This window comes from Frigoribacterium sp. VKM Ac-2530 (genome assembly GCF_015350835.1).
GTDB lineage: Bacteria > Actinomycetota > Actinomycetes > Actinomycetales > Microbacteriaceae > Frigoribacterium.
In genome coordinates this window covers 359,558-417,228 of sequence record NZ_JADKSE010000001.1, presented here as the reverse complement: position 1 = coordinate 417,228, position 57,671 = coordinate 359,558, and the positions used below count along the sequence as shown (strand labels likewise).

General features: G+C 71.9%; 53 protein-coding genes and 1 tRNA gene (2 of these 54 running past the window's edge). 48 read left to right on the top strand and 6 right to left on the bottom strand.

Annotated features, from left to right (window positions below):
- The 7 genes from ruvA to ITJ48_RS01880 form a co-directional block, all read left to right on the top strand.
- Positions 1-160, top strand: partial view of a Holliday junction branch migration protein RuvA gene (gene ruvA, locus ITJ48_RS01910; RefSeq protein ID WP_194612184.1) — the 3' end only. Its footprint begins 455 nt before the window's first position; 160 of the gene's 615 nt are visible here — the last part of the coding sequence; its start codon lies off the left edge, out of view; its stop codon occupies positions 158-160.
- A complete protein-coding gene (ruvB, locus tag ITJ48_RS01905) occupies positions 157-1,182 on the top strand; it encodes a Holliday junction branch migration DNA helicase RuvB (protein WP_194612183.1) in 1,026 nt (341 codons plus the stop codon). The genes ruvA and ruvB overlap by 4 nt, the downstream gene beginning before the upstream one ends.
- A gap of 82 nt (positions 1,183-1,264) precedes the next feature.
- Complete coding sequence (gene yajC, locus ITJ48_RS01900) at positions 1,265-1,699, top strand: preprotein translocase subunit YajC (protein WP_192041716.1); 435 nt, start codon at positions 1,265-1,267, stop codon at positions 1,697-1,699.
- 93 nt (positions 1,700-1,792) lie between these two features.
- On the top strand, positions 1,793-3,556 hold the full coding sequence (secD, locus tag ITJ48_RS01895; RefSeq protein ID WP_194612182.1) for a protein translocase subunit SecD: 1,764 nt from the start codon (positions 1,793-1,795) through the stop codon (positions 3,554-3,556).
- Positions 3,556-4,569: a protein translocase subunit SecF gene (secF, locus tag ITJ48_RS01890; RefSeq protein ID WP_192041714.1), complete on the top strand. Its 1,014-nt coding sequence runs from the start codon at positions 3,556-3,558 to the stop codon at positions 4,567-4,569. The genes secD and secF overlap by 1 nt, the downstream gene beginning before the upstream one ends.
- Complete coding sequence (locus tag ITJ48_RS01885; protein WP_370544734.1) at positions 4,566-4,931, top strand: rhodanese-like domain-containing protein; 366 nt, start codon at positions 4,566-4,568, stop codon at positions 4,929-4,931. Before secF ends, ITJ48_RS01885 begins: the two co-directional genes overlap by 4 nt.
- A 96-nt stretch (positions 4,932-5,027) precedes the next feature.
- Positions 5,028-7,310, top strand: a complete 2,283-nt coding sequence (locus ITJ48_RS01880) for a bifunctional (p)ppGpp synthetase/guanosine-3',5'-bis(diphosphate) 3'-pyrophosphohydrolase (protein WP_370544733.1) — start codon at positions 5,028-5,030, stop codon at positions 7,308-7,310.
- 27 nt (positions 7,311-7,337) lie between these two features.
- Here ITJ48_RS01880 and ITJ48_RS01875 read toward each other — a convergent pair whose 3' ends face one another.
- The 3 genes from ITJ48_RS01875 to ITJ48_RS01865 all read right to left on the bottom strand — a co-directional run bounded on the left by ITJ48_RS01875 (position 7,338) and on the right by ITJ48_RS01865 (position 10,094).
- The gene (locus ITJ48_RS01875) at positions 7,338-7,892 is read right to left on the bottom strand and encodes a type IV toxin-antitoxin system AbiEi family antitoxin (RefSeq protein WP_194612181.1); all 555 of its coding nucleotides are present in this window, start codon (positions 7,890-7,892) and stop codon (positions 7,338-7,340) included.
- 93 nt (positions 7,893-7,985) lie between these two features.
- The gene (locus ITJ48_RS01870) at positions 7,986-9,224 is read right to left on the bottom strand and encodes a DUF349 domain-containing protein (RefSeq protein ID WP_123545922.1); all 1,239 of its coding nucleotides are present in this window, start codon (positions 9,222-9,224) and stop codon (positions 7,986-7,988) included.
- Positions 9,225-9,308: 84 nt separating this feature from the next.
- Positions 9,309-10,094 carry a peptidylprolyl isomerase gene (locus ITJ48_RS01865; RefSeq protein ID WP_370544732.1) on the bottom strand — a complete coding sequence of 262 codons (786 nt, stop codon included), beginning with the start codon at positions 10,092-10,094 and terminating at the stop codon, positions 9,309-9,311.
- An 83-nt stretch (positions 10,095-10,177) separates the two neighbouring features.
- Here ITJ48_RS01865 and ITJ48_RS01860 point away from each other — a divergent pair, with 83 nt between their 5' ends.
- The 39 genes from ITJ48_RS01860 (at position 10,178) to ITJ48_RS01670 (ending at position 54,154) form a co-directional block, all read left to right on the top strand.
- Positions 10,178-11,587, top strand: coding sequence for a replication-associated recombination protein A (locus ITJ48_RS01860; RefSeq protein WP_123545918.1), 1,410 nt, complete (start codon positions 10,178-10,180; stop codon positions 11,585-11,587).
- 256 nt (positions 11,588-11,843) lie between these two features.
- On the top strand, positions 11,844-12,473 hold the full coding sequence (gene rpsD / locus ITJ48_RS01855; RefSeq protein ID WP_146900693.1) for a 30S ribosomal protein S4: 630 nt from the start codon (positions 11,844-11,846) through the stop codon (positions 12,471-12,473).
- A 166-nt stretch (positions 12,474-12,639) separates the two neighbouring features.
- Positions 12,640-12,876, top strand: coding sequence for a hypothetical protein (locus ITJ48_RS01850; protein WP_194612178.1), 237 nt, complete (start codon positions 12,640-12,642; stop codon positions 12,874-12,876).
- 66 nt (positions 12,877-12,942) lie between these two features.
- Positions 12,943-15,615 (top strand): alanine--tRNA ligase, encoded by a 2,673-nt coding sequence (gene alaS / locus ITJ48_RS01845; RefSeq protein ID WP_194612177.1) that lies wholly within the window; start codon positions 12,943-12,945, stop codon positions 15,613-15,615.
- Positions 15,616-15,622: 7 nt separating this feature from the next.
- On the top strand, positions 15,623-16,132 hold the full coding sequence (gene ruvX, locus ITJ48_RS01840; protein ID WP_194612176.1) for a Holliday junction resolvase RuvX: 510 nt from the start codon (positions 15,623-15,625) through the stop codon (positions 16,130-16,132).
- 3 nt (positions 16,133-16,135) lie between these two features.
- Positions 16,136-17,383 (top strand): endolytic transglycosylase MltG, encoded by a 1,248-nt coding sequence (gene mltG, locus ITJ48_RS01835; RefSeq protein WP_194612175.1) that lies wholly within the window; start codon positions 16,136-16,138, stop codon positions 17,381-17,383.
- The gene (locus tag ITJ48_RS01830) at positions 17,380-17,979 is read left to right on the top strand and encodes a shikimate kinase (protein ID WP_370544731.1); all 600 of its coding nucleotides are present in this window, start codon (positions 17,380-17,382) and stop codon (positions 17,977-17,979) included. Before mltG ends, ITJ48_RS01830 begins: the two co-directional genes overlap by 4 nt.
- On the top strand, positions 17,976-19,067 hold the full coding sequence (gene aroB, locus ITJ48_RS01825) for a 3-dehydroquinate synthase (RefSeq protein ID WP_194612174.1): 1,092 nt from the start codon (positions 17,976-17,978) through the stop codon (positions 19,065-19,067). The genes ITJ48_RS01830 and aroB overlap by 4 nt, the downstream gene beginning before the upstream one ends.
- A gap of 80 nt (positions 19,068-19,147) precedes the next feature.
- Positions 19,148-19,711 (top strand): elongation factor P, encoded by a 564-nt coding sequence (efp, locus tag ITJ48_RS01820; RefSeq protein WP_123545904.1) that lies wholly within the window; start codon positions 19,148-19,150, stop codon positions 19,709-19,711.
- Between the two features lie 18 nt (positions 19,712-19,729).
- Positions 19,730-20,140: a transcription antitermination factor NusB gene (gene nusB / locus ITJ48_RS01815; protein ID WP_194612173.1), complete on the top strand. Its 411-nt coding sequence runs from the start codon at positions 19,730-19,732 to the stop codon at positions 20,138-20,140.
- Between the two features lie 103 nt (positions 20,141-20,243).
- On the top strand, positions 20,244-20,786 hold the full coding sequence (gene pyrR / locus ITJ48_RS01810) for a bifunctional pyr operon transcriptional regulator/uracil phosphoribosyltransferase PyrR (RefSeq protein ID WP_194612172.1): 543 nt from the start codon (positions 20,244-20,246) through the stop codon (positions 20,784-20,786).
- Positions 20,783-21,739, top strand: coding sequence for an aspartate carbamoyltransferase catalytic subunit (locus ITJ48_RS01805; protein ID WP_123545898.1), 957 nt, complete (start codon positions 20,783-20,785; stop codon positions 21,737-21,739). The genes pyrR and ITJ48_RS01805 overlap by 4 nt, the downstream gene beginning before the upstream one ends.
- Positions 21,736-23,106, top strand: a complete 1,371-nt coding sequence (locus ITJ48_RS01800) for a dihydroorotase (RefSeq protein ID WP_194612171.1) — start codon at positions 21,736-21,738, stop codon at positions 23,104-23,106. Before ITJ48_RS01805 ends, ITJ48_RS01800 begins: the two co-directional genes overlap by 4 nt.
- A complete protein-coding gene (locus ITJ48_RS01795) occupies positions 23,103-23,627 on the top strand; it encodes a hypothetical protein (protein ID WP_194612170.1) in 525 nt (174 codons plus the stop codon). The genes ITJ48_RS01800 and ITJ48_RS01795 overlap by 4 nt, the downstream gene beginning before the upstream one ends.
- Complete coding sequence (gene carA, locus ITJ48_RS01790; protein ID WP_194612169.1) at positions 23,620-24,804, top strand: glutamine-hydrolyzing carbamoyl-phosphate synthase small subunit; 1,185 nt, start codon at positions 23,620-23,622, stop codon at positions 24,802-24,804. The genes ITJ48_RS01795 and carA overlap by 8 nt, the downstream gene beginning before the upstream one ends.
- Positions 24,804-28,079, top strand: a complete 3,276-nt coding sequence (gene carB, locus ITJ48_RS01785; RefSeq protein ID WP_194612168.1) for a carbamoyl-phosphate synthase large subunit — start codon at positions 24,804-24,806, stop codon at positions 28,077-28,079. The genes carA and carB overlap by 1 nt, the downstream gene beginning before the upstream one ends.
- Complete coding sequence (gene pyrF, locus ITJ48_RS01780) at positions 28,076-28,972, top strand: orotidine-5'-phosphate decarboxylase (protein WP_194612167.1); 897 nt, start codon at positions 28,076-28,078, stop codon at positions 28,970-28,972. Before carB ends, pyrF begins: the two co-directional genes overlap by 4 nt.
- Positions 28,969-29,874: a guanylate kinase gene (gene gmk / locus ITJ48_RS01775; protein ID WP_123545888.1), complete on the top strand. Its 906-nt coding sequence runs from the start codon at positions 28,969-28,971 to the stop codon at positions 29,872-29,874. The genes pyrF and gmk overlap by 4 nt, the downstream gene beginning before the upstream one ends.
- A 60-nt stretch (positions 29,875-29,934) precedes the next feature.
- Positions 29,935-30,201: a DNA-directed RNA polymerase subunit omega gene (gene rpoZ / locus ITJ48_RS01770; protein WP_123545886.1), complete on the top strand. Its 267-nt coding sequence runs from the start codon at positions 29,935-29,937 to the stop codon at positions 30,199-30,201.
- Positions 30,202-30,395: 194 nt separating this feature from the next.
- Complete coding sequence (gene metK, locus ITJ48_RS01765) at positions 30,396-31,616, top strand: methionine adenosyltransferase (RefSeq protein ID WP_194612166.1); 1,221 nt, start codon at positions 30,396-30,398, stop codon at positions 31,614-31,616.
- A gap of 10 nt (positions 31,617-31,626) precedes the next feature.
- Positions 31,627-33,642, top strand: coding sequence for a primosomal protein N' (locus tag ITJ48_RS01760; RefSeq protein WP_370544730.1), 2,016 nt, complete (start codon positions 31,627-31,629; stop codon positions 33,640-33,642).
- A gap of 14 nt (positions 33,643-33,656) precedes the next feature.
- Positions 33,657-34,655, top strand: a complete 999-nt coding sequence (locus ITJ48_RS01755; protein ID WP_194612165.1) for a methionyl-tRNA formyltransferase — start codon at positions 33,657-33,659, stop codon at positions 34,653-34,655.
- Entirely contained in the window at positions 34,652-36,013 is a 1,362-nt protein-coding gene (locus ITJ48_RS01750) for a transcription antitermination factor NusB (RefSeq protein WP_194612164.1), read from the top strand. Before ITJ48_RS01755 ends, ITJ48_RS01750 begins: the two co-directional genes overlap by 4 nt.
- 68 nt (positions 36,014-36,081) lie before the next feature.
- Entirely contained in the window at positions 36,082-36,747 is a 666-nt protein-coding gene (rpe, locus tag ITJ48_RS01745; RefSeq protein ID WP_194612163.1) for a ribulose-phosphate 3-epimerase, read from the top strand.
- Positions 36,744-37,007 carry a phosphoribosyl-ATP diphosphatase gene (locus tag ITJ48_RS01740; protein ID WP_123354635.1) on the top strand — a complete coding sequence of 88 codons (264 nt, stop codon included), beginning with the start codon at positions 36,744-36,746 and terminating at the stop codon, positions 37,005-37,007. The genes rpe and ITJ48_RS01740 overlap by 4 nt, the downstream gene beginning before the upstream one ends.
- Before the next feature lie 67 nt (positions 37,008-37,074).
- Positions 37,075-37,914 (top strand): ATP phosphoribosyltransferase, encoded by an 840-nt coding sequence (gene hisG, locus ITJ48_RS01735; RefSeq protein WP_146900751.1) that lies wholly within the window; start codon positions 37,075-37,077, stop codon positions 37,912-37,914.
- 2 nt (positions 37,915-37,916) lie between these two features.
- Positions 37,917-38,693 carry an imidazole glycerol phosphate synthase subunit HisF gene (hisF, locus tag ITJ48_RS01730; protein ID WP_146900754.1) on the top strand — a complete coding sequence of 259 codons (777 nt, stop codon included), beginning with the start codon at positions 37,917-37,919 and terminating at the stop codon, positions 38,691-38,693.
- A gap of 14 nt (positions 38,694-38,707) precedes the next feature.
- On the top strand, positions 38,708-39,160 hold the full coding sequence (gene hisI / locus ITJ48_RS01725) for a phosphoribosyl-AMP cyclohydrolase (protein WP_194612162.1): 453 nt from the start codon (positions 38,708-38,710) through the stop codon (positions 39,158-39,160).
- Entirely contained in the window at positions 39,153-40,676 is a 1,524-nt protein-coding gene (locus ITJ48_RS01720) for an anthranilate synthase component I (RefSeq protein WP_194612161.1), read from the top strand. The genes hisI and ITJ48_RS01720 overlap by 8 nt, the downstream gene beginning before the upstream one ends.
- Entirely contained in the window at positions 40,676-41,359 is a 684-nt protein-coding gene (locus ITJ48_RS01715) for a Trp biosynthesis-associated membrane protein (RefSeq protein WP_194612160.1), read from the top strand. The genes ITJ48_RS01720 and ITJ48_RS01715 overlap by 1 nt, the downstream gene beginning before the upstream one ends.
- A 46-nt stretch (positions 41,360-41,405) precedes the next feature.
- Positions 41,406-41,654 (top strand): DUF6704 family protein, encoded by a 249-nt coding sequence (locus tag ITJ48_RS01710; protein ID WP_194613291.1) that lies wholly within the window; start codon positions 41,406-41,408, stop codon positions 41,652-41,654.
- Complete coding sequence (gene trpC / locus ITJ48_RS01705; RefSeq protein ID WP_146900766.1) at positions 41,655-42,428, top strand: indole-3-glycerol phosphate synthase TrpC; 774 nt, start codon at positions 41,655-41,657, stop codon at positions 42,426-42,428.
- Between the two features lie 2 nt (positions 42,429-42,430).
- Positions 42,431-43,639, top strand: a complete 1,209-nt coding sequence (gene trpB / locus ITJ48_RS01700; RefSeq protein ID WP_133737528.1) for a tryptophan synthase subunit beta — start codon at positions 42,431-42,433, stop codon at positions 43,637-43,639.
- Positions 43,636-44,454 (top strand): tryptophan synthase subunit alpha, encoded by an 819-nt coding sequence (gene trpA, locus ITJ48_RS01695; RefSeq protein ID WP_194612159.1) that lies wholly within the window; start codon positions 43,636-43,638, stop codon positions 44,452-44,454. The genes trpB and trpA overlap by 4 nt, the downstream gene beginning before the upstream one ends.
- 88 nt (positions 44,455-44,542) lie before the next feature.
- The gene (gene lgt, locus ITJ48_RS01690) at positions 44,543-45,541 is read left to right on the top strand and encodes a prolipoprotein diacylglyceryl transferase (protein ID WP_370544729.1); all 999 of its coding nucleotides are present in this window, start codon (positions 44,543-44,545) and stop codon (positions 45,539-45,541) included.
- 254 nt (positions 45,542-45,795) lie between these two features.
- A complete protein-coding gene (gltB, locus tag ITJ48_RS01685; protein WP_194613289.1) occupies positions 45,796-50,376 on the top strand; it encodes a glutamate synthase large subunit in 4,581 nt (1,526 codons plus the stop codon).
- The gene (locus ITJ48_RS01680; RefSeq protein ID WP_194612158.1) at positions 50,369-51,826 is read left to right on the top strand and encodes a glutamate synthase subunit beta; all 1,458 of its coding nucleotides are present in this window, start codon (positions 50,369-50,371) and stop codon (positions 51,824-51,826) included. The genes gltB and ITJ48_RS01680 overlap by 8 nt, the downstream gene beginning before the upstream one ends.
- Positions 51,827-51,900: 74 nt before the next feature.
- Positions 51,901-53,349: a pyruvate kinase gene (gene pyk / locus ITJ48_RS01675; RefSeq protein ID WP_194612157.1), complete on the top strand. Its 1,449-nt coding sequence runs from the start codon at positions 51,901-51,903 to the stop codon at positions 53,347-53,349.
- Positions 53,350-53,536: 187 nt separating this feature from the next.
- Positions 53,537-54,154: a hypothetical protein gene (locus ITJ48_RS01670; protein ID WP_194612156.1), complete on the top strand. Its 618-nt coding sequence runs from the start codon at positions 53,537-53,539 to the stop codon at positions 54,152-54,154.
- A gap of 172 nt (positions 54,155-54,326) precedes the next feature.
- Here ITJ48_RS01670 and ITJ48_RS01665 read toward each other — a convergent pair whose 3' ends face one another.
- Positions 54,327-54,530 carry a cold-shock protein gene (locus ITJ48_RS01665; protein ID WP_055797427.1) on the bottom strand — a complete coding sequence of 68 codons (204 nt, stop codon included), beginning with the start codon at positions 54,528-54,530 and terminating at the stop codon, positions 54,327-54,329.
- A 299-nt stretch (positions 54,531-54,829) separates the two neighbouring features.
- Positions 54,830-54,912: transfer RNA gene (locus tag ITJ48_RS01660), tRNA-Leu, on the bottom strand.
- A 39-nt stretch (positions 54,913-54,951) separates the two neighbouring features.
- On the opposite strand from ITJ48_RS01660, the gene ITJ48_RS01655 reads away from it, so the two are divergent.
- Complete coding sequence (locus ITJ48_RS01655; RefSeq protein WP_146900783.1) at positions 54,952-55,557, top strand: ANTAR domain-containing response regulator; 606 nt, start codon at positions 54,952-54,954, stop codon at positions 55,555-55,557.
- A 97-nt stretch (positions 55,558-55,654) separates the two neighbouring features.
- Here the strand turns inward: ITJ48_RS01655 and ITJ48_RS01650 are convergent, their stop codons facing one another.
- On the bottom strand, positions 55,655-56,131 hold the full coding sequence (locus tag ITJ48_RS01650; RefSeq protein ID WP_194612155.1) for a PaaI family thioesterase: 477 nt from the start codon (positions 56,129-56,131) through the stop codon (positions 55,655-55,657).
- Positions 56,132-56,175: 44 nt separating this feature from the next.
- Here ITJ48_RS01650 and polA point away from each other — a divergent pair, with 44 nt between their 5' ends.
- A protein-coding gene (gene polA / locus ITJ48_RS01645) for a DNA polymerase I (RefSeq protein WP_194612154.1) crosses the window boundary here: on the top strand, positions 56,176-57,671 show its 5' portion. It continues 1,177 nt past the right edge of the window; 1,496 of the gene's 2,673 nt are visible here — the first part of the coding sequence; its start codon is at positions 56,176-56,178; its stop codon lies off the right edge, out of view.

The following is a 57,671-nucleotide window of genomic DNA, read 5'->3' as shown; positions in this document are numbered from 1 at the left end:
GGCCCTCGTCGGGCTGGGCTGGTCCGAGAGGGAGGCGCAGGCCGCCGTCGACTCGGTCGTCGCCGACCGCGGACCCGACGTCGCCGTCTCCGTGCCCTCGCTCCTCCGTGCCGCCCTCGGCCACCTCGGCCCGCAGAAGTCGCTGGGCGCGCGCGCGTGACCGACGCCGACCTCACACGGCCCGTCGTCGAGTCCGAGGCCGAGCTCGCCTTCGAGGGCGCGCTCCGCCCCACCTCGCTCGACGAGTTCGTCGGCCAGAAGAAGGTGCGCGGGCAGCTCGAGCTGCTGCTCAAGGCGGCGTCGATGCAGGGGCGGACCCCCGACCACATCCTCATGGCGGGTCCTCCCGGGCTCGGCAAGACCACCCTCGCGATGATCGTGGCGCACGAGAGCGGGCGGCCGCTCCGGATGTCGTCCGGGCCGGCCATCCAGCACGCGGGCGACCTCGCCGCCGTGCTCTCGGCCCTGGTCCCCGGCGAGGTGCTCTTCATCGACGAGATCCACCGCATGGCGCGCTCGGCAGAAGAGATGTTGTACCTCGCCATGGAGGACTACCGGATCGACATCATGGTCGGCAAGGGCGCGGGGGCGACCAGCATCCCGCTCGAGCTGTCTCCGTTCACGCTCGTCGGCGCCACCACGCGCAGCGGCATGCTGCCGAACCCCCTGCGCGACCGGTTCGGCTTCACGGCCAACCTCGAGTTCTACGACGCCGCCGAGCTCACCGAGGTGCTCCGCCGGGCCGCCTCCCTGCTCGGCATCCCCGTCGACGGCGACGCCCTGGCCGAGATCGCCGGTCGGTGCCGCGGCACGCCGCGCATCGCGAACCGTCTGCTCCGTCGCGTGCGCGACTACTCGCTGGTCCACGGACGCGACGCCGACCTGGCGACGGTGCGGGACGCCCTGGCTCTCTACGACGTCGACGACCTCGGCCTCGACCGGCTCGACCGCGAGGTGCTGTCGACCGTGCTCAGGAGGTTCGGCGGCGGCCCCGTCGGGCTCGGCACGCTCGCCGTGTCGGTGGGAGAAGAGGCGGACACGATCGAGTCCGTCGTCGAGCCGTTCCTCGTCCGCATCGGCCTGCTGATCCGCACCCCCCGGGGCCGCGTGGCGACGCAGGAGGCCTGGCGGCACTTCGGGCTGCCGCATCCGTCAGGGGCGCTGTTCGGCGATGAACTATGATCGCGGCTAGGCCTGTCGGCGCGAGGCACCCTCACCACCGCCCGCGCCGCCCATCCCCACGAGCTTCGAAAGGCAGTTCCTCATGGACGCCACAACAATCATCATGGTCCTCCTCCTGGTGGTCCTCGTCTTCTTCATGTTCCGCAACAAGCGCAAGCGCGACGCCCAGCAGGCGACGCTGCAGTCGAAGATGGTCCCCGGCGTCGAGGTGATGCTGAGCTTCGGCGTCTACGGCACGCTCGTCTCGATCGACGACGAGGCCAACATCGCCGAGGTCGAGGTCTCGCCCGGCACCGTCCTGCGCGTGCACCGCCAGACCCTGGGCCGCGTCGTCGAGCCCGTCGTCGCCGACGACGCCGTGGTCTCCGACGCCGACGAGCTCGACGCCCGCCCGGCCGACGACCTGATCGTCGACGACAGCACGACCGCCGACCGCACGTCGCCCGCCTACGGCGAGCGGGTCGACGAGACGCGGCTCGACTCCACCACCGACACGGACAAGCCGAACAAGGCCTGACCCGCCGACAGCCGGGGCCCACTCGTGAGCCCCGGCCCAGACGACGGCGCGCGCCCCTCGGGGCGCGCGCTCCCATGAGAAAGCAGAACCTCCGTGGCACGTTCGACGCCGGTCAAGAAGGCAATTCGTTCCCTGACGTGGTTGCTCGTCATCATCGCCGGCCTCGCCGCGCTGAACGGCACCGCCACCGCCCTCAACGACTCGGGGCGTGACGGCTGGTGGGACGGTGCGAGCTGGGTCCCCGAGCTGGCGCTCGACCTGCAGGGCGGCACGCAGATCACCCTCGCCGCACAGCTCGACAACGGCCAGTCCGTGTCCAGCCAGCAGCTCGACCAGGCCGTGACGATCATCCGCCAGCGCATCGACAGCGCTGGCGTCTCCGAGTCGGAGATCACCCGCCAGGGCGCGCAGAACATCGTCGTGTCGATCCCCGGCCGGCCCGACAACGAGACGCTCGAGCGCATCGAGGCCTCGGCCAAGCTGACCTTCCGCCCCGTGCTCTACACGGAGGCCGTGAGCAACGCCGCGGTGGGCGGCGACGCCGACGCCACGGCGAGCCCGTCGGCGACGCCCTACACGCCCAACCCCGACCTCAACTCGACCCCGACGGCCTCGCCGACGAACGCCTCCGACCTGAACTGGATCACGGAGCAGCTCGCCGACGAGTACACGAACTACCAGTGCGCCGCCGACAACGACCTGTCGACCGCTCGCGACGACGAGCCGCTCGTCACCTGCTCGACCGACGGCACCGCCAAGTTCATCCTCGGCCCGGTCGAGGTGCAGGGCAGCGACATCAGCGACGCCACCAACGGCCTCGCCACCGACTCGCAGGGCAACTCGACGAACACCTGGGCCGTCAACCTCGAGTTCGATCGTCAGGGCACCGACCGGTTCAGCGACGTCACCTCGCGGCTGGTGGCCCTGCAGGCCCCGCAGAACCAGTTCGCGGTGACGCTCGACAACCAGGTGATCACGGCTCCGTCCGCGAACGCCGCCATCACCGACGGCAAGGCCCAGATCACGGGCTCCTTCACGCAGGACACCTCGAAGACCCTGGCCGACCAGCTCAAGTTCGGCGCCCTGCCGATCAGCTTCTCCGTGCAGAGCAACGAGAACATCACCGCGACCCTGGGCCAGACCCAGCTGGTCAGCGGCCTGATCGCGGGCCTGATCGGCCTGATCCTCGTGGTCATCTACTCGCTGATCCAGTACCGCGCGCTCGCCTTCGTCACCGTCCTGTCGCTGATGATCGCCGCGCTGCTCACGTACCTCGTCATCGCGATCCTGTCCTGGCGCGAGGGCTACCGCCTCTCCCTGGCGGGCGTGACGGGCTTGATCGTGGCGATCGGCATCACGGCCGACTCGTTCATCGTCTACTTCGAGCGCATCCGCGACGAGCTGCGCGACGGCCGCATCCTCGAGAGCGCGGTCGAGTCCGGCTGGAAGCGCGCGATCCGCACGATCGTCGCCTCCGACACCGTGAACTTCCTCGCCGCCATCACCCTGTTCATCCTCGCGGTGGGCAACGTGAAGGGCTTCGCCCTGACGCTCGGCATCACGACGGTGATCGACCTGATCGTCGTCGCCCTCTTCACGCACCCGATGCTGCAGCTGATCGCTCGCACGCGGTTCTTCGGCGAGGGCCACTCGTTCAGCGGGCTCAACCCGAAGGCGCTCGGCGCGGTCTACCGAGGCAGGGCACAGTTCCGCACCCCCGTTCCCGCCGCCGGGGCACGCAAGGGCGCGGGTGGCCGCGAGGCCGCGAAGCGCCAGACCATCGCCGAACGCAAGGCGGCAGAGAGCACGAGCACCCGAGTCGACGACTCTGCACGCGGTGAAGGGAAGGACAGCTGATGGCCAGCTTCTCCAAGTTCGGCAACGACCTCTACACGGGGGCTCGTTCGTACGACATCGTGGGCCGCCGGCGCACGTGGTACATCATCGCCGCGGTGGTCATCGTCATCTGCGCGACGGTGCCGTTCCTCCGGGGCGGCTACCACTTCGGCATCGAGTTCACGGGCGGCTCCGAGTTCCAGGTGGCCCAGCCCGCCGAGCTCGACCAGGACGTCGCCACCCGAACGGTCGACGACGTCGCCCCGGGCTCGAACCCCCGGGTCACGCAGGTCGGCAGCGACACCATCCGCGTGCAGACCTCGCAGCTCGAGGCGACGCAGACCAACGACGTGGCCGACGCCCTGGCCACGGCCTACGACGTCCCCGCCGAGCGCGTCACCTCCTCGTTCATCGGCGCCTCCTGGGGAGCCGACATCACGGGGCAGGCCATCAAGGGCCTCGTGATCTTCCTGATCCTCGCGGCCATCGGCATGACGCTCTACTTCCGCACCTGGAAGATGTCGCTCGCCGCCATGACGGCGCTGCTGCACGACCTCGTGCTCACCGCCGGCATCTACGGCATCGTGGGCTTCGAGGTCACGCCCGCCGCGGTCATCGGCTTCCTCACGATCCTCGGCTACTCCCTCTACGACACCGTCGTGGTCTTCGACAAGATCCGCGAGAACACGGCAGAAGACGGCGAGGGCTCCCGGCGCACCTTCGGCCAGTCGATCAACCTCGCGATCAACCAGACGCTGGTCCGGTCGATCAACACCTCGGTCGTCGCCCTGCTGCCCGTCGCCGCGATCCTCTTCATCGGCGCCTTCGTCCTCGGCGCCGGCACGCTCCGGGACATCTCGCTCGCCCTCTTCATCGGCATCCTGGTGGGCACCTACTCGACGATCTTCATCGCGTCCCCGCTCTACGCGACGCTCCGGATCGGCGAGCCCGACATCAAGAAGCGCGACGACCGCAAGCGCGCCGATCGTGCGCGTGACGCCGACGCCGCAGCAGCCTCGGTGATCGCGTCGTGAGCGCGCCCCTGGGCGGTGGCCCCGCCTCCTCGATGCCCGAGGTGACCGCGCAGGAGGCGGTGGACCTGGTCGGCGACGGCGCCTACCTCCTCGACGTGCGCGAGCAGTCGGAGTGGGACGAGGGCCACGCCTCGCGGGCCGTGCTCCTCCCGCTCTCCGAGCTGGCAGAGCGGGTCGACGAGGTCCCCTCGGACCGCGACGTGCTCGTCGTCTGCCACTCGGGCATGCGCTCGATGCGGGCCACCGCGGCGCTCCGCCGTGCCGGCCTGCGGGCCGTGAACGTCGAGGGCGGCATGCTCGCCTGGCGAGACGCGGACGGCGACGTCGTCAGCGAAGGCGACGCCCGCCCGACGGTCGACTGACCGGGAGCGAGTAGCGTTGTCCCGACTCGTGCACGACCCGACGCCCGTTCCCGGAGGCGCGTCACCGTGCACGAGCGACGACGAGGAGGCGCGGTCGTGACCGAGATCACCACGAGGGAGACACCCCCCACTCCCGAGCAGGGCGGCACGGCGTCGCTCCGCACCCTGCTGCCGAGGCTCTTCTCCCGCAGCCAGCCCGCCGGTGCCGTCGACCGTCTCGTCAAGACGGTCCGGATGCACCACCCGAAGGCCGACCTCGTCGTCATCGAGCGGGCCTACACGGTCGCCGAGAAGGCGCACCGTGGCCAACTCCGCAAGAGCGGCGAGCCCTACATCACGCACCCGGTGGCCGTCGCGCAGATCCTCGCCGACCTCGGCATCGGCTCGAAGACGATCGCCGCCGCCCTGCTCCACGACACCGTGGAGGACACCGACTACACGCTCGACATGCTGCAGCGCGACTTCGGCGACGAGATCGCCATGCTCGTCGACGGGGTGACGAAGCTCGACAAGCTGAAGTACGGCGACAGCGCCCAGGCCGAGACCGTGCGCAAGATGGTCGTCGCGATGTCGAAGGACATCAGGGTGCTCGTCATCAAGCTCGCCGACCGGCTGCACAACGCGCGCACGTGGGGCTTCGTCGAGTCGTCGTCGGCGACGCGCAAGGCGACCGAGACGCTCGAGATCTACGCCCCCCTGGCTCACCGGCTGGGCATCCAGGCCATCAAGTGGGAGCTGGAGGACCTGAGCTTCGCCGTCCTCCACCCGAAGCTCTACGTCGAGATCGACAACCTGGTCAAGCAGCGCACCCCGCAGCGGGAGCAGTTCGTCCAGAACGTCATCAACGCGGTCAAGTCCGACCTCAAGTCGACGAAGATCCGCGGCGAGGTCGTCGGTCGGCCGAAGCAGTACTACTCGATCTACCAGAAGATGATCGTGCGGGGGCGCGAGTTCGACGAGATCTACGACCTCGTCGGCATCCGCGTGCTCGTCACGTCGCTGCGCGACTGCTACGCCGTGCTCGGGTCCATCCACGCTCGCTGGAACCCGATCCCCGGTCGCTTCAAGGACTACATCGCGACCCCGAAGTTCAACCTCTACCAGTCCCTCCACACGACGGTCATCGGCCCCAAGGGGCGACCGGTCGAGATCCAGATCCGCACGCACGAGATGCACCAGCGGGCCGAGTTCGGCGTCGCGGCCCACTGGAAGTACAAGCAGAGGATGAACGGCGGTCGTGACGACACGGCCACCGGGGCCCGCACCGAGACCGACATGGCGTGGCTGGCGCACATCTCCGACTGGCAGGCCGAGACGGCCGACCCGGGGGAGTTCCTCGACAGCCTCCGCTTCGAGATCGGCGCGAAGGAGGTCTACGTCTTCACGCCCCAGGGCAAGGTCATCGGCCTCCCGTCGGGAGCGACGCCCGTCGACTTCGCCTACGCCGTGCACACCGAGGTCGGGCACCGCACGATGGGCGCCAAGGTCAACGGCCGCCTCATCCCGCTCGAGAGCGTGCTCAACAGCGGCGACGTCGTCGAGGTCTTCACCTCGAAGAACCCCGACTCCGGTCCGAGCCAGGACTGGCTCGGCTTCGTCAAGAGCCCGCGTGCCCGGAACAAGATCCGGCAGTGGTTCACGAAGGAACGCCGCGACGAGGCGATCGAGCAGGGCAAGGACGCGATCGCCCGCGCGATGCGCAAGCAGAACCTGCCGCTGCAGAAGCTGATGAACCAGGACAGCATCACCGAGGTCGCGTCCCAGCTGCGCTACGACGACGTCTCGAGCCTCTACGCCGCCGTCGGCGAGGGCCACCTGTCGACCCAGTCGGTCATCGAGAAGGTGCTCGCCTCGGTCCAGCAGCAGACAGAGGTCGAGGGGGAGTACGAGTTCCCGAGCAAGGGCGTGTCGCGTCCCCTCCGCAACAGCGACTCGGGCGTCCTCGTCCGTGGTGCGCCCGACATCCTCGTCAAGCTCGCGAAGTGCTGCACGCCCGTCCCCGGCGACCAGGTCGTCGGGTTCGTGACGCGCGGGCAGGGCGTCAGCGTGCACCAGGCCACCTGCCACAACGTGCAGGGCCTCATGCAGGAGCCCGAGCGGATGATCGAGGTCGAGTGGGCGCCGTCGTCGAAGAGCGTCTTCCTGGTCCAGATCCAGATCGAGGCCCTCGACCGCGCGGGCCTGCTGTCCGACGTCACGCGGGTGCTGTCCGAGCACCACGTCAACATCCTCTCGGCCAACGTGTCCACCTCGGACGAGCGCCTGGCGATCAGCCGGTTCGTCTTCGAGATGGGCGACACGACGCACCTCGACCGTGTGCTCAACGCCGTGCGTCGGATCGACGCCGTCTACGACGTCTATCGGGTGAGCGCCGGCTGAGCCGGGGCGGCCGCCTGACGGCGGGGATCAGACGACCAGGGGGTCCACGAGCGTCCGCAGCCGGGTCGCCGCCCGCCGTCGGCCCGGAAGCCGACCGTGTCGTCGCACCAGGCCGGCCACCCGCCGCGGATCGACGTGGTGCTCGACGAGCAGGGTGCGCACGAGGCGCTCCGCGTCGGCCGACCACTCGTCGGCCCGGAGCAGGTCGAGGACGGTGCGGGTCGGGGTCGTCACCCGGACGCGCCCGACCTGCGCGATCTCGTCGTCGTCGATCAGGACCTCGCCCACCGTGACGTCGGCCAGGTCGTCGCGGTGACGTGCCCACGACGGCACCACCGCCTCCAGCCGGCGAGGGGCAGCGGCGCGCGCGCCCCAGATCCAGGCGGCCGTGCCGCGTGCCGCCACGACCACCGTGCCGAGGCGGTCGGCCAGCGCCTCCGCCCGCCGCCACGGGTCGTCGGGGTCGGCGATCGACGCCCAGCTGTCGGCCACCCGGCAGACCTCGCCGTCGAGCGCCGCCGCCTGCAGCTCGACCTCGGGCAGGTCACGAGCGGTCAGGAGTCTCGGCAGGGTGGGGGACACCGCCCCAGCATGGCCGTCGAGGCCCAGGACGACGAACCGCCCGCCGCCTCCTGTGGAGAACGGCGGGCAGTCAGGACCCCGGGGAGGTGCGGGTCAGGACCCGAGGGCGTCCAGCCAGACGCGACGGGCGTCGAGGGCCTCGCGCGCCTCCTTCACCTTGCGGGCGTCGCCGCCGGCCTCGGCCGCGGCGAGCTCGTCCTCGAGCTTGGTGATCGCGTCCTGCAGCTGGCTCGCGAGCCCTTCGGACCGCGCCTTGCGCTCGGGGTTGTTCTTCTCCCAGTGCGTCTCGTCGAGCTGGCGGACGTGCGACTCGACCTTGCGCAGCCTGTCCTCGACGGGTCGCACCTGGTCGCGCGGCACCCGGCCGATCTCGTCCCAGCGCAGCTGGATCGTGGTGAGTGCCTCCCGTGCCGACACGCGGTCGTCGTTCGTGAGGATCTTCTCCGCGTCGTCGAGCAGGGCGAGCTTCGCCGTGAGGTTGTCCGCGTACTCGGCGTCGTCCTGTGCGACGATCTCGCCCTTGGCGGCGTAGAGCACGTCACCGGCGCGCTTGAAGCGGGCCCAGAGCGCGTCGTCGTACTTCTTGCCCGCACGACCGGCGCGCTTCCAGTCGTCGAGCAGACGCCGGTACTCGGGGATGCCGTCGGCGCCCTTGCTCGCGAGGGCGTCGGCCGACTCGACGAGCGCCTGCTTGCGCTGGCGTGCCTCGCGGTGCGTCGCGTCGAGGTCGGCGTAGAACGCCTTGCGGTGCTGGTCGATGGTCGACCGGGCCGCGCGGAAGCGCTTCCAGAGGTCGTTGCCCTCGCCCTTGGGGATCCGGGGGCCCTCGGTCTGGTGCTTCTGCCAGCGGGCGAAGATGTCGTCGACGGAGGCGGTGACCTGCTTCCACTGGACGCGGGCGGGGTCCTGCGCGGCGAGGGCCTCGGCCTCCGCGACCAGGGAGGTGCGGTAGGCGACGGCCTCGACCAGCGCCTCCTGCGCCTCGGCGCTCTGCTTCTCGGTCAGCTCGCCCACCGTGCTGTCGAGGGCGTCGACGCGGGTGCGGAGCGCGGCGACGTCGCCGACGGCGCTCGGCTCGACGAGCAGCTGCTTCAGGTGCGCCACCGTCTTGGTCACGTCCGACGCCGAGGCGCCCCGCTTGACCCGCTGCTCGAGCAGGGTGACCTGCCCGTTCAGCTCGGTGTACTTGCGCTCGTAGTAGGCGAGGGCCTCGGCGGGCGTGGCGTCGGGGTACTGCCCCACAGCCCGCTCGCCGTCGCCCTCGCGCACGTAGACGGTTCCGTCGTCGTCGACGCGGCCCCAGGGTGCCTGATCGTCAGTAGCCACTGTCATCCCTTGCTGGAGGTGCTCGTCGCGGAGCCCAGGACGGGCCCCGGCGATGGGTGCCCAGCCTATTGCACGAGCAGGGACGCCCGCCTACTCCAGCGTCAGGGACGTGATCGTGGTCGGCACGACCGGGGCGCCGTCGTTCGGGACCTCGGCGGTCGACGGGGTCAGGCCCGCGTCCGTGACGTTCGCCGTGAGCTGGTCGAGGCCGCTCGTCACCCGGCCGACGACGGTGTAGCCGCCCGTCGACGCGTCGAGGTAGGTGTCCCCGTAGGTGATGAAGAACTGGGTCGACTGCGAGTCCGGCTCGGCGCCGCGCGCCATGGCGATGGTGCCGGTCGGGTAGAGGCCGTCGGCCGGCACGTTCTCGAGGGGCCCGAAGGTGAAGCCCGCGTCGCCCGTGCCGTCCCCGTTCGCCGAGCCGCACTGGAGGAACTTCGCCGTCTCCGCGTCGCTCATCCGGTGGCAGGTCGTGTCGGTGTAGAAGCCCTGCTGCGCGAGGTCGATGATCACCGAGGCGGCCTGGGGCGCCGTGGCCCCGTCGAGCTCGACGCCGAGCTGGACGTCGTCGTTGAGGTCGAGCTGCCCCGTCCAGGTGCGTCCCTCGGCGATGTCGGCGCTCGGGACGTCCCCGGTCGCCGACGCCGTCTCCGAGGGGGAGGGGCTGGCGGAGGCGGTGGCCTCGTCGGCGCTGCCGTCCGTGTCCCACACGACCTGGGTCACGACCGCGAGGCCGACCACGACCACGACGCCGACGGCGGCGAGGAGGTCGTCCCGGCGGCGGCGGCGCACCTGCGTCTCGTGGACCCGCTGGCGGGCCGTGTACGCCCTCAGCCGGTCGCGTGCCTCACGGTCCTGGTTCCTGCTCGGTGCCACGTGTCCTCCATGCCGGTGATGTCCCGCACGACTGTATCCGAGCCGCCGGTCGGTGTCGGCGGCCCGGTCTACCATGGGTCCCCATGAGCCCTCTCCCGCAGAGCTCGACCCCCCTCGCGGTCCGCATGCGCCCCACCAGCCTCGACGAGGTCGCCGGTCAGCGACACCTCCTCCGGCCCGGCTCCCCGCTCGTCACCCTGGCGAGCGACACCACCGGCGAGCAGGGCGCCGTCTCCGTCATCCTCTGGGGCCCGCCCGGCACCGGCAAGACCACCCTCGCGCAGGCGATCGCCCACACGTCGGGGCGGCAGTTCATCGAGCTCTCGGCCGTGACGGCCGGCGTGAAGGACGTCCGGCAGGTCATGGAGAAGGCGCTGACGAACCGCGACCTCTACGGCACGACGACGGTCCTGTTCCTCGACGAGATCCACCGCTTCACGAAGGCCCAGCAAGACGCGCTGTTGCCGGGCGTCGAGAACGGCTGGGTGATCCTCATCGCGGCGACGACCGAGAACCCGTCGTTCTCCGTCATCACGCCGTTGCTCTCCCGGTCGCTGCTGCTCACGCTCGAGCAGCTGAGCGACGACGACCTCGGCGACCTCGTCCGTCGGGCGGTCGTCGACCCCCGCGGCCTGGCCGACCGGGTCGTGCTGGACGACGAGGCGCTGGCGACGATCGTCCGCCTCGCGTCCGGCGACGCCCGTCGGGCGCTGACCGCGCTCGAGGCCTCGGCCCACTCCGCCGCCGCGACCGCCGAGGAGGCCCGCGGAGCCCGGCCGGACGACCCGTCCGCCGACGCGGACGCCGACTACGACCCCGACGCCGAGTACGACGACCCGGACGACGCCGACGACCGGCCCGTGATCACGGCCGAGACGGTCGCCCAGTCGGTCGACCGCGCGCTCCTCCGCTACGACCGCAACGGCGACGAGCACTACGACGTCATCAGCGCGTTCATCAAGTCGGTCCGCGGGTCCGACGTCGACGCCGCGCTGCACTACCTCGCTCGGATGATCGAGGCCGGCGAGGATCCCCGCTTCATCTGCCGTCGCATCATCGTGTCCGCCGGCGAGGACATCGGCATGGCCGACCCGAACGCCCTCACGGTGGCCGTCTCGGCGGCCACCGCCGTGCAGATGATCGGCATGCCGGAGGGGCGGATCCCGATGGCCGAGGCCGTCGTCTACCTGGCCACCGCACCGAAGTCGAACCGGTCGTACAGCGCCCTCGACGCCGCGATCGCCGACGTCCGCGCCGGCGCGGCCGGCCCGGTGCCGAAGCACCTCCGCGACGCGCACTACCCGGGTGCGAAGCGCCTCGGCCACGGCAAGGGCTACAAGTACTCGCACGACTCCGAGTTCGGGGTCGTCGAGCAGCAGTACCTGCCCGACGAGCTCGTCGGTCGCACGTACTACGACCCGACGGCCAACGGCAACGAGCGTGACGTCGCCGCCCGGCTCGAGAAGCTGCGTCGGATCACCCGCGGCGGCTGATGCCGGTCCCTGAGGCCGTCGGCCTGCCGACGACACGCGCCCAGGTCGGGGTCGCCCGACAGACCGTGCTCCTGTATGCTCGGGGGGTTGCCTGCACTCGGGCGTCGACGCGCGGCTGCTGATGACGACCCGACCAAGGCGGTCCGACCTGTAGCCGGTCTCCGCCGCGGCGATCATCCCTCTTGTTAGGCCCGTCGGCGCTCACGCGCCTGGCTGGCGGAACACCTCCACCGACAAGATCTCGATAGGAACACGCATGTCCACCAAGTCCCGCACCCGGAGCAAGACGCGTCTCTCGCGTGCTCTCGGCATCGCCCTCACCCCGAAGGCCGCCCGCTACCTCGAGAAGCGTCCCTACGCTCCCGGCGAGCACGGCCGCACCAAGCGCAAGACCGACAGCGACTACGCCGTCCGTCTCCGTGAGAAGCAGCGTCTGCGTGCCCAGTACGGCATCCGCGAGGCCCAGCTCAAGATCGTCTTCAACGAGGCCCGCAAGGCCTCGGGCCTGACCGGTGAGAACCTGGTCGAGCTGCTCGAGACCCGTCTCGACGCCCTCGTCCTGCGTGCCGGCTTCGCCCGCACCACGGCGCAGGCTCGCCAGATGGTCGTGCACCGTCACATCCTCGTCGACGGCAAGCTCGTCGACCGTCCCTCGTTCCGCGTCAAGCCCGGCCAGATGATCCACGTCAAGGCCAAGAGCGAGACGACCGAGCCCTTCCAGGTCGCCGCGGCCGGCGGTCACGTCGACCTGCTGCCCAAGACCCCGGGCTACCTCGAGGTCGAGATCGACAAGCTGCAGGCCCGCCTCGTGCGTCGCCCGAAGCGCGCCGAGGTCCCCGTGACCTGCGAGGTCCAGCTGGTCGTCGAGTACTACGCAGCCCGCTAGCACCACCCGCACCGCTCCGGAGGGAGCGCTCCACGTCACGTGGGGCGCTCCCTCCGTCGTTCCCGGCGAGGCTCCTCCCTCCGCCGTTCCCGACGGACGACGGCGACGAAGTAGGCTGACGTGTCGTCTCGTGTGCTCGTCACGGGACACGTCGTGAGGAGCACCCGTGAAGAACCTGGTCCTGCTGTCCGTCGGAGTCGCGCTCGGCCTCGTCGGGGCGCACCTCCTCAACTCGACCCCGCGCGGCCGCCGGTTCTTCGGCGAGCTCGACGGCGGACTCGACCACTTCCGCGCCGCTGTGGTCGACGGGTACCGCTCCCGTGACGCCGAGCTGCGGGCCACCGACCCGATCGACGACGCCGAGCCCTCCGCAGGGCCGGCCGGCACCACCAGCGCGAGCTGACCGCGCGAGGCGCCCGGCGCCTCCTCGTCCGCAGCCCCACCGACCGACCCCTCCCTCAGGAGAACCATGCAGACCGCCGAGATCCGCCGCCGTTGGCTCGACTACTTCGGGGAGCGCGGGCACACAGTCGTCCCGTCCGCCTCGCTGGTCAGCGACGACCCGTCGCTGCTCTTCACCGTGGCCGGCATGGTGCCGTTCATCCCGTACCTGACCGGTCTCGTGCCGACCCCGTACGCGCGGGCGACGAGCGTGCAGAAGTGCATCCGCACCAACGACATCGAGGAGGTCGGCAAGACCCCCCGGCACGGCACGTTCTTCCAGATGAACGGCAACTTCTCGTTCGGCGACTACTTCAAGGAGGAGGCCATCGGCTACGCCTGGGAGCTGCTGACCTCGAGCGAGGCCGACGGCGGCCTCGCCTTCTCGCCCGACGACCTCTGGGTCACCGTCTACGAGGAGGACGACGAGGCGATCGCCCTCTGGAAGAAGGTGGCGGGCCTCCCCGACGAGCGCATCCAGCGCCTCGGCAAGGACACCAACTACTGGCACACCGGCCAGCCCGGCCCCGCGGGCCCGTGCTCCGAGATCTTCTTCGACCGCGGCCCGGCCTACGGCGCGGACGGAGGCCCCGCCACGGACGACGACCGCTACGTCGAGATCTGGAACCTCGTGTTCATGCAGTACCAGATCGAGAACGTCCGGTCGAAGGTCGACTTCGACATCGTCCGCGAGCTGCCGAACAAGAACATCGACACCGGCATGGGCCTCGAGCGGGTCGCGTTCCTCAAGCAGGGCGTCGACAACATGTACGAGATCGACCAGGTCCGTCCCGTGCTCGACGCCGCGTCCGAGCTGTCCGGGCGCCGCTACGGCGCCGTCCACGACGACGACGTGCGGATGCGCGTCATCGCCGACCACGTGCGCAGCGCCCTGATGCTCATGAGCGACGGCGTCCGGCCGTCGAACGAGGGCCGCGGGTACATCCTGCGCCGCCTGCTGCGACGCTCGGTCCGCTCGATGCGCCTCCTGGGCGTCGAGGGCACCACCTTCCCCGTCCTGTTCGCGGCCTCCCGCGACGCGATGAAGTCGGCTTACCCCGAGGTCGAGCGCGACTGGGAGAGGATCTCGGGCCTCGCCTTCGCCGAGGAGGAGACGTTCCTCCGCACCCTGGCGGCCGGCACGAGCATCCTCGACATCGCCGTCGAGGACACCAAGGACAAGGCAGGCGCCGGCACCGCGCCTCGCCTGGCCGGCGACACGGCCTTCCTGCTGCACGACACCTTCGGGTTCCCGATCGACCTCACCCTCGAGATCGCCGAGGAGAGCGGCCTCACGGTCGACCGCGAGGCGTTCGACCGGCTGATGAGCGAGCAGCGCGCCCGCGCCAAAGCCGACGCCAAGTCGCGCAAGGTGGCCCTCGCCGACCTGAGCGTCTACAGCGCCTTCCGCGCGCAGGGCGAGACCGTGTTCACCGGGTACGACGTGCTCGACACCGAGACGCGCGTGCTCGGCCTCATCGTCGACGGCGCCAGCGTCGACCGCGCCGTCGCGGGCGACATCGCCGAGGTGATCCTCGCCGAGACGTCGCTGTACGCCGAGTCGGGCGGCCAGGACGCCGACGCCGGCAGCATCGTCGGCACGGGCTTCGACCTCGAGGTCCTCGACGTCCAGAAGCCGGTGAAGGGCCTGGTCAGCCACCGCGTCCAGGTGCGCTCGGGCGAGGTCGGCGTCGGCGACGCCGCCACCAGCGTCGTCGACCCTGCCTACCGCCGCGGCGCGACGCAGGCGCACTCGGCGACGCACCTCGTGCACGCCGCGCTCCGGGAGGTGCTGGGCCCGGAGGCGCACCAGGCCGGCTCGTACAACAAGGCCGGCTACCTCCGCCTCGACTTCAACTGGAGCCAGGCGCTCAGCCCGGCCACTCGCAGCGAGGTCGAGGAGGTCGCGAACGCGGCCGTCCGCGAGGACCTCGCGGTCACCACCCGCGTGCTGCCCCTCGACGAGGCCCGCTCGATGGGAGCGATGGCCCTCTTCGGCGAGAAGTACGGCGAGACCGTGCGGATGGTCGACATCGGCGGCCCGTGGTCGCGCGAGCTCTGCGCCGGCACCCACGTCGCCACGAGCGCTCAGATCGGCCTGATCAACCTCGTCAGCGAGACCTCGGTCGGCTCGACGAACCGTCGGGTCGAGTCGCTCGTCGGCCTCGACGCCTTCCGCGACTTCGCCGCGGAACGCGCCATCGTGTCGCAGCTGACGTCGTCGCTGCGCACGCCGCGCGAGCAGCTCCCGGAGCGGATCGGCGACCTCGTGTCCAGCCTGCGCGCGGCCGAGAAGAAGATCGCCGAGTTCGAGTCGGCGCAGCTGTCGTTGCGCGTCCCGGCCCTCGTCGAGCAGGCCGCGCCGGTGGGCTCGCTCACCGTCGTCGCCGAGTCGGTCGGCACGGTCAAGAGCACCGACGAGCTGCGCTCGCTCGTCCTGTCCGTCCGTGAGCGCCTCGGCAGCGACTCGGCCTCGGTGGTGGCTCTCGCCGCCGACGTAGCGGGCAAGCCCGCCGTGATCGTCGCGACGACTGCGCCCGCCCGCTCGGCCGGCGTCAAGGCGGGCCAGCTCGCCCGCACGGCCGCCGGGATCCTCGGCGGCGGCGGCGGCGGCAAGGACGACCTGGCGCAGGGCGGCGGGTCCGACGTCACCGCGATCGGGACGGCGCTCACGGGCATCGTCGCCGCGCTGCGGTCCTGAGCGCCGCGTGAGGACGGGCGTTCGTCTCGGCGTCGACGTGGGGAAGGCCCGCATCGGCGTCGCCCGCACCGATCCGTCGGGCATGATCGCGACGCCCGTCGAGACGGTGCCACGGGCGACGTCGGGGTCGGCTGACGTCGACGCCATCCTCGGCCACGTGTCGGAGCTCGACGCCGTGGAGGTGCTGGTCGGCCTCCCGCTCTCGCTGTCGGGAGGTGACACTGCGTCCACCGGCGACGCCCGCGACTTCGCGGCCGCCATCGCGGCCCGGTGTCCCGTGCCCGTGCGCCTGGTGGACGAACGACTGTCGACGGTGAGCGCACAGACTGCACTCCGGGCGTCGGGGCGCAAGGGCAAGAGACAACGATCCGTCATCGATCAAGTCGCCGCTGTTATCATCGTCCAGCACGCGCTCGAGCTCGAGCGGTCGAGCGGTCTCCCGCCCGGTCAGCTCGTGAGCGCCCCGGTCGTCGACGACGGCGCCGGAGACCGACCCGACACCGACGAAAGACGATGACGCGTGGCCGACGATCCGAACTGGGACGACATCTTCTCCTCCCAGCCCCCCACCGAGCCGAAGGACGACGCCGGTCGTCCTCCCGCTGCCGCCCCGACCACTCGCCGGGCGACCCGCGAGCAGGAGAAGGCACCCCGACGCACTGAGCGCCGTGCCGCCCGGGACGACGAGGGCCACCGGCCCCGTCGCAGCCGCAAGGGCGGCGTGGTCCTCCTCGTCATCGCCCTCGTCGTCGTGGGCGGCGGCACCGCGGGCGTCGTCGCCGCGTGGGGCGCGGTCGCGCCCCTCGTCGCGAAGCTCGGCGGGAACGACGCGCCCGAGGACTACCCGGGCACCGGCAACGGGACCGAGGTCTCGTTCGCGATCACGAGCGGCGAGAACGGCTCCGACATCGCCACCAACCTCTTCGACAGCGGCGTGACGGCCAGCTTCGAGTCGGTCTACGCGATGCTCGTCGCCGACACCACCCTCACCTTCCAGCCCGGCACGTACACGCTGCAGCAGGAGATGAGCGCGACGTCGGCGGTCACCGCCCTGCAGGACAGCGCCAACCGGGTGACCGACAAGCTCGTGATCCCCGAGGGCACGGCCGCCGTCGACGTCTACAGCCTCATCTCGTCGGCGACCGAGATCCCCGAGGCCGACGTCCAGGCCGCGGCGGCCGACGTGGCCTCCTTCGGCCTCCCTGCCGAGGCCACGTCCCTCGAGGGCTGGCTGTTCCCCGCGACGTACGAACTCGATCCCGGGCTCGACGCGCACGGCTACCTGCAGCTCCTCGTCGACACGACGAAGAAGCGTCTCGTCGACGCCGGCGTCGCACCGGCCGACCAGCAGCACGTCATCGTCTTCGCCTCGCTGATCCAGCGCGAGGCCGGCCTCGCGGACGACTACCCCAAGGTCGCCCGGGTCTTCCAGAACCGCCTCGACGACGGCATGCTCCTGCAGTCCGACGCGACCGTCGCGTACGGCACCGGCAACACCCACCGGGTCACGACGACCGACGAGGAGCGCGGCGACGAGTCGAACCCGTACAACACGTACCAGCACCTCGGCCTGCCGGTCGGGCCCATCTCCAACCCGGGCGACCTCGCCATCAACGCGGCGATCGCGCCGGCGGACGGCACGTGGCTGTACTTCGTGACCACCAACCTCGACACCGGCGAGACGACGTTCTCGACGACGCTGGCCGAGCACGAAGCCGCCGTGAAGGTGTGGCAGGCGTGGATGCGGGAGCACCCCGAGTACCAGTGACCCCCTCGACCGACACGCACGCCGCGGGCACGGCCCCGCTCGACCGCCCGGTGGCGATGATCGGCCCGATGGGGGCGGGCAAGTCCAGCATCGGCAAGAAGCTCTCCCGGCGCCTCGGCGTGGGGTTCCTCGACACCGACCGCCTGCTCGTGCAGCGCCACGGCCCCGTGGCCGAGATCTTCGCCCGCGACGGCGAGCCGCGCTTCCGGGAGCTGGAGCGCGAGGTCGTCGCCGAGGCGCTGGCGTCGACCGGCGTGGTCTCGCTCGGAGGAGGCGCGGTGCTCGACCCGCTCACCCGGGAGCGCCTCCGCGGCGCCTCCGTGGTCCTCCTCACGGTGACGCCCGAGGCGGTGGCGGACCGGCTCGCGGGGTCGAGCCGCCCCCTGCTCGCCCAGGGCGGCATGGACGCCTGGCGGGCCATCGCGCTCGAGCGCGAGCCCGTCTACCGCAGCCTGGCCGACGTGGTCGTCGACACCTCGAGGCGGCCCGTCTCCCATGTCGTCGACGACGTGGTCGCCTGGCTCGCCGCCGCGACCGCCGCAGCCGCTGCCGGCTCACCCGACCTCCCGCACCACCGACAGGAAGACGACGCATGACCGACGAGACGACCGACGTCACCACCATCCGCGTCGAGGGCGAGGCCCCCTACGACGTCCTCGTCGGCCACGGGGTCCGCTCCCGCATCCCCGCGCTGCTCGGCCCGCAGACGAAGAAGGTCCTGATCGTGCACGCGCCGACGCTCGGGCGCAAGGCGAACGAGCTCCGCGACGCGCTGGTCGAGGTCGGTCTCGAGGCCCTCATCGCCGAGGTCCCCGACTCGGAGGACGCCAAGCGCGTCGAGGTGGCCGCCTTCTGCTGGCAGGTGCTCGGCCAGGCCGACTTCACCCGCACCGACGCGGTGATCGGCCTCGGCGGGGGAGCCGTGACCGATCTCGCGGGGTTCGTGGCCGCGACCTGGCTCCGGGGCGTGCAGCTCGTCCAGGTGCCGACGACGGTGCTCGGCATGGTGGACGCGAGCGTCGGCGGCAAGACCGGCATCAACACCGCCGAGGGCAAGAACCTCGTGGGCGCCTTCTGGGCCCCGACGGCCGTGGTGGCCGACCTCGACATGCTCGACACGCTGAGCCGCAACGAGATCCTCGCGGGCTTCGCCGAGGTCGTGAAGGTCGGCTTCATCGCCGAGCCCGAGATCCTCGACATCGTCGAGGCCGACGTCGACCGTGCCGTCGACCCGACGACCCCCGAGTTCCGGCGGGTCGTCGAGCTGTCGATCGCCCTCAAGGCACGGGTCGTCGGCCAGGACTTCACCGAGCAGGGCCTCCGCGAGATCCTCAACTACGGGCACACGCTCGGCCACGCCGTCGAGCACGCCGAGCGCTACCAGTGGCGGCACGGGGCCGCGGTGTCGGTCGGGATGGTCTTCGCCGCCGAGCTCGGCCGGCTGACCGGGCGGCTGTCGGACGACGCCGTCGATCGCCACCGGCGCATCCTCGAGTCGCTGACCCTGCCGACGAGCTACCCGCTCGGCCGCTGGAACACGCTGCTCGCCACGATGCAGCGCGACAAGAAGGCCCGTGCGGGCATGCTCCGGTTCATCGTCCTCGACGACATCGGCAAGCCGACGGTCGTCACCGGCCCCGACGCGAGCCTGCTCTTCGCGGCGTACCAGGAGATCGGCTCCTGAGGGCTCTCGGCCCGTCCGCTACACTCGAACCCGGCCAGATCCGGCCCCACCCACCTCACTCCCGATCGGACCTCGCACGCATGGCGACCACCAACGACATCAAGAACGGCGCCGTCCTCGACCTGGACGGCCAGCTCTGGAACGTGATCGAGTTCCAGCACGTGAAGCCGGGCAAGGGCGGCGCCTTCGTCCGCACCAAGATGAAGAACGTGCGCTCGGGCAAGGTCGTCGACAAGACCTTCAACGCCGGCACCAAGATCGAGTTCGCCAACGTCGACCGTCGCGAGTACACGTACCTCTACGCCGAGGCCGACGGCTACGTCTTCATGGACACCACGGACTACGACCAGATCAACGTGCCCGCCACCATCGTCGGCGACGCGAAGAACTTCATGCTCGAGAACCAGAACGTCCAGATGGCGCTGCACGACGGCAACCCGCTCTACATCGAGCTGCCCGCCTCCGTCGTCCTCGAGGTCACCTACACCGAGCCCGGCCTGCAGGGCGACCGCTCCACCGGTGGCACGAAGGCGGCCACCGTCGAGACCGGCTACGAGATCCAGGTCCCGCTGTTCCTCGAGACCGGCACCAAGGTCAAGGTCGACACGCGCGACGGCGGCTACCTCGGCCGCGTCAACGAGTAGTCGGCGGCCACCCGCACAGTGAGCGCACGCACCAAGGCGCGCAAGCGCGCCCTCGACGTCCTGTACGTCGCCGACATCCGCCAGATCAGCATGACCGACGCCCTGGCCGCCGAGACGGCGCGGGCCCGTCAGGAGCCCGAGCGGAACTCCAGCTGGGGCTACGCCCGCGACCTCGTCCAGGGCGTCATCGACCACCAGGCCGAGATCGACGAGCTGATCGAGACGTACGCCCAGGGCTGGACGATGGCCCGCATGCCGACGCTCGACCGGGGCATCCTCCGGATCGGCGTCTTCGAGCTGCTGCACAACGACGAGGTCCCCGACCACGTCGCGATCAGCGAGGCGGTCGAGCTGGCCCAGTCGCTCAGCACCGACGACTCGGCTCCCTTCGTGAACGGGCTGCTCGGGCGCATCGCCACGAGCAGCTAGGCTCGGTGCCGGCGACGGGCACCCTCGACGGGGCGACCGAGCCGGCACCACCACCACCGACGTCCTTTAAGTTCCGTCCCGAGAGGCGGGGAAGGAGGTCCGATTGAGCACACGCACCGTGCTGAGTCAGGCTGACATCACGCGCGCCCTGACGCGCATCTCCCACGAGGTCCTCGAGTCGAACCGGGGCCCCGACGGCCTCGTCGTCCTGGGCATCCCCACGCGAGGCGTCGTCCTCGCCGAGCGGATCGGTGCCCAGCTCTCGTCGATCTCCGGCGTCGCCGTCCCGACCGGCTCCGTCGACGTGACCATGTACCGCGACGACCTGCGCCGCAACCCGACGCGGGCCAGCCAGCCCACCCGTCTGCCCGACGGCGGCATCGACGGCGCGACCGTGGTGCTCGTCGACGACGTGCTCTACTCGGGCCGGACCATCCGCGCCGCCCTCGACGCCCTCAGCGCGCTGGGACGCCCCCGGGCCGTCCGCCTCGCCGTGCTCGTGGACCGGGGCCACCGCGAGCTCCCGATCCGCGCCGACTTCGTGGGCAAGAACCTGCCCACGTCGGCGTCCGAGCGCATCTTCGTCCGGCTGCACGGCGTCGACGACGACGAGCTCGTCGCCATCGAGGGCGGTGCCGACTCGTGAAGCACCTCCTCAGCACCGCCGACCTCGGTCGCGACGACGCCCTGCGGATCCTCGACGTCGCGGAGGACATGGCCGACGTCTCGACCCGTCAGGTCAAGAAGCTGCCGACCCTGCGCGGCACGACCGTCGTGAACCTCTTCTACGAGGACAGCACCCGCACCCGCATCTCGTTCGAGGCGGCGGCCAAGCGCCTCAGCGCCGACGTGATCAACTTCGCCGCGAAGGGATCGAGCGTCTCGAAGGGCGAGTCCCTCAAGGACACGGCCCAGACGCTGGCCGCGATGGGCGCCGACGGCATCGTCATCCGGCACCCGGCGTCCGGGGCTCCCCGTGTACTCGCGGACAGCGGCTGGGTCGACGCCGGGATCGTCAACGCGGGCGACGGCACGCACGAGCACCCGACGCAGGCCCTGCTCGACGCCTTCACGATGCGTCGTCGGGTCCACGGCGACGCGAGCCGCGGCCGCGACCTCGACGGCCTGGAGGTGCTGATCGTCGGCGACATCCTGCATTCGCGGGTCGCGCGGTCCAACGCGTGGCTGCTGCGGACCCTGGGGGCCCACGTGACCGTGGTGGCGCCTCCCACGCTCCTTCCGGTCGACGTGAGCCGCCTGGGCGTCGACGTGCACTACGACCTCGACGAGGCGATCGCCCGGGTGCAGCCCGACGTGGTCATGATGCTGCGCATCCAGCAGGAGCGCATGGCCGAGGCGTTCTTCCCCAACGCCCGCGAGTACGCCCGTTCCTGGGGCCTCGGGGCGGCGCGCTTCCGGTCCCTGCCGCCCGCGGCGCTCGTCATGCACCCCGGCCCGATGAACCGCGGCCTCGAGATCGGCGACGACGCCGCCGACTCGCCCCGCTCGACCGTGCGCGAGCAGGTCGGCAACGGCGTGGCCGTCCGGATGGCCGTGCTCTACCTCACACTCGCCGGCGACCGGGAGGACTCCCTGTGACCACCACCCACCTGATCCGCGCCGTCGAGACCGTCGACGGCACCCGCACCGACGTCCTCGTCCGCGACGGGGTCGTCGTCGAGCTCGGCTCCGGCCTCAGCGCCGCCGGCGCCGAGGTGATCGACGCCGACGGCCTGCTCGCGCTGCCCGGCCTCGTCGACCTGCACACGCACCTCCGCGAGCCGGGCGGCGAGGGAGCCGAGACCGTCCTCACCGGGTCCCGCGCGGCTGCCGCCGGCGGGTTCACCGCGGTCAACGCCATGGCCAACTCGTCGCCGGTCGCCGACACCGCGGGCGTCGTCGAGCAGGTCCAGGCCCTCGGCGAGCGAGCCGGCTACGTCACGGTCCGGCCGATCGGCGCCGTCACCCAGGGCCTCGAGGGTCGCCGGCTCTCCGAGATCGGCGCCATGGCACGGTCCCGCGCGGCCGTCCGCGTGTTCTCCGACGACGGCCACTGCGTCTCCGACCCCCTGCTGATGCGCCGTGCGCTCGAGTACGTCAAGGGCTTCGGGGGAGTCGTGGCCCAGCACGCGCAGGAGCCGCGCCTCACCGAGGGGGCCCAGATGAACGAGGGTGCCCTCTCGGCCGAGCTCGGCCTCGGCGGCTGGCCCGCCGTCGCCGAGGAGTCGATCATCGCCCGCGACGTCCTGCTCGCCGACCACGTCGGCGCCCGCCTGCACGTCTGCCACGTCTCGACGGCGGGCAGCGTCGAGGTCGTCCGCTGGGCCAAGGCACGGGGCATCGACGTGACCGCCGAGGTCACGCCGCACCACCTCCTCCTCACCGAGGACCTGGTCTCGAGCTACGACTCGCGCTACAAGGTCAACCCGCCGCTCCGCCGGGCGGAGGACGTGGAGGCGCTCCGCGCGGCCCTCGCCGACGGCACGGTCGACATCGTCGCCACCGACCACGCCCCGCACACCTCGGAGGCGAAGCACTGCGAGTGGGACGCCGCCGCGAACGGCATGGTCGGCCTCGAGAGCGCCCTCTCCGTCGTGCACCGGACGATGGTCGAGACGGGCCTGATCGGCTGGGCGGACGTGGCCCGCGTGCTGTCGGTCGCCCCGGCGCGCATCGGGCAGGTCGAGGGGCACGGACGACCGCTGGCCGTCGGGGAGCCCGCCGAGCTGACCCTCTACGATCGAGGGGTGAGCAGGACCTTCGGCACCGAGCACCTCGCGGGCCGCAGCCGCAACTCGCCCTTCCTCGGGCACACGTTGCCCGGGCAGGTCGTCTCGACCCTGCACCAGGGCTACGCCACCGTCCGTGACGGCCTCGTCGTGGACGAGCGCGAGATCGCCGACCGAGCCGCCCGCGTGGCCGCGGCGGCTGTGCTGGCCGCCCCCGAGCCCGCGGGTGCCCCGTGAACCGCTGGGTGATCGGTGCGGGCATCCTCGTCCTGCTCGTCTTCGTCGTCCTCCTCATGGTCCGCTCCTGGCGCGCCCGAGGTCGGCGGCAGGCGGACATCGCCCTCCCCGAGACGGCCCCCGACTCCCTGTCGCCGGCCCTCGTCGAGCACGACGGCTTCTACGTCGCGACGACCCGGGCGGGCGACCCGCTCGACCGGATCGTGGTCGGCGGGCTCGGTTTCCGGGGCCGGGCCGTCATCTCGGTGCACCGGGAGGGCGTGCGCCTCGAGATCGCGGGCGAGCCCGCGAAGCTGATCCGCGCCTCCTCGATCCGCGACGTCGGCCGAGCCACCTGGACCATCGACCGCGTGGTCGAGACCGACGGGCTCGTGCTCGTCGCCTGGAGCCTCGGCGACACCGACGTCGACACCTACCTGCGCGTCACGGACGACCCCCGCCCGCTCGTCGACGCCGTCCGCACCATCACGACCTCGGCCCCCACGGCCGGCACCACCACAGGAGAGCAGACCATTGACTGACGCGTCCACCACCACCCGGGCCGTCCTGGTGCTCGAAGACGGGACCCGCTACGCCGGCCGCGCCTACGGCGCCGTCGGGCGGACGCTCGGGGAGACCGTCTTCGCCACCGGCATGACCGGCTACCAGGAGACCCTCACCGACCCGTCCTACGCGGGTCAGATCGTCGTCATGACGGCCCCGCACATCGGCAACACCGGCGTCAACGACGAAGACCCCGAGTCGCGTCGCATCTGGGTCTCGGGCTTCGTCGTCCGCGACGCCAGCCGCGTCGTCTCGAACCACCGAGCCCAGGGCAGCCTCGACGACCAGCTCGTCGCCGACGGCGTCGTGGGCATCCGCGGCATCGACACCCGCGCGCTGACCCGTCGACTCCGCGACGTCGGCTCGATGCGGGGCGGCGTGTTCAGCGGGGCCGACGCCGAGCTCGGCGACGACGAGCAGCTCGCCCTCGTGCGAGGCTCGGCCGACATGCGCGGCCTCAGCCTCTCGAGCCAGGTCTCGACCGTCGAGCCCTACGTGCTCGAGGCCGAGGGCGAGCTCGTCGGCTCGGTCGCGGTGCTCGACCTGGGGGTCAAGACGTCGACGCTGCGCTACCTCGCGCAGCGCGGCTTCCGCGTGCACGTCCTCCCGCAGGACACGACGCCCGAGCAGCTCCGCGCCCTCGCGCCCGACGCCCTCTTCTTCTCGAACGGCCCCGGCGACCCCGCGGCCAGCGACGCCCAGGTCGAGCTGCTGCGCGGCGCCCTCCGCGACGGCCTGCCCTACTTCGGCATCTGCTTCGGCAACCAACTGTTCGGCCGGGCGCTCGGCTTCGACACGTACAAGCTGCCCTTCGGCCACCGCGGCATCAACCAGCCGGTGCTCGACAAGACGACCGGCAAGGTCGAGATCACGAGCCAGAACCACGGCTTCGCGGTCGACGCGCCCGTCGAGGGCGTGCTCGACTCGCCCGCCGGCTTCGGCCGCGTCGAGGTCAGCCACTTCAGCCTCAACGACAACGTCGTCGAGGGCCTCCGCGCCCTCGACATCCCGGCCTTCTCCGTGCAGTACCACCCCGAGGCGGCGGCCGGGCCCCACGACAGCAACCACCTCTTCGACCGCTTCCGCGAGGCGGTCGTGGCACGCAAGTCCGGCCAGCCCGTCGACTTCGGCTCCGACCTCGAAAGCAGCAACTGATGCCCAAGCGCGCAGACATCAACTCGGTCCTCGTCATCGGCTCCGGGCCGATCGTCATCGGCCAGGCGGCCGAGTTCGACTACTCGGGCACCCAGGCGTGCCGCGTCCTCCGCGAGGAGGGCGTGCGCGTCATCCTCGTGAACCCGAACCCGGCCACGATCATGACCGACCCCGACTTCGCCGACGCCACCTACGTCGAGCCCATCACGTCCGAGGTCCTCGAGGCGATCATCGTCAAGGAGAGGCCCGACGCCATCCTGCCGACCCTCGGCGGCCAGACGGCGCTCAACGCCGCCATCGCGCTCGACGAGGAGGGCATCCTCGCCAAGCACGGCGTCGAGCTGATCGGCGCCAAGGTCGAGGCGATCCAGAAGGGCGAGGACCGACAGCTCTTCAAGGAGCTGGTGCTCGAGTCGGGCGCCGACGTCGCGAAGTCCTACATCGCGCACACCGTCGAGGAGGCGGTCGACTTCGCCGAGGACCTCGGCTACCCGCTCGTCATCCGTCCGTCGTTCACGATGGGCGGCCTCGGCTCGGGCTTCGCGTACACCCGCGACGAGCTCGTCCGCATGGTGACCGACGGCCTGCACCAGAGCCCCACCACCGAGGTCCTGCTCGAGGAGAGCATCCTCGGCTGGAAGGAGTACGAGCTCGAGATGATGCGCGACACGGCCGACAACACGGTCGTCGTCTGCTCGATCGAGAACGTCGACCCGGTCGGCGTGCACACGGGCGACTCGATCACGGTCGCGCCCGCGCTCACCCTGACCGACCGCGAGTACCAGAACCTCCGCGACATCTCGATCGACATCATCCGTCGGGTGGGCGTCGACACCGGAGGCTGCAACATCCAGTTCGCGATCGACCCGGCCGACGGCCGCGTCATCGTCATCGAGATGAACCCGCGCGTCTCGCGCTCCAGCGCGCTGGCGTCGAAGGCGACGGGCTTCCCCATCGCCAAGATCGCCGCGAAGCTGGCCCTCGGGTACCGCCTCGACGAGATCCCGAACGACATCACCAAGGTGACGCCCGCCTCCTTCGAGCCCACCCTGGACTACGTGGTCGTCAAGGTGCCGCGGTTCGCCTTCGAGAAGTTCCCCGCGGCCGACACGACGCTCAGCACGACGATGAAGAGCGTCGGCGAGGCCATGGCCATCGGCCGCAACTTCGCCCAGGCGCTGCAGAAGTCGCTGCGCTCGCTCGAGAAGCGCGGGTCCAGCTTCCACTGGGAGGGCGAGCCCGGCGACCGGGAGGCGCTGCTCACGCTGGCGCACACGCCCACCGACGGCCGCATCGTCACCGTCCAGCAGGCCCTCCGCGCCGGCGCCACGGCCGAGCAGGTCTTCGACTCGACCGCGATCGACCCCTGGTTCATCGACCAGGTCGTCCTGATCAACGAGGTCGCGGACGAGATCGCCGCCGCGCCCGAGCTCGACGCCGACCTGTTCGCACATGCCAAGGACCACGGCTTCAGCGACGTGCAGATCGGCCAGCTGCGCGGGCTCGGCGAGCAGGAGGTGCGCGAGCTGCGCTGGTCGCTCGGCGTCCGCCCCGTGTTCAAGACCGTCGACACCTGCGCGGGCGAGTTCCCCGCGCTCACCCCGTACCACTACTCGAGCTACGACCTCGAGACCGAGGTCGCGCCGAGCGACCGCCGCAAGGTGATCATCCTCGGCTCGGGCCCGAACCGGATCGGCCAGGGGGTCGAGTTCGACTACTCGTGCGTGCACGCCAGCTTCGCCCTGAGCGACGCGGGCTACGAGACGATCATGGTCAACTGCAACCCCGAGACGGTCTCGACCGACTACGACACGAGCGACCGGCTCTACTTCGAGCCGCTCACCCTCGAGGACGTCCTCGAGGTCGTGCACGCCGAGTCCGTCAGCGGTGAGCTCGTCGGCGTCGTCGTGCAGCTCGGCGGCCAGACCGCCCTGGGCCTGTCCAAGGGCCTCGAGGCGGCGGGCGTCCCCATCCTCGGCACCTCGCCCGACGCCATCGACTCCGCTGAAGAGAGGGGTCTGTTCTCCGCGATCCTGGACGAGGCCGGCCTGCTGGCCCCCCGCAACGGCACCGCGACCGACTACGAGACCGCCGTCGCCGTCGCGGAGGAGATCGGCTACCCCGTGCTCGTCCGCCCCTCGTACGTGCTCGGCGGCCGCGGCATGGAGATCGTCTACGACAGCCCCTCCCTCGCCGACTACTTCGTCCGCGTGAGCGACCAGGCGATCATCGGCCCGGACGCGCCCCTGCTCGTCGACCGGTTCCTGGACGACGCCGTGGAGATCGACGTCGACGCCCTCTACGACGGCACCGAGCTCTACGTCGGCGGCGTCATGGAGCACATCGAGGAGGCGGGCATCCACTCGGGCGACTCGAGCTGCACCCTGCCGCCGGTGACGCTCGGCAAGGGCGAGATCGACCGCGTCCGCGAGGCCACGCTCGCCATCGCCGAGGGCATCGGAGTCCGCGGCCTGCTCAACGTCCAGTTCGCGATCGCGGCCGGCGTCCTCTACGTGATCGAGGCGAACCCCCGGGCGAGCCGCACGGTGCCGTTCGTCTCGAAGGCGCTCGGCATCCCGCTCGCCAAGGCGGCGTCGCTCGTCATGGTCGGCCAGAGCATCCGCGAGCTCGTCGAGAGCGGGCTGCTGCCCGCCCAGGACGGCTCGGACGTGCCGCTCGACTCCCCGATCTCGGTCAAGGAGGCGGTGCTCCCGTTCAAGCGCTTCCGCACGAAGGAGGGCCAGGTCGTCGACAGCGTCCTCAGCCCCGAGATGCGCTCGACCGGCGAGGTGATGGGCATCGACCGGGACTTCCCCCGTGCCTTCGCGAAGAGCCAGACGGCGGCGTACGGCGGGCTGCCCACGACGGGCACCGTCTTCGTCAGCGTCGCCGACCGCGACAAGCGCGCCATCGTGCTGCCGGTGTTGCGCCTCCAGCAGCTCGGCTTCCGCGTGCTCGCGACCGAGGGCACCGCGACCGTGCTCATCCGCAACGGGATCGCGGCCGAGATCGTCGGCAAGTTCAGCGCCGGCGGCGAGAGCGTCGTCGACCTGATCAACCGCGACGAGGTCGACATCGTGATCAACACGCCGAGCGGCTCGAGCGCCCGCGCGGACGGCTACGAGATCCGCGCGGCCACCGTCGCGGCCGACAAGGCCCTCTTCACGACCATCGCGCAGCTCGGCGCGGCGGTGGCCTCGATCGAGGCCATCCACACGCCGTTCGAGGTCACGAGCCTGCAGGACTACGGTCTGGCGCGGGCGGCACGGCGGTGACGGGCGCCTCCGTCGCCGCTGCGGTCCCGGCCGGCGGGGCGGGCGCCTCCTTCGGCTCTCGCCTCGCCGACGTCCTCGAGACGTCCGGCGGCCTCTGCGTCGGCATCGACCCGCACGCCTGGCTGCTCGACGCGTGGGGGCTGCCGACCAGCGCGGCCGGCGTGCGCGAGCTCGGCCTGCGCGCGGTCGAGGCGACCGCCGGGTCGGCCGGGGTCGTGAAGCCCCAGGTCGCCTTCTTCGAGCGCTGGGGCTCCGCCGGCTTCGCCGCGCTCGAGGACGTCCTGGCAGCCGCCAGGGACGCCGGGCTGATCGTGATCGGCGACGCCAAGCGCGGCGACGTCGGCAGCACGATGGACGGCTACGCCGAGGCCTGGTTCGCGCCCGACTCGCCCCTCAGGGTCGACGCCCTGACGGTGTCCCCGTACCTCGGCTTCGACTCGCTCCGCAGCACGATCGACCGGGCCCGTCAGGTCGGCGCAGGCGTCTTCGTCCTCGCGGCGACCTCCAACCCGGAGGCGCGGGCCGGGCAGACCGCGCGCGTCGCCGGCCCCGGCGGCACGTCACGGACCCTGGCGGCAGGTATCGTCGACCAAGTGCGAGACGACGACCAGGCAGCGGGGGAGACCCGACTCGGCTCCGTGGGCCTCGTGCTCGGGGCGACCGTCGACCTCGCGTCGTACGGCATCGACACGGCGGCGCTGACCGGCGTTCCCGTCCTCGCCCCCGGCTTCGGCCACCAGGGGGCTCGCGTCTCCGACCTGACGGCCCTCTACGGCGCGGCGGCACGCACCGTCCTCGTCTCGACCTCCCGGGGCGTCCTCGCGGCCGGCCCCGACGGGATGGCCGCTGCCGTCCGCGACGCCGCGGAGGAGGTGCGCTCGTGCCTCGGATGACCCCGCCGCCGGTCGACCGCGCCGCCGCCGCCAGGGCCGCGGTCGCCGCCCGTCGTGCCCGCGCCGCCGTCAAGGCCTCCGTCGCCGAGCGACGGCGCACCGCGCTCGACGTCGCGGAGGCTGCCTGGGCCGGCGAGCCGACGGCGCCCGAGGCGACGCTGCGCGTCCGTGAGCTCCTCACGAGCATCCCCGGCATCGGGCCCACCCGGGTCGCCCGCATCATGACTGACCTCGGCATCGCCGAGTCGAAGCGCGTCGGCGGCCTCGGCGTCCGGCAGCGTCGCATCCTCGGCGACTGGCTCGCCGTCCGCGAGGCCAGGGGGCGCGTGCGATCGCGACTCGTCGTCCTCGCCGGGCCCACGGCCGTCGGCAAGGGCACGGTGTCGACCCACATCCGCGAGAACTACCCCGACGTGCACCTCTCCATCTCCGCGACCACCCGGGCCCCGCGTCCCGGCGAGGTCGACGGCGTGCACTACTACTTCGTCGACGACGCCGAGTTCGACCGCATGATCCGCGAGCGCGAGCTGCTCGAGTGGGCCACCGTGCACAACTCGTACCGCTACGGCACGCCGCGGCCCCCGATCGACGCCGCGCTGCAGGCCGGGCGGAGCGTCCTGCTCGAGATCGACCTCCAGGGCGCGCGCCTCGTCCGCACGGCCATGCCCGAGGCCGTCCTCGTCTTCCTCCTGCCGCCCACGTGGGACGAACTCGTCCGCCGGCTGATCGGCCGGGGCACGGAGGACGCGGCCGAGCAGCAGCGCCGACTCGAGACCGCGAAGGTCGAGCTGGCGGCCCAGGACGAGTTCGACGTGAAGGTCGTGAACCACGACGTGCCCGAAGCGGCCCGCGAGGTCGTAGAATTGATGACTGCGCCCGAGGACGCACGCCCACGGGCGTGACTCGCGCCCCGATCTCTGCACCTGCCGGTGCCTGACAGAACCCCACAACGAGGAGTGACCATGGCCGACAAGAACAAGGGCATCATCGATCCGCCCATCGACGAGCTGCTCTCGAAGGTCGAGTCGAAGTACGCGCTCGTCATCTTCGCGTCGAAGCGCGCGCGTCAGATCAACGACTACTACGCCGACCTGCACGAGGGAAGCCTCTTCGACAACGTCGGCCCGCTCGTCGACAGCACCATCGACGACAAGCCCCTCTCCGTCGCGATGCACGAGATCAACGAGGACAAGCTCGAGGCCAAGCCCCTGCCCGCCGCCGCGGAGTAGTCGCGGCACGGCTGCCCGTCGTCCGACGTACGAGTCGAACGACGCCGGCGTCGTCCGACGTCACTGTCGGCGGCCGGCCGTAGCATCGAACGAGGCCCCCTGGGAGACCGTCCCGCGGGGCCTCGCCGCGTCCGACGACGCCTGACGCCCTCACCCCCGACCTCGACCCCGGAGCCCCTGTGACCCCTTCCGACGTGACATCCGCCAGCACCGCGACCGCACCGACGAGCCTCCGGCTCTTCACGTCGGAGTCGGTCACCGAGGGCCACCCCGACAAGATCTGCGACCAGATCTCCGACGGCATCCTCGACGCGCTGCTCGCGGTCGACCCGCAGAGCCGGGTCGCCGTCGAGACGATGGTCACGACCGGGCTCGTCCACGTGGCGGGCGAGGTCACCACCAAGGGCTACGTCGACATCCCCACGATCGTCCGCGACCTCATCGTCGGCATCGGCTACGACTCGTCGGCCGTCAGCTTCGACGGTCGCACCTGCGGCGTCGAGGTGTCCATCGGCGCCCAGTCGCCCGACATCGCCCAGGGCGTCGACACGGCGCTGGAGGCGCGGGGCGGCACGTCCGACGACGCCCTCGACCGCCAGGGCGCCGGCGACCAGGGCATCATGTTCGGCTACGCCACCAACGAGACGCCGCAGTACATGCCCCTGCCGGTGTGGCTGGCCCACCGGCTGGCGGAGCGGTTGGCTCACGTCCGCAAGAGCGGCGAGCTCGACTACCTGCGGCCCGACGGCAAGACCCAGGTCACGGTCGGCTACGACGGCGTCGTCCCGCGGACCGTCGACACGGTCGTCGTCTCCACCCAGCACTCGCCGAGCGTCTCCACCGAGCAGCTCGAGGCCGACGTGATCGCCCACGTCGTGCGGCCGGTGCTCGACGAGGCCGGGCTCGACTCGACCGACACGCGCTTCATCATCAACCCGACGGGTCGCTTCGAGATCGGCGGCCCGCAGGGCGACGCCGGCCTCACCGGCCGCAAGATCATCGTCGACACCTACGGCGGCGCGAGCCGCCACGGGGGCGGCGCGTTCTCGGGCAAGGACCCGTCGAAGGTCGACCGCTCGGCCGCCTACGCCATGCGCTGGGTCGCCAAGAACGCCGTCGCGGCGGGCCTGGCCGACCGCATCGAGCTGCAGATCGCCTACGCCATCGGCCGGGCGGCCCCCGTCGGGCTCTACGTCGAGACGTTCGGCACCGGCCACGTGGCCGACGACGTGATCATCGACGCCGTCAAGGCGGTCTTCGACCTGAGGCCTGCGGCGATCATCCGCGACCTCGACCTGCTGCGGCCGATCTACGCGGCGACGTCGACCTACGGCCACTTCGGCCGTGAGCTGCCCGAGTTCACCTGGGAGGCCCTCGACCGCGTCGACGCGCTCCGGGCTGCCGCCGGTCTCTGACCCGTCGCCCGTGACCGTGCCCGTCGCGAGCGAGTGGCCGTCACCGCGCGCCGTGGCGCGGGTGCTGGTCGAGTCGCCGCTGCCGCAGCTCGACCGGCTCTTCGACTACGCCGTCCCGTCGCACCTGCGCGACGACGTCGTGCCCGGCATCCGGGTCAAGGTCCCGCTCCGGTCGGCCGGGCGCATCGCGGACGGGTTCGTGGTCGAGGTCGTCGAGTCGTCGGCGCACGGGGGCGAGCTGAGCGAGGTCGAGGCGATCGTCTCGACCGCCTCCGTCCTCGCGCCCGAGGTGTACGCCCTGGCCAGGGCCGTGGCCGACCGTGCGGGCGGCTCCGCGAGCGACGTGCTGCGCCTGGCCGTGCCGCCCCGCCAGGCGAGGGTCGAGAAGCAGGTGCTCGCGGCCGCGACGGCCGCCGCCGAGTCGGGCGTGACGGTCTCGCACCCCGTCGTCGTCGCCTCCGACGTCACCGGCTACGGCGCCGACCAGCTGGCGGGCATCGTCGCGGCCCGCGGCCGCGCCGCCGTCGACGCCGTGCCGCTGCTCGACGAGCTGCCCGACGGCTCGTGGGTCGGCCGGTGGGCCGTCACGGTCGCCCAGCTCGCGACGGTGGCCCTGGCCGCCGGCGAGAACGCGGTCGTCGCCGTGCCCGACCACCGGGACGAGGACCAGGTGCTGCGGGCCCTGGCCGCGCTGCTCCCCGCGGAGAGCGTGGTCCGGCTCGACTCGAAGCAGTCGAACGCCGACCGCTACCGCTCGGTGCTGCGGGCGAGGGGCGACCAGCCGCTCGTCCTCGTCGGCAACCGGTCCGTGCTCCTCGCGCCGTCGGCGCGTCTCGGCCTGATCGTCGTCTTCGACGACGGCGACCCCCTGATGGGCGAGCCGTTGAGCCCGTACGTGCACGCGCGGGACACCGCGCTGGTGCGGCAGTCCCAGCAGCAGACCGCGCTCGTGTTCCTCGGCCACGCGCGGAGCACCGACGTGCAGCGACTCGTCGAGATCGGCTTCCTCGCCGAGGTCCGCCCCGACCCCCGCTACCAGCCCCACGTCGTGCCCACGTCCCAGCAGGCGGCCCAGGACGGCTTCGCCGCCCAGGCGCGCATCCCCTCGACGGCCTGGACGGAGGCGCGGGCCGCGGTCGAGCACGGGCCGGTGCTGGTGCAGGTGGCCCACCCCGGCTACTCGCCGCGCCTGGCCTGCACCGAGTGCGGCGACACGGCCCGGTGCACGCGCTGCGGCGGCCCGCTCGTCCAGCGCGCGCAGGGCGCCCAGCCGGCCTGCTCGTGGTGCGGCGCCCTCGCCGTGGGCTGGCGATGCTCGACCTGCGAGGGCACGGCGATGAAGTCGGTCGGCACGGGCGCGTCCCGCACCGCCGACGAGCTCGGCAAGGCGTTCCCGGGGGTCCGCGTCATCGTGTCCGACGGCTCGCGCCAGGTGACGCACGTCGACGCCGAGCCCGCGATCGTCGTCGCGACCCGGGGGGCCGAGCCGATCGCCCCCGGCGGCTACCGCGCCGTCCTGCTGCTCGACGGCGAGCGGATGCTCGCGCGGGAGAGCCTCCGGGTCGCCGAGGACTGCCTCCGCTGGTGGGCCAACGCGGCGGCCCTGGCGGCGCGCCGTGCGCCGATCGTGCTGGTCGGTGTCGGCGGGGCGATCGCCTCCTCGCTCGCGACCTGGGAACTGGCTCGCTACGCGTCCGGCGAGCTGGCCGACCGGCGGGAGCTCCGGTTCCCGCCCGCCGTCCGCGTCGCGACCGTGACGGGCGGCGTCGAGACCGTCGCCCGCGCCCTCGACGAGCTGCCCGACGGCGTCCGGAAGGAGACCCTGGGGCCGGTCGACGTGCCCGACGCCGGCGTCCGCGCCATCGTGCGGTTCGACTACGCCAGCGGGCACGACGTCGCGCAGGTGCTGCGGTCCCAGGTCATCCGCGCCGCGACGGAGCGCCGCAAGGCGATCGGCTCCCGGCGCGGCCGGGGGCTGCCTACACTCAGGGTGCGGTTCGACGACGTCGAGCCGTTCACCGACTGACCTCCAGGAACCCCTTGCGCCTCGTCTTCGCCGGCAGCCCGTCGGCCGCCGTACCGTCCCTGACCGCCCTCGCCGCGAGCGAGCACGAGGTGGTCGCCGTCGTCACCCGCGACGACACGCCCCAGGGCCGTCGCCGTGTCCTCACCGCGACGCCGGTCGCCCTCGAGGCCGAGCGCCTCGGGCTGCCGGTCGTCAAGACGCGGCGGATCACGGAGGAGGTGGCCGAGCGGATCGGCGCCCTGGGCGCCGACCTCGGGGTGGTGGTCGCCTTCGGGGCCCTCCTGCGCGAGCCGGTGCTGTCCGCGCCCCGGCTCGGCTGGGTCAACCTGCATTTCTCCCTGCTGCCGCGCTGGCGCGGAGCCGCACCCGTGCAGCGGGCGCTCATGGCCGGCGACGAGCGCACGGGTGCCGTGGTCTTCCAGCTCGTGCCCGAGCTCGACGCCGGCGACCTGCTCGGCACCCTCGAGCGGCCCCTCGACGGCACCGAGACCGCCGGGGCCCTGCTCGACGAGCTCGCGACGACCGGCGCCGCCCTGCTCGGCGACGTCGTCGGCCGACTAGCCGCGGGCACGGCCGAGCCCCTGGTCCAGGTGGGCGAGGTGACCCTCGCTCCCAAGCTCGTCCTCGACGACGGCGCGCTCGACCTCTCGCTGCCCGCCGGCGACGTGGTCGACCGCTGGCGGGGCACGACGCCCGAGCCGGGCGCGCACCTCCCTCTCGGCGACGCCCGTCTGAAGGTCCTCGAGCTCCGCGCGGCGGACGTCGGCGACGCAGCCGGCGACTCCGAGGCGGGCCTCGCGCCCCTGGCACCGGGGCGGATCGCGCTCCGGGGCCGCCGCCTCCTCGTCGGCACGGGCACCGCACCGCTCGAGCTGGTCCGCGTCCAGCCGCCCGGCAAGAAGCCGATGGCCGGGGCCGACTGGAGCCGCGGGCTGCCGTCGACCGACGACGTGCTGCTGACCACGAGCCCCGTGACGAGCACCACCACGACCGACGAGGAGGCCCCCGCGTGAGCCGCGTCCAGCCCGCCCGCCAGGTCGCCCTCGACGTGCTCCGCGCCGTCGCCGACGACGACGCCTACGCCAACCTGCTCCTGCCCGCTCGCATCGCCCGTGCCGGCCTCGACGCACAGGACGCCGCCCTCGCGACCGAGCTCACCTACGGCACGCTCCGCATGTCGGGCTACTACGACCGCGTCGTCGCCCTCGCCGCCCGGCGCCCGGCGGACGCGATCGACCCGGCCCTGCTCGACGTGCTCCGGCTCGGTGTCCACCAGCTGCTGTCGACGCGGGTGGCTGCGCACGCCGCGGTCGACGAGTCGGTCGAGCTCGCGCGCCAGGTCGGCAGCCGTGCCGGCACGGGCTTCGTCAACGGCGTCCTCCGGACGGTCGGCCGCTCGACCCCCGACGAGTGGCGCGAGCGGGTGCTCGCCGCCGCGACGAGCGACGACGACCGGCTCGCCGCCGAGTGGTCGCACCCGGTGTGGGTCATCCGTGCCCTGCGCCGCTCGCTCGCCGCGGAGGGCCGTCAGGACGAGCTGGTCGACCTGCTGGCCGCCGACAACGTGCCCCCGAGGGTCAGCCTCGTCGCCCTGCCCGGACTCGCGGAGCCGTCCGAGCTCGGCGGCGACGACGCGCTGCTCTCGCCGCTGGCGCGGGTCAGCGCCGGGGGAGACCCGGCCCAGCAGCCCGTCGTCCGCACGGGCCGAGCCCGCGTCCAGGACGAGGGCTCGCAGCTCGCCGCCCTGCTGCTCAGCCGGCACCACGACGCCGCGCCCGGCGAACGGTGGCTCGACATGTGCGCGGGCCCCGGCGGCAAGGCGGCCCTGCTCGCCGCCGAGGCGGCCAGGGTCGGTGCGCACCTCGTCGCCAACGAGCTCGTCCCGGCCCGCGTCGGGCTGGTGCGTCAGGCCCTCGCGGCCGTCCCCGGGGACGTCGACGTCCGCGAGGGCGACGCCGTCCGCTTCGGCGTCGACGAGCCCGGCGGCTACCAGCGCATCCTGCTCGACGCGCCGTGCACCGGCCTCGGTGCCCTGCGCCGTCGTCCGGAGGCGCGCTGGCGCAAGCAGCCGTCGGACGTGGGCGAGCTCACCCGCCTCCAGGCCGACCTCCTCGCCAGCGCCCTCGACGCGCTCGCGCCCGGCGGCCTGCTCGCCTACGTCACGTGCTCGCCCCACCTCGCCGAGACCCGGGCGATCGTCGAGTCCGGGCTGCGCCGCCGCGACGACGTGGAGCTGCTCGACGGCCCCGAGGCGGTCGCGCGTGTCGCCCTGGGCGAGGTCGACCTCGCCTCCAGGCCCTACGTCCAGCTGTGGCCCCACCGCCAGGGCACGGACGCCATGTTCGTCGCCCTGGTGCAGAAGGAGGCCTGACGCAGGAGGGGGCCTGAGGCACGAGAGGGCCTGGGGCCGAGGAGGCGCGTCGCCGGTAAGATCGCCCGGTGTCCGTTCGCATCAGCCCCAGCATCCTCTCGGCCGACTTCGCCAACCTCGAGCGGGACCTCGCCCGCATCTCCGACGCGGACCTCGTCCACGTCGACGTGATGGACGGGCACTTCGTGCCGAACCTCACCCTCGGCCTGCCGGTCGTCGAGCGCCTCCAGCAGGTCAGCCCGGTGCCGCTCGACGTGCACCTCATGGTCGAGGACGCCGACCGCTGGGCGCCGCGCTACGCGGAGCTCGGCGCCTTCTCCGTGACGTTCTCCGCCGAGGCCGCCGCCGACGCGGTGGCGACCGCGCGGGCGATCCGCAGCACAGGGGCGCGTGCGTCGATCGCGGTCAAGCCCGGCACCGACCTCGAGCCCTACCTGCAGACCCTGGACGAGTGGGACATGATCCTCGTGATGACGGTCGAGCCGGGCTTCGGCGGGCAGTCGTTCATGCCCGAGACGATGCCCAAGCTGGCTCGCGCGCGCGAGGCGGTCCGCGCCTCCGGCCTGGACGTCTGGCTCGAGGTCGACGGCGGCATCGGCCTCGACACGATCGTGACGGCCGTCGAGAACGGCGCCGACACGGTCGTCGCCGGGTCGGCCGTCTACGGTGGCGAGCCCGCCGAGCGCATCGCCGCGCTGAGGGCGGCCGCGGCGACGGTAGCCTTGTCGTCGTGAAGTCCTTCGACCAGCTGTTCTCCGAGCTCAGCGACAAGGCCCGTGACCGTCCCGAGGGCAGCGGCACCGTCGCCGAGCTCGACGCCGGGGTCCACCAGATCGGCAAGAAGATCGTCGAGGAGGCGGCCGAGGTGTGGATGGCCGCCGAGTACGAGGGCGACGTCGCCACGGCAGAAGAGATCTCGCAGCTCATCTACCACGTGCAGGTGCTCATGATCGCCAAGGGCCTGACCCCCGACGACGTGTGGCGACATCTCTGAGCCCGTCCCCACCACCTCACGACGTGACGCCGCCGACCGGCGGCCCCAGAACGGACAGCTCCCCACCATGCTCCGCGTAGCAGTGCCCAACAAGGGCTCCCTCAGCGAGACCGCCAGCCAGATGCTCCACGAGGCGGGCTACCAGGGTCGCCGCGACCCGAAGTCGCTCTACCAGGCCGACGAGCGCAACGGCGTCGAGTTCTTCTACCTCCGGCCCCGCGACATCGCGACCTACGTCGGCCAGGGCGCGCTCGACGTCGGCATCACCGGCCGCGACCTGCTGCTCGACTCCGGCTCGACCGCCGGCGAGATCGCGCCCCTCGACTTCGCCTCCTCGACCTTCCGCTTCGCCGGCCCGGCCGGTCGCTTCCGCGAGCTCGCCGACCTCGAGGGCCTCCGGGTCGCGACGAGCTACGTCGGCCTGGTCGGCGCGTTCCTCCGCGACGCCGGGGTCACCGCGCAGCTGGTCGGCCTCGACGGGGCCGTCGAGAGCGCCGTCAAGCTCGGCGTGGCCGACGCGATCGCCGACGTCGTCGAGACGGGCACGACCCTCCGCGCCGCCGGACTCGAGGTCTTCGGGCCGGTCATCCTGCAGTCGACCGCCGTGCTGATCGCCTCCGACGCGCAGGCCGCGGGCATCGACGTGCTGCACCGCCGCCTCCAGGGCGTCCTCGTCGCGCGACGCTACGTGATGATGGACTACGACGTGCCGGTGTCGGCCCTCGACGCGGCCACCGCCGTCACGCCGGGCATGGAGTCGCCGACGGTGGCGCCCCTGCACGACGCCGACTGGGCCGCCGTCCGCGTGATGGTGCCGCGCGGCGACACCAACCAGGTGATGGACGCGCTGTACGACCTGGGCGCCCGGGCCATCCTCGTGAGCCCGATCCACGCCGCGAGGCTCTGACCGTGACGGCCGCCGATCCGTCCCTCGCGGTCCGCGTCGTCCCCTGCCTCGACGTCGCCGCCGGGCGCGTCGTCAAGGGCGTCAACTTCCTCGACCTGCGCGACGCGGGCGACCCCGTCGAGCTCGCCCGCACCTACTACGAGCAGGGCGCCGACGAGATCACGTTCCTCGACGTCACCGCGACCGTCGACGACCGGGCCACCACCTACGACGTCGTGCGGGCGACCGCCGAGCAGGTCTTCATCCCGCTGACCGTCGGCGGGGGAGTCCGCTCGACCGACGACGTCGCGCGCCTCCAGGCGGCCGGTGCGGACAAGATCGGCGTCAACAGCGCGGCGATCGCCCGCCCAGCGCTCGTCGGCGAGATCGCCGACCGCTTCGGCGCGCAGTGCGTCGTCCTCTCGCTCGACGTCAAGCGATCGGCGCGCATGCCCTCCGGCTTCGTCGTGACGACCCACGGCGGCCGCACCGAGACCGACATCGACGCCGTGGCCTGGGCCCGCGAGGCCATCGAGCGCGGTGCGGGCGAGCTGCTCGTCAACAGCATCGACGCCGACGGCACGAAGCAGGGCTTCGACCTCGAGCTCGTCGCCCTGATGCGGTCGAACAGCCGCGTGCCGGTCATCGCCTCCGGCGGGGCCGGTGCCCTCGAGCACTTCGCGCCCGCCGTGGCCGCCGGCGCCGACGCCGTCCTCGCCGCCTCCGTGTTCCACAACCGCGAGTTGACCGTCGGCGACGTGAAGCGCGAGCTGGCGGCCTCCGGCGCCGTCGTCCGATGACACCGGGAGTCCCCATGACCGACCAGACAGCGCCCGACCAGACCCTCACCCGCGAGACCGTCGAGCCGGTCGTGGCGCGTGCCCGCTTCGACGCGAGCGGGCTCCTGCCCGCGATCATCCAGGACGCCGTCTCGCGCGACGTGCTGATGATGGGCTGGATGGACGAGGAGGCGCTGCGCCGCACCCTGACCGAGGGTCGCGTGACCTTCTGGTCGCGCTCGAGGCAGGAGTACTGGCGCAAGGGCGACACCTCCGGCCACGCCCAGTTCGTCCGGGCCGCAGCCCTCGACTGCGACGACGACGCGCTCCTCGTCACGGTCGAGCAGATCGGCGCCGCGTGCCACACCGGCGCTCACTCCTGCTTCGACGTCGACCCGCTCAGCCCGGCCACCGCCTCCTCGACCGAAGCGGGCTCGGACGGCACGGACCCCGACTCCTACTCCGCGGCGGAGGCCGACCGTGGCTGACCGCTCGTCCACCACGCGTGCGGGCTTCGACGCCCTGCTCGACGGCCACCGGGTGATCCCGGTGGTCCGCGACCTCTTCGCCGACGGCGAGACGCCGGTGGGCATCTACCGCAAGCTCGCCGCCGGCCGTCCGGGCACGTTCCTCCTCGAGTCCGCCGGCCAGGGCGGCATCTGGTCGCGCTGGTCGTTCGTCGGCGTCTCGTCGTTCGGCGTCCTCACGACGCAGGACGGCGAGGTGCGCTGGCTCGGCCACGGACTCGACGCCGACCGTGCCCTCGGCGGTGCGACCGGTCGTCCGCTCGAGGTGCTCTCCGCCCTGCACGAGCGCTGGGCGACGCCGCGCATCCCCGACCTCCCGCCCCTCACCGGCGGCCTGGTCGGCTTCGTCGGATGGGAGGCGGTCCGCGAGCTGGAGCACCTGCCCGACGCGCCTCCCGTGGACTTCACGGTCCCGTCGCAGGCGCTCAGCTTCGTCTCCGAGCTCGTCGCGCTCGACCACCGCACCGGCGCCGTGATGCTGATCGCGACGGTGCTCAACGACGGGGTCGACGACGCCGACGCGCTCTGGGCCGACGCTCAGGCACGCCTCGACCGGCTGCAGTCGGGCCTCGCGGCGCCGAGCGACGCCTTCCTCTCCGACGTCGACCTGGGCGTCCAGCCCTCACCGGTCGACCGGACGCCGCGGGCGGACTACGCCGAGGCGATCGAGCGCTCGAAGCAGTTCATCGTCGACGGCGACGTGTTCCAGGTCGTCGTCTCGCAGCGCTTCGACCACGAGCTGAGCGCCGACGCCCTCGACGTCTACCGGGTGCTGCGCACCCTCAACCCGAGCCCGTACATGTACCTCGTCAGCCTCGAGGACGCCACGGGCGAGCCCTACCAGATCGTCGGCTCGTCGCCGGAGGCGCTGGTCAAGGTCGACGGACGACGCGCCTTCACCCACCCCATCGCCGGGTCGGCCCCCCGCGGCGCGACGCCGGAGGAGGACGGCGCGCACGCCGAGCGCCTGCTCGGCGACGAGAAGGAGCGGGCCGAGCACCTCATGCTCGTCGACCTGGCCCGGAACGACCTGCTCAAGGTCTGCACGCCCGGCACCGTCGAGGTGACGGAGTTCATGCAGGTCGAGCGCTTCAGCCACATCATGCACCTCGTGTCGAGCGTCGAGGGGGACCTCGCGCCCGGGCGGAACGCCATCGACGCCTTCCGCGCGACGTTCCCCGCCGGCACGCTCTCGGGCGCGCCGAAGCCGCGCGCCCTCGAGATCATCGACGAGCTCGAGCCGGCCCAGCGCGGCGTGTACGGCGGCGTGGTCGGCTACTTCGACTTCGCCGGCTCGGCCGACGTCGCGATCGCGATCCGCACGGTCCTCCTGCAGGGCGGCGTCGCCCGCGTCCAGGCCGGTGCCGGCCTCGTCGCCGACAGCGACCCCGACGCCGAGGCACAGGAGGCGCGCAACAAGGCCGCGGCCCCCCTCCGCGCCGTCGCCGTGGCCAACGCCATGACGAGGCTCCGCTGATGGCGCCGCGACGGCTCAAGCTCGTCACGATCCTCGTCGGGGTCCTCCTCGCCGGCGTCGGCCTGCTCACCTGGACCCAGCCGTGGTTCGGCGTCGTGGTCGAGTCCCCGCAGGGCGGGCAGCTCGACCTGACCGCGGCCGGCGACGTCGCCGGGTCGCCCGTGTCCGCGCTCTCCCTGGCCGCCCTGGCCCTCGTGGGCGCCCTCACGATCGCGGGGCGCGTCTTCCGGGTCGTCCTCGGGCTGCTGCAGTTCGCGCTCGGCGCGAGCATCGCCGTGACGGCGGGCACCGCGCTCTCCGACCCGGTCCGCGCCTCCGGCAGCGTCGTCACCGACGCGACCGGCGTCGACGGGCAGGACAGCCTGCGCGCGCTCGTCTCGTCGACGTCGGCCACCCCGTGGCCCTGGCTCGCTCTCGTCGTCGGCGTGCTCGGCGCGCTGCTCGGGGTGGGGATCGTCGTCACCTCGGGTGCCTGGCCGCAGGCCGGGCGCAAGTACACGGCCACCCGGCTCGTGCCCGCCGACCCCGCGAGCGACCCGAGCGCGACGTGGGACAGCCTCTCGGTCGGCGACGACCCGACCGACCCCACCGACCCGACCGACCTCGCCGCACCCGACGAGCCGGCCGCGCCGGTCGACGACGCCGGGCCCCGCCCGGGCGCCGACGACCGACCCAGCCGGTAGACTCGCCCCGTACCGCACTGATCCGAGGAGCACCGTGAGCCAGCAGATGACGAAAGCCGCCGAGACCGAGACCGCCGACGACCTCGGCCACGGGAACTCCCCGGCGGCCTGGACGGCCGTCGTGATCATGCTGGTCGCCTTCTCGATCGGCACGGTCGCCTTCTTCTTCGCGGTCGTCTGGGTCGTCTGGGCCTCGGTCGCGCTGCTGCTCGTCGGCCTCGTCGTCGGCCTCGTGCTCAAGCGCGCCGGCTACGGCGTCGGCGGACACCGCTACGTGCCGAAGGCGCACAACTAGGTGCTCGACGACCTGTACGCGGGCGCACTGGCCGACGCCGGGGCCCGCCGCGACGCCCTGCCCTTCGCCGCCGTCGAGGCCGCCGCTCTCGACCGTGCCCCCGCGCTCGACGCCCGGGCCGCCCTCGCTCCCGCAGCCGGCGTCAAGATCATCGCCGAGGTCAAGCGCGCGAGCCCCTCGCGGGGCGACCTGCACGCGATCCCGGATCCCGCCTCCCTGGCCCTGTCGTACGCGACCGGGGGAGCGAGCGCGATCAGCGTCCTCACCGAGGGCCGCAAGTTCAAAGGCAGCCTGGCCGACCTCGAGGCCGTCCGCGCCGTCGTCGACGTGCCCGTGCTCCGCAAGGACTTCATCGCCGACCCGTACCAGGTGTTCGAGGCCCGCGCCGCGGGCGCCGACCTGGTCCTGCTCATCGTGGCCGGGCTCGAGCAGGCCCGCCTGGTCGAGCTGCACGACCTCGTGCGCGAGCTCGGCATGACCGCCCTCGTCGAGACGCACTCGGCCGACGAGGTCGCTCGCGGCCTCGACGCCGGGGCCGAGGTGCTGGGCGTCAACGCGCGCGACCTCTCGACCTTCGAGCTCGACCCCGACCTGTTCGGCCGCCTGGCCGACTCGATCCCCGCCGGCGTCACCCGCGTCGCCGAGTCCGCCGTCATGTCGCCCGCCGACGTGGCGCACTACCGTCGCGCCGGCGCCGACGTCGTGCTCGTGGGCGAGGCCCTCGTCACGCACGGCGACCCCGTCGACGCGCTCACCCGCTTCCTGGAGGTCTGACCGTGGCACTGCGAGACGAGACCGGGCCGTACTTCGGCTCCTTCGGCGGGCGCTTCGTCCCGGAGTCGCTGGTCGCGGCGCTGGACGAGCTCGACGCCGCCTACAAGGCCGCCGCCGTCGACCCCGAGTTCCAGGCCGAGCTGGCCGCCCTGCACGCCACCTACACCGGTCGCCCGTCGATCGTGACCGAGGTGCCGCGCTTCGCCGAGCACGCCGGGGGAGCGCGCATCCTCCTCAAGCGCGAAGACCTGAACCACACGGGCTCGCACAAGATCAACAACGTGCTCGGCCAGGCGCTCCTCGCCCGCAAGCTCGGCAAAACCCGCCTCATCGCCGAGACCGGGGCGGGCCAGCACGGCGTCGCCACGGCGACCGCCGCCGCCCTCTTCGGCATGTCCTGCGTCGTCTACATGGGCCAGGTCGACACCGAGCGTCAGGCGCTGAACGTCGCCCGGATGCGCCTGCTCGGGGCCGAGGTCGTCTCGGTCACGACGGGCTCGCGCACCCTGAAGGACGCGATCAACGACGCCATGCGCGACTGGGTCGCCAGCGTCGACACCACGCACTACGTGCTCGGCACGGTCGCGGGCCCGCACCCGTTCCCCGCCATGGTGCGCGACTTCCACAAGATCATCGGCGAGGAGGCCCGAGAGCAGGTGCTCGCCCTCACCGGCCGGCTGCCCGACGCCGTCACGGCGTGCGTCGGCGGCGGCTCCAACGCCATGGGCATCTTCCACGCGTTCCTCGACGACCCCTCGGTCGAGCTCTGGGGCTACGAGGCGGGCGGCGACGGCGTCGAGACGGGTCGCCACGCGGCGTCGATCACGCTGGGCCGCATCGGCAACCTCCAGGGCACGAAGTCGTACCTCATGCAAGATGAGGACGGCCAGACCCTCGAGAGCCACTCCATCTCGGCCGGCCTCGACTACCCGAGCGTCGGTCCCGAGCACGCCTGGCTCGCCGAGAGCGGCCGCGCGCACTACGAGCCCGTCACCGACGCCGAGGCCATGGCCGCCTTCAAGCTGCTCACGCAGACCGAGGGCATCCTCCCCGCCATCGAGACGGCGCACGCCCTCGCCGGCACCATCAAGCTCGGCCAGCGCCACCCCGACTGGACGATCCTCGTGTCGATGAGCGGCCGAGGCGACAAGGACGTGGCGACCGCGAGCCGCTACTTCGGGGTCCTCGACGAGGAGGCGCAGCAGCTGTGACCGACACCACCTCCGCCCCGCAGGCACGCAGCAAGGTCGCGACGGCCATCCGTGCCCGCCGCGACGCGGGCACCGGCGCCCTGATCGGCTACCTGCCCGTCGGCTTCCCCGACCTCGCCACGAGCATCGAGGCCGCCGTGACCCTCGCCGAGAACGGCGTCGACGTCATCGAGCTGGGCCTGCCCTACTCCGACCCCGTCATGGACGGGCCCGTCATCCAGGCGGCGACGCAGCGGGCCCTGGCCGAGGGCTTCCGAGTCCGCGACGTGTTCACCGCCGTCCGCGAGATCACGTCGCGCACCTCGGCCCCGGTCGTCGTCATGACGTACTGGAACCCGGTCGAGCAGTACGGCGTCCGGCGCTTCGCCGACGACCTGGCCGCGGCCGGGGGAGCAGGGCTCATCACGCCCGACCTCATCCCCGACGAGGCCGCCGCCTGGCTCGAGGCCTCCGAGGCCACCGGCCTCGACCGCGTGTTCCTCGCCGCTCCGTCCTCGAGCGACGACCGCCTCCGCCAGTCCGTCGAGCGCAGCCGCGGCTTCGTCTACACGGTCTCGACGATGGGCATCACCGGCGCCCGGACCGACGTCGACTCCGCGGCCCACACGCTCGTCGACCGGCTGCGCGCCGTGGGCGTCGAGCACGCCTGCGTCGGCCTCGGCATCTCGACCGCGCAGCAGGTGCGCGAGGTGCTCGAGTACGCCGACGGGGCCATCGTCGGCTCCGCGTTCGTCCGGGCCCTCGCCGACGGCGGGCTGCCCCGCCTCGCCGAGGTCGCCGCCGACCTGTCGTCCGGCGCCGCCGTCCGTCGCTGACGTCCGACGCCGACGACGGCCCGCGCTAGAGTCGTCCTCGCGTCGGCCCGCCGTCGTCCCGTAGTCCCCCCTGAAAGGCGCCCCGAACGTGTTCGTTCCCCTGAGCATCCCGAGCCCCTCCGTCGACTGGCAGTACTTCGACCTGACGAGCTGGATCAACTCGACGTTCGGCGCCGCCCTGCCCGGGTCCCTCCGCATCCACGCGTACGCGATCTGCATCCTCGTGGGCATCGTCGCGGCGGTCCTCCTCACGAACAAGCGCCTCACCGATCGTGGCGCCGAGCGCTGGGTCGTCATCGACGTCGCGATCTTCGCCGTGCCGCTGGGCATCGTCGGCGGTCGGTTCTTCCATGTCGTCACCCACCCCGCCGACTACTTCGCCGGCCAGGAATGGTGGCGGGCCCTCGCCGTCTGGGAGGGCGGGCTCGCGATCTACGGCGCCCTGCTCTTCGGCGCCCTGGGCGTCTGGCTGGGCTGCCGCGCCTCCGGCCTGCGCTTCTCCGTCTTCGCCGACGCCCTCGCCCCCGGGCTGCTCGTCGCCCAGGCCTTCGGGCGTCTCGGCAACTGGTTCAACCACGAGCTGTTCGGCCTGCCGACCGACCTGCCCTGGGGCCTGGAGATCGAGTCGACCAACCCCGCCTACCCGGTGGGCCTGCCCGAGGGCACGCTGTTCCACCCGACCTTCCTCTACGAGATCATCTGGATGCTCGCCGGCGTCGCCGTCCTGTTGCTGATCGAGCGCAAGACCGCGATGCAGTGGGGCCGTGCCCTGGCGTTCTACCTGGTCTGGTACGGGATCGGCCGCTCGGTCTTCGAGTCGATCCGGACCGACCCGAGCCTCCTGTTCTTCGGCATCCGCACCAACGTCTGGATGTCCTTCGCCGCGATCGTCCTCGGCGTCGCCATCTGGATCGTCGCGAACCGTCGCCACACCGGGCTGCTCCCCGGCCCGTACGTGCCGGGCCGCGCGCCGTCCGATCGTGCGGCTGAGGTAGACTCGCGCGACACGTACACGGAGGACGACGAACCCGAGTTGGTCACCGTGGCATCATCGGACGACAACACCGAGACCACGCCACGCTCCTGAGCCCGACAGGCACCGTCAGCACCGACACGAGTCAGCGCTGACGACATGACCTGCTCCCTCAGGGACACCTTCCGCGACGAGCACCGCCTCACGGCTGCCACAAGCAGCCACGGGAAGTCACGCTGCGCCGCACCCGGGCCCGCCACCACCGCCCGGACAGCACCTGCCGACGACGGTCGCCTCCGCGCCGTCGTCTCGACGACGGGCCGACGACGTCCCGACCCCCATCGGATCTCCCCGTGAGGACGGATCACATGGCGCTCACGCCAGTTCACCAGCAGTTCAGCACCGTTCCCGCTGCTGCGGGCCTGTACGACCCGCGCAACGAGAAGGACGCGTGCGGCCTCGCCATGGTCGCCACGCTCCGCGGGACCCCGGGCCACGACATCGTCGACGCCGCGCTCGGAGCCCTCCGCAACCTCGAGCACCGCGGCGCCATCGGCTCCGACGCGGGCACGGGCGACGGGGCCGGCATCCTCTGCCAGGTCCCCGACGCGTTCCTCCGCGCCGTCGTCGACTTCGAGCTGCCCGAGGCCGGTCAGTACGCCGTGGGGATCGCGTTCCTGCCGACCGACGAGCAGGAGCGGGCCGAGCTGAAGACCGGCGTCGAGCGGATCGCGAACCTCGAGCAGCTCGACGTGCTCGGCTGGCGCGAGGTGCCCGTGCGCCCCGACGAGCTGGGGTCGCTGGCCCGCGGGGCGATGCCGGCCTTCGAGCAGCTCTTCGTCCGCAGCCGTCGTCACGGGGCCGACGGCGAGCTCCTCTCGGGCGTGGCGCTCGACCGCCAGGCCTACCGTCTGCGCAAGCGCTCCGAGTCGAAGCTCGGCGCGTACTTCACGTCGCTCGGCAGCCGCACCATGGTCTACAAGGGCATGGTCACGACGCTGCAGCTCGAGCCCTTCTACCCCGACCTCAGCGACGAGCGCTTCGCCTCGAAGCTGGCCGTCGTGCACTCCCGCTACTCGACGAACACGTTCCCGTCCTGGCCGCTCGCGCAGCCGTTCCGGATGATCGCCCACAACGGCGAGATCAACACCGTCCGGGGCAACCGCAACTGGATGCGGGCGCGCCAGTCCCAGCTCGAGTCCGAGCTCCTCGGCGACCTCAAGCCGCTGCTGCCGGTGGTCAGCCCCGGAGCCAGCGACTCGGCGTCGTTCGACGAGGTGGTCGAGCTGCTGAGCCTCACCGGCCGCTCGCTGCCGCACGCCATCATGATGATGGTCCCCGAGGCGTGGGAGAACCAGGTCGACATCGACCCGACCCTGCGCGACTTCTACGAGTACCACTCGATGCTCATGGAGGCGTGGGACGGCCCCGCGGCCATCACCTTCACCGACGGCAGCCTCGTGGGCGCCACCCTCGACCGCAACGGCCTGCGCCCCGGCCGCTACCTGGTCACCGACGACGGCCTCGTCGTGCTCGCCAGCGAGATCGGCGTGCTGCCCGACATCGACCCCGCGAAGATCGTCCGCAAGGGCCGGCTGCGTCCGGGCAAGATGTTCCTCGTCGACACCGAGGCCGGCCGCCTGATCGAGGACGACGAGATCAAGCGCGACCTCGCGGCCTCCGAGCCCTTCGGCGAGTGGCTGGCCGAGGGCCGCATCCGGCTCTCCGAGCTGCCCGAGCGCGAGCACATCGTGCACACGCCGGCCTCCGTCATCCGTCGCCAGCGCACCTTCGGCTACACCGAAGAAGAGGTGCGCATCCTGCTCACGCCGATGGCGAAGACGGGAGCAGAGCCCCTCGGCGCCATGGGCAGCGACACGCCGATCGCGGTGCTGTCCGAGCGTCCGCGCCTCCTCTTCGACTACTTCACCCAGCAGTTCGCCCAGGTGACGAACCCGCCGCTCGACTCGATCCGCGAGCAGGTCGTCACGTCGCTGTCGCTCGGTCTCGGCCCGGAGCGCAACCTGCTGTCGGCGACCCCGGAGCACGCGCGTCAGGTCGTGCTCGACTTCCCCGTCATCGACAACGACGAGCTCGCGAAGATCCAGCACATCGACCCCAGCCCCGGCTCGCGCGTCACCTCGACGATCCGCGGCCTGTACCGGGCCGACAAGGGGCCGCGCGCCCTCGAGAAGCGCATCGCCGCCATGTGCAACGAGGTCGACGACGCCATCGAGGCCGGGGCCGAGTTCATCGTGCTCTCCGACCGCGACTCGAACCAGGACTTCGCACCCGTCCCGTCCCTCCTGATGCTCGCCGCGGTCCACCACCACCTGATCCGGACCGAGAAGCGCATGTCGGTCGGCCTGATCGTCGAGGCCGGCGACGTCCGCGAGGTGCACCACGTCGCCACCCTCATCGGCTACGGCGCCTCGGCGATCAACCCCTACCTCGCGATGGAGACCTGCGAGAACCTCGTCCGGTCGGGCATGATCACCGGCATCTCGCCGGAGGACGCCGTCCACAACCTGATCAAGGCGCTCGGCAAGGGCGTGCTCAAGATCATGTCCAAGATGGGGATCTCGACGGTGTCGAGCTACGCCGCCGCCCAGGCCTTCGAGGCCGTCGGCCTCAGCCAGGAGTTCGTCGACACCTACTTCACCGGCACGTCGAGCGTGCTCGGCGGGGTGGGCATCGACGTCGTCGCGGCCGAGAACAAGCAGCGCCACACGAGCGCGTACCCGATTGACGGGTCCGTCGTGGCGCACGAGCGCCTCGCGACCGGGGGCGAGTACCAGTGGCGTCGTGAGGGCCCGCGCCACCTGTTCAACCCCGACACCGTGTTCCGCCTGCAGCACGCCACGCGCACGCGCCGGTACGACATCTTCCGCGAGTACACGAAGCTCGTCGACGACCAGTCGGAGGACCTGATGACCCTCCGCGGGCTGTTCTCGTTCCGGCAGGGCCTCCGCGAGCCGGTGCCCCTCGACGAGGTCGAGCCGATCGAGTCGATCGTCAAGCGGTTCTCGACCGGCGCGATGAGCTACGGCTCCATCTCGAAGGAGGCGCACGAGACCCTCGCGATCGCCATGAACCGCCTGGGCGGAAAGTCCAACACGGGCGAGGGCGGCGAGGACGTCGACCGACTGCTCGACCCCGAGCGACGCAGCGCCGTCAAGCAGGTCGCCTCGGGGCGCTTCGGCGTGACGAGCATGTACCTCACCCACGCCACGGACATCCAGCTCAAGATGGCCCAGGGCGCCAAGCCCGGCGAGGGCGGGCAGCTGCCCCCGACGAAGGTCTACCCGTGGGTGGCGCGCACCCGCCACGCGACGCCGGGCGTCGGCCTGATCAGCCCGCCGCCGCACCACGACATCTACTCGATCGAAGACCTCAAGCAGCTCATCTTCGACGTCAAGCGCGCCAACCCGACCGCCCGGGTGCACGTCAAGCTCGTGAGCCAGTCGGGCATCGGCGCGGTCGCTGCGGGCGTGACGAAGGCCCTCGCCGACGTGGTCCTCGTCTCGGGCCACGACGGCGGCACGGGCGCCAGCCCGCTGAACTCGCTCAAGCACGCCGGCACCCCGTGGGAGATCGGCCTCGCCGAGACCCAGCAGACGCTGATGCTCAACGGCATGCGCGACCGCGTCGTGGTGCAGGTCGACGGCCAGATGAAGACGGGCCGCGACGTCGTGATCGCTGCGCTGCTCGGCGGCGAGGAGTTCGGCTTCGCGACCGCGCCGCTGATCGTCGAGGGCTGCATCATGATGCGGGTCTGCCACCTCGACACCTGCCCCGTGGGCGTCGCGACGCAGAACCCCGAGCTCCGGGCGCGGTTCTCGGGCAAGCCCGAGTTCGTCGTCAACTTCTTCGAGTTCCTCGCCCAGGAGGTCCGCGAGATCCTCGCCTCCCTCGGCTTCCGCAGCCTCGACGAGGCGGTCGGCCGTACCGACGCCCTCGACGTCGACCGTGCCCTCGACCACTGGAAGGCCTCCGGTCTCGACCTGTCGCCCGTGCTGGTCGGACCGCACTTCGACGACGACGAGCCCCGTCGCAACCACCGGCAGCAGGACCACGAGCTCGAGTCGCACTTCGACGTCGAGCTCATCGCCCGCAGCTCCGACGTGCTCGAGAACGGCGGCCGGGTCGCGATCTCGCTGCCGATCCGCAACACCGAGCGTGCCGTCGGGACGATGCTCGGCCACGAGGTGACCGTCCGCCACGGCGAGCACGGCCTCCCCGAGGGCAGCATCGACGTCACCCTCACCGGGTCCGCCGGGCAGTCGCTCGGCGCGTTCCTCCCGGCGGGCATCACGCTCCGCCTCGAGGGCGACAGCAACGACTACGTCGGCAAGGGCCTGTCCGGCGGCACGGTCGTCGTGCGCCCGTCGCGGGAGAGCACGTTCGTTGCGGAGGAGAACGTCATCGCCGGCAACGTGATCGGCTACGGCGCGACCCAGGGCAGCCTGTTCATCCGCGGCATCGTGGGCGAGCGCTTCCTGGTCCGGAACTCGGGTGCCAGCGCGGTCGTCGAGGGCGTGGGCGACCACGCGCTCGAGTACATGACCGGCGGGCTCGCCGTCATCCTCGGCGACACGGGCCGCAACCTCGGCGCCGGCATGTCCGGGGGGACGGCCTACGTGCACCGGCTCCGCAGCGAGCGGGTGAACGCCGAGTCCCTCGCGTCGGGCGAGCTCGAGCTGCACCCGCTGGGCAGCGCCGACGTCGAGATCCTCTCCGACCTCCTGTCGCGGCACCTCGCCGAGACGGGCTCGCCCGTCGCCGAGCGCCTGCTCGCCGACATCGACGCCGCGGCGTCCGAGTTCGTCAAGGTCCTGCCGCGTGACTACGCCGCCGTCCTCGCCACCCGGCAGACGGCCGTCGACGAGGGTCTCGACCCCGATGGCGACGAAGCCTGGAAGCGAATCCTGGAGGTGACCGGTGGCTGATCCGAAGGGGTTCCTCAAGACCCAGAAGCGCGAGCTCCCGAAGCGTCGTCCCGTGTCCGTGCGGCTGATGGACTACAAGGAGGTGTACGAGCAGCAGGAGAGCGGCGAGCTCCGCCGTCAGGCGGGCCGCTGCATGGACTGCGGCGTGCCGTTCTGCCACCAGGGTTGCCCCCTCGGCAACCTCATCCCCGAGTGGAACGACCTCATGTGGCGCGGCGAGGGCCGCCAGGCCAGCGAGCGGCTGCACGCGACCAACAACTTCCCCGAGTTCACGGGCCGTCTGTGCCCCGCGCCCTGCGAGGCCTCCTGCGTGCTGGGCATCAACCAGCCGCCGGTGACCATCAAGCAGGTCGAGGTCAGCATCATCGACCAGGCCTTCCAGCAGGGCTGGGTCACGCCGCACCCGCCCGAGCGCCTCACGGGCAAGACCGTGGCCGTCGTCGGGTCCGGCCCGGCCGGGCTCGCGGCCGCGCAGCAGCTGACGCGGGCGGGGCACACCGTCGCGGTCTACGAGCGGGACGACCGCATCGGCGGCCTGCTGCGCTACGGCATCCCCGACTTCAAGATGGAGAAGAAGCAGATCGAGCAGCGGCTCGCGCAGATGCGCGCCGAGGGCACACGCTTCCGCGCCGGCGTCGAGATCGGCCGCGACATCGCCTGGGACGACCTCCGTGCGCGCTACGACGCCGTCGTGGTCGCCACGGGCTCCACCGTCCCGCGCGACCTGGACATCCCGGGCCGCGACCTCTCCGGCGTCCACTTCGCCATGGAGTACCTGGTGCAGCAGAATCGCACCGGTGCCGGCGACCGGGTCGACGACCAGATCACCGCCGAGGGCAAGCACGTCGTCGTCCTGGGCGGCGGCGACACCGGAGCCGACTGCATCGGCACGGCGCACCGTCAGGGCGCCCTGTCCGTGACGAACCTCGCCATCGGCCAGCAGCCCCCGGAGGAGCGGGCCGAGTCCCAGCCCTGGCCCACCTTCCCGACCCTGTTCGAGGTCGCCAGCGCGCACGAGGAGGGCGGCGAGCGGATGTACCTCGCCTCCACCGTCGAGTTCCTCCGCAACGAGGTCGGCGAGGTCCGTGCCGTCCGCGTCGCCGAGACCGAGTACCTCGACGGCCGTCGCGTTCCCAAGGCCGGCACCGAGCGCGAGATCCCCGCGGACCTCGTCCTCCTGGCCCTCGGGTTCACCGGGCCCGAGCGCGACGCGATCGAGCAGCAGCTGCGCGTGCCGTTCGACTCCCGGGGCAACCTCGACCGCGGCGGCGACTACCAGACCTCCGAGCCCGGCGTGTTCGTGACGGGCGACGCGGGACGCGGCCAGTCCCTCATCGTCTGGGCGATCGCCGAGGGCCGCGCGGCGGCCTCGGCCGTGGACGCGTGGCTCGAGGGCGAGACGATCCTGCCGTTCCCGGTCAAGCCCACGGATCGCGCCATTTCGGTCTGACCCGGCTCGAGTCGGGAATAGGCTTGTGGAACGGGTCCTCAGCCGTCCCACCCCCTACCTACAGTAAGGAACACATGAGACGCGCAAAGATCGTCGCCACCCTCGGGCCGGCGACGTCGAGCTACGACGACATCCGGGCCATCATCGACGCCGGCGTCGACGTGGCCAGGATGAACCTCAGCCACGGCAGCTACGACGTGCACGAGTCCGTCTACGCCAACGTGCGCAAGGCCGCGGCGGACGCCGAGCGTCCCGTCGCCGTGCTCGTCGACCTGCAGGGCCCGAAGATCCGACTCGGCAAGTTCTCCGACGGTCCGCACGACCTCGCGGTCGGCGACGTGTTCAAGATCACCACGGACGACATCCTCGGCACCAAGGAGATCTGCGGCACGACCTTCAAGGGCCTGCCCGGCGACGTCGCCGTGGGCGACCCGCTGCTGATCGACGACGGCCGCGTCAAGCTGCGCGTCCTCGAGACCGACGGCACGACCGTGACGACCGAGGTCGTCGTGGCGGGCACGGTCTCGAACAACAAGGGCATCAACCTGCCCGGCGTCGCCGTCAGCGTCCCCGCCCTGTCCGAGAAGGACGAGGCGGACCTCCGCTGGGGCCTGGCCCTCGGCGCCGACTTCATCGCGCTCTCGTTCGTCCGCGACGCCGACGACGTCACCCGCGTGCACGAGATTATGGCGGAGGAGGGGCGTCGTCTGCCCGTCATCGCCAAGATCGAGAAGCCGCAGGCCGTCGACAACCTCGAGGCGATCATCGACGCGTTCGACGGCATCATGGTGGCCCGTGGCGACCTCGGCGTCGAGCTGCCCCTCGAGGCCGTCCCCATCGTGCAGAAGCACGCCGTCGAGCTGTCCCGCCGCATGGCCAAGCCGGTCATCGTCGCGACGCAGATGCTCGAGTCGATGATCTCCAGCCCGATCCCGACGCGCGCCGAGACGTCTGACGTGGCGAACGCCGTCCTCGACGGTGCCGACGCGGTCATGCTCAGCGGCGAGACGAGCGTGGGCGAGTACCCCGTCGTCACGGTGCAGACCATGGCCCGCATCGTCGCCTCCACCGAGGAGCACGGCCTCGAGCGCATCCCGCCGCTCGGCACGAAGCCCCGCACCCAGGGCGGCGCGATCACCCTGGCGGCGGCCGACGTGGCCGAGTTCGTCCAGGCGCGGTACCTCTGCGTGTTCACGGAGTCGGGCGACTCCGTGCGTCGCATGTCGCGCCTCCGCCACTCGATCCCGATCCTGGCTTTCACGCCCAACGAGGCGACGCGTCGCCGCATGGCGCTCAGCTGGGGCGTCCAGTCGTTCCTCGTCGAGAACGTGACCCACACGGACGCCATGTTCGAGCAGGTCGACGACATCCTCCTGGGGAACGCGCTGGCGCTCTCGGGCGAGAAGGTCATCGTCATCGCCGGGTCCCCTCCCGGGATCGCGGGGTCGACGAACGACCTCCGCGTGCACCGCGTGGGCGACGCGCACGGCGAGGCCGCACCGGCCTACGCCAGCACGAACTAGCGCGCACGCCGGCCGTCGGCCGGGTCGCCTCCTCGGAGGCGGCCCGGCCGTCGTCGTTCCCGGAGCCGCTCGTGCCCAGACCCGCGGAACCCGCGCACACCCTCTCGCGCGACGCGGGGTGCGCGCGGGTCCGAAGGGTCCGCAAGGTCGGCCGCTCACCCTCAGACAGCGGGCGTAGCCTCCCGGCATGTCCGTCGGCCCCTCGCACCCGCGCTGCTTCGTCGTCGGAGGCGCCCTGTGGGTCGTGCCGAGCGGCACCGGCCACGACGTCGCCACGACTCGGCGCAGCCGCGCGGGCACCGGAGCAGCCGGAGGCGCCCGGTCCGCCCTCACGGACGCCTGGACGTTGACCGGGGGAGTGACCGGGGGCTTCTTCATGGGGACCGTGGCCGGTGCCGTCTGGCACGTCCAGGGTCTCGGCGACCTCACGGCGTTCGTCCTGTCGGGTGCCGCCGTCGGCGCCGTGCTCGCCGTGGGCACCAAGCGCCTGTTCGCGGACTTCAGCGAACCTCGACCGGGCAGCTCCCGGCCGGACGAGCCGGACCGAGACCTGCCGGCCGTGCGCGTGCCGTGGGACGTCGCGGACGCAGCCCCGGACGACGCCGACGGTGACGAGCTCGCGCTGTGGTCCCTGCGCGCGGAGCGTTGGCGCCTGGCACGGGCGGCCAGGGAGGCACGCGAGCTCCGGGTCGAGCTCGACGCTGACGACGGGGGAGCGGAGGCCGAGGCGGAGTACCGGGAAGCGGCGGCGGACTACGAACCGGTCGCGCGCCTCCTGGGGCTGCCGTTGCCGCTGCCCCTGTAGTCCACCTCGACGGACGCGAGCGCATGGCGGGCCCACGGGTCCGACGCGTCGGCAGCTCGGCCGGGAGTCGACGTGGGCACGAGAGAAGCCCCGACCTGCCGGAGCAGATCGGGGCTTCAGTGTCGGGGACGATCAGATCGTCTCCAGTCGGCGTCTCGAGGACGCCGCCGAGTCAGATGACGCGGATGTTCTCGGCCTGGAGGCCCTTGTTGCCCTGAGCCGTGTCGAACTCGACCTTCTGGTTCTCCTCCAGGTTGCGGTAGCCGTCGCCGGCGATCGCGGAGAAGTGCGCGAAGACGTCAGTGGATCCGTCGTCGGGGGTGATGAAGCCGAAGCCCTTTTCGGAGTTGAACCACTTAACGGTACCTGTTGCCATTTTTCTTGTTCCTTTAATCAGAGTTGTCGATCTCGATTTCGAGATCGCTCGTCGCGGTGCCTTTTTGTCCGCTCCCTCTGAGAACGACGCCCCCTGGCCGGAGTTCCGAGGAACCTCGACCTGGCACGTCGCGAGATACAAATGCGTAACACAACAACCAGTCCCACCAGCGTAGTGCACGAGCGGCCCGGGTCAACCGTTTCGAGACAGGAAGTCGAGATCGTCTCGATCTCGCGACCTGCAGACGGACGCTCGCACCGCGCGGACGGCGCAGGCAGGTGCGGGCATGTCGTCGACCGTGCCGGATGTGGGACTCGAACCCACACGCCCTCTCGGACAGAGCATTTTGAGTGCCCCGCGTCTGCCATTCCGCCAATCCGGCTCACGACGACCGAGGCGAGAATACCGTAGGCTCTGCTTCGTGAGTGACCAGGAAGCAACACCAGCAGCACCCCGTCGCGTCGTCGTCGCAGAGGATGAGTCCCTCATCCGCCTCGACATCGTCGAGATCCTCCGCGACAACGGATTCGAGGTGGTGGGCGAGGCCGGAGACGGCGAGACCGCCGTCGCCCTCGCGACCGAGCTGCGACCCGACCTCGTCATCATGGACGTCAAGATGCCGAAGCTCGACGGGATCTCCGCGGCCGAGACGCTGAGCAAGAACCACATCGCCCCCGTCGTGCTCCTGACCGCGTTCAGCCAGAAAGAACTGGTCGAGCGGGCCAGCGAGGCCGGCGCCCTGGCCTACGTGGTCAAGCCCTTCACGCCCAACGACCTCCTCCCCGCGATCGAGATCGCCCTCTCGCGGTACACGCAGATCATCACGCTCGAGGCCGAGGTCGCCGACCTGGTCGAGCGCTTCGAGACCCGCAAGCTCGTCGACCGGGCCAAGGGCCTGCTCAACGAGAAGATGGGCCTCACCGAGCCGGAGGCGTTCCGCTGGATCCAGAAGGCGTCCATGGACCGTCGCCTCACGATGCACGACGTCGCCCAGGCGATCATCGAGCAGCTGAGCGTCAAGAAGTAGCGAGCCCGCTCGCCACGAGAGGCCCGTCCCCGGTGGGGGCGGGCCTCTCGTCGTCCGGGCACGCTCCGGGAGCCGACCGGGGCGCCGGCTGCGAGGGTCAGCCCCGGGCGTCGGTCAGGTAGTTCGTGATGCGCACCGTCGACAACAGTCGTCCGTCGTCGTCCGTCATGACGACCTGGTGCGTCGCGAGGGTGCGGCCGAGGTGGACCGCGGTGCAGGTGCCCGTCACCCACCCGTTCGTGGCCGACCGGCTGTGGCTGGCGTTCAGCTCGATCCCCATCGCGAGCCGCCCCGCCCCGGCGTGGACGTTCGCCGCCACGGAGCCGAGGGTCTCGGCCAGGACGACGTGCGCCCCGCCGTGCAGGATGCCGACCGGCTGGGTGTTGCCCTCGACGGGCATCCTGCCGACGGCGCGCTCCGCGCTCATCTCGAGGATCTCGATGCCCATCTTCTCGGCGAGGGCACCGACGCCGCGGCGCCCGAAGAGCTCGACCGCGTCGTCGCTGAGCGCGGCGTCGGGACGCACGGTCCGCTCGGCGTCGTTGGACGAGGAGGAGGTGGTCACGTCGGTCATGGTGCTCCGGATCCGCTGTCGGGGGCGCCCGCTAGGCTGACGGGGTGTCGGACGAAACGAAGCCTACCCTCCTGGTCATCGACGGCCATTCCCTCGCGTTCCGGGCGTTCTACGCCCTGCCCGTCGACAGTTTCGTGAACCGGGAGGGCCAGCACACGAACGCGATCCACGGGTTCATCTCGATGCTGCTCAGCCTCCTGAAGAACGAGAAGCCGACCCATCTCGCGGTCGCCTTCGACATCTCTCGGTTCTCGTTCCGCACGCGTGAGTACCCCGAGTACAAGGGCACGCGCTCCGAGACGCCGGTCGAGTTCGTGGGGCAGATCCCCCTCCTGCAGGAGGCGCTGCACGCCATGGGCATCACCACCATCACGAAAGAGGACTTCGAGGCCGACGACATCCTCGCGACCCTCGCCGTGCGGGGTCGCGACGACGGCTACCGCGTCCTCGTCGTCTCCGGCGACCGCGACGCCATCCAGATGGTCAACGACGACGTGACCCTGCTCTACCCCTCGGCGCGCGGCGTCAGCGAGCTCACCCGCTACGACCGCGACAAGGTGTTCGAGCGGTACGGCATCGAGCCGCACCAGTACCCCGAGATCGCGGCCCTCGTCGGCGAGACGAGCGACAACCTGATCGGCATCGACAAGGTCGGCGAGAAGACCGCCGTCAAGTGGATCACCCAGTTCGGCAGCCTCGACGAGGTCATCGCCCACGCCGACGACATCAAGGGCGTCGTGGGCGGCAACCTCCGTGAGCAGAAAGAGCGCGCGATCCGCAACCGGCGGCTCAACCGCCTCGTGACCGACGTCGAGCTGCCCGTGGCGCCCGGCGACCTCGAGCGCCGCGCCGTCGACGCCGAGGCCGTCCGCGAGCTCTTCGACAAACTCCAGTTCCGCACCCTCCTCGAGCGGGTGCTCACCCTCGCCGACGCGAGCGGCGCCGCGCCCGACGCCTCGGGAGAGGGCGCCGTCGTGGCCGCCCCCGCCGGCCTCCCCGTCGTGCGCACGCTCATCGACGAAGAGCTCGCGTTCTGGCTCAAGAAGCACGCGTCCGACCCGGCGTCGCCGGTCGGGCTCAGCGTCGAGTACGGCGCCGAGGGCGTCGTGGGGCTCGGCATCTCGTCGCACGACGAGTCCGCCTACGTGCCGTGGGCCACGGGCCGCGGCGACTACGTCGCACTCGAGGCCTGGCTCGACGCGGACTCGCCGAAGGTGCTGCACGACGCCAAGCGTGCCTACAAGGCCCTGTCCAAGGCAGGTCTCGCGCTCACCGGCATCGCCGGCGACACGCGGGTCGCGGCGTGGCTGCTCCGGCCGGGCCGCACCTCCTTCGCCCTGACCGACCTCGTCTACGAGCAGCTCGGCGAGACCCTCCCGGTCGCCGACCCGAACCAGCTCGTCCCGGCCGACGAGCAGGTGAGCGTCGCGACGGAGGCCTGGTACACGCTCCGGCTCGCCGAGTCGTTCCACGAGTCCCTCGACGAGGGCTCCCGCACCGTCCTCGCCGACCTCGAGCTGCCCTTGGTCCCCGTGCTGGG

Bases quoted from the DNA above. Each gene is read 5' to 3' on its own strand.
- yajC (WP_192041716.1), top strand. From the start codon at position 1,265: ATGGACGCCACAACAATCATCATGGTCCTCCTCCTGGTGGTCCTCGTC.
- secF (WP_192041714.1), top strand. From the start codon at position 3,556: ATGGCCAGCTTCTCCAAGTTCGGCAACGACCTCTACACGGGGGCTCGT.
- ITJ48_RS01870 (WP_123545922.1), bottom strand. From the start codon at position 9,224: ATGACAGTGGCTACTGACGATCAGGCACCCTGGGGCCGCGTCGACGAC.
- ITJ48_RS01860 (WP_123545918.1), top strand. From the start codon at position 10,178: ATGAGCCCTCTCCCGCAGAGCTCGACCCCCCTCGCGGTCCGCATGCGC.
- rpsD (WP_146900693.1), top strand. From the start codon at position 11,844: ATGTCCACCAAGTCCCGCACCCGGAGCAAGACGCGTCTCTCGCGTGCT.
- alaS (WP_194612177.1), top strand. From the start codon at position 12,943: ATGCAGACCGCCGAGATCCGCCGCCGTTGGCTCGACTACTTCGGGGAG.
- aroB (WP_194612174.1), top strand. From the start codon at position 17,976: ATGACCGACGAGACGACCGACGTCACCACCATCCGCGTCGAGGGCGAG.
- efp (WP_123545904.1), top strand. From the start codon at position 19,148: ATGGCGACCACCAACGACATCAAGAACGGCGCCGTCCTCGACCTGGAC.
- carB (WP_194612168.1), top strand. From the start codon at position 24,804: ATGCCCAAGCGCGCAGACATCAACTCGGTCCTCGTCATCGGCTCCGGG.
- gmk (WP_123545888.1), top strand. From the start codon at position 28,969: ATGACCCCGCCGCCGGTCGACCGCGCCGCCGCCGCCAGGGCCGCGGTC.
- rpoZ (WP_123545886.1), top strand. From the start codon at position 29,935: ATGGCCGACAAGAACAAGGGCATCATCGATCCGCCCATCGACGAGCTG.
- hisG (WP_146900751.1), top strand. From the start codon at position 37,075: ATGCTCCGCGTAGCAGTGCCCAACAAGGGCTCCCTCAGCGAGACCGCC.
- hisI (WP_194612162.1), top strand. From the start codon at position 38,708: ATGACCGACCAGACAGCGCCCGACCAGACCCTCACCCGCGAGACCGTC.
- ITJ48_RS01715 (WP_194612160.1), top strand. From the start codon at position 40,676: ATGGCGCCGCGACGGCTCAAGCTCGTCACGATCCTCGTCGGGGTCCTC.
- ITJ48_RS01710 (WP_194613291.1), top strand. From the start codon at position 41,406: ATGACGAAAGCCGCCGAGACCGAGACCGCCGACGACCTCGGCCACGGG.
- gltB (WP_194613289.1), top strand. From the start codon at position 45,796: ATGGCGCTCACGCCAGTTCACCAGCAGTTCAGCACCGTTCCCGCTGCT.
- pyk (WP_194612157.1), top strand. From the start codon at position 51,901: ATGAGACGCGCAAAGATCGTCGCCACCCTCGGGCCGGCGACGTCGAGC.
- ITJ48_RS01670 (WP_194612156.1), top strand. From the start codon at position 53,537: ATGTCCGTCGGCCCCTCGCACCCGCGCTGCTTCGTCGTCGGAGGCGCC.
- ITJ48_RS01665 (WP_055797427.1), bottom strand. From the start codon at position 54,530: ATGGCAACAGGTACCGTTAAGTGGTTCAACTCCGAAAAGGGCTTCGGC.
- ITJ48_RS01650 (WP_194612155.1), bottom strand. From the start codon at position 56,131: ATGACCGACGTGACCACCTCCTCCTCGTCCAACGACGCCGAGCGGACC.